This window comes from uncultured Algoriphagus sp., from assembly GCF_963974365.1.
GTDB lineage: Bacteria > Bacteroidota > Bacteroidia > Cytophagales > Cyclobacteriaceae > Algoriphagus.
This window is the reverse complement of sequence record NZ_CAXBBX010000006.1, coordinates 173,014-230,684: the sequence shown is the minus strand read 5'-3', so window position 1 is coordinate 230,684 and position 57,671 is coordinate 173,014. Positions and strand designations below refer to the sequence as shown.

Here is a 57,671-nt window from a genome sequence, read left to right as displayed (position 1 = left end):
ATTCAATGACTACAATCAAGCAACAGCTACTTACACGTCCAATGGGAATGCTTGGTGGGGAGCTGCACCAATTATGTCTGTGAATTCCCAAGTGCCAAAAATTGACACATTGCGCCCTTCGGTAGTCATCACCAAAATAAATATTATGGATCAAAATCCTGACTTTCTTGGGACGGATTTTACCAAAAGCCAATTCACTGAACAAGACTCACTATGGAATACAGATCATACTGAGTTTTATACCAAGGATGATATTCCTGTTGATAGCAGTTATTTAGAACAAAATGATATCCGGTGGGATAGTGTGAATCTGGTGACTAAAATGCCTATAGGTTTGGTACTTCCATTCAACCAAAACTCCATGAATTTTTCATTTATGAATATGGATGTTTTGGGGAGAGATAAAATTGTTTATCGGTATGTTTTGCAAGGAGAAGATGAGAGTTGGTCAGAAATAAGCCCGCGAAGTATGACCCAAAATTACTACAACCTTCTTCCGGGTGATTATACATTCAAAGTAACTACTCGGGGATTTAATGGGATTTGGAGTGAGGAAGCGACTATCAAATTCACAATTTCTCCGCCGTGGTGGCAAACTTGGGTGGCTTATGTGATTTTTGCCTCCCTATTAGCAGCATTTATTTATGCCATCGTCCAAGTGCGATCTAAATATTTGCAAAAAGAAAACCGCATTTTGGAAGAACGGGTTTCGCACAGGACTGCTCAGCTAAAGAAAAGTATAGATGATCTGCAAAATGCGCAAAGTCAACTAGTCCAATCTGAAAAAATGGCTTCTCTTGGAGAATTGACCGCAGGTATAGCGCATGAGATTCAAAATCCGTTAAATTTTGTCAACAACTTCTCAGAGGTAAGTGGAGAACTTCTGGAAGAGATGCGCGAAGAATTAGAAAAAGGAGACTTGGATGAAGCCAAGGCAATTAGTATGGATATCCAGCAGAATCTGGACAAAATCAATCAACACGGTAAGCGTGCAGATGCCATCGTAAAAGCTATGCTTCAGCATAGTAGAATTAGCGGTGGAAATAGGGCTTTGACAGATATTAATACCCTGACCGATGAATATTTTCGACTTGCCTATCATGGATTAAGAGCAAAGGATAAGTCTTTTAATGCGACAATGACGACTGATTTAGATCCTAATGTTGGTCAAATCGACCTTGTTGCGCAGGAATTGGGAAGAGTTTTACTTAATTTAATAAATAATGCTTTTTACGCAGTAACAGAAAAGAAACAGGAAAGTGGCGGAGTGTACGAGCCTACGGTGCAAGTGAGCACCAAGCGTCTAGAAAATTGGGTAGAAATACTTGTGAAGGACAACGGAAGGGGAATTTCAAAATCAGTAAAGGAGAAAATTTTTCAGCCATTTTTTACAACTAAGCCTACTGGACAAGGTACGGGGCTTGGCCTATCAATTAGTTACGATATTGTGAAAGCACATGGAGGCGAGATCCTTGTAGAAAGCACGGAGGGTGTAGGAACAGAGTTTTGTATTCGATTACCAATAGATACCCAATAACATGGATAAGGTACAAGAAGATTGGATTGAGAAAAATAAAGAGCTAGAGCGTTTGCTTGGTGTTAGGACAATGGAATTGGAGAAATCCCTGAAGGATTATCAGGAGCTTCAAGAGCAATTGCTATTGCAAGAGAAACTAGCAAGTCTTGGGCAACTGTCTGCTGGGATCGCTCATGAGATTAAGAACCCAATCAACTTTATTAATAATTTTTCTGAACTCAGTATAGAATACGTGGAGGAGATAAAGGAAGAGTTGAAGAAGCTAAGTGAGACTGAAGCAAAGGAAGAAATAGGTGACTTGCTACAGGATATTAAAGCTAATCTGGAGAAAATCCTGCTTCATGGGAAGAGAGCCGATGGGATAGTCAAGTCCATGTTGATGCATTCTAGAGGAGGTCAGGGAGAGTTTGTTCCTACGAATTTGAATACCCTACTTCAGGAATTTGTCAATCTGGCTTTTCATGGAATGCGGGCTGGAAAAACTCCTATCAATGTAAGTTTTGAGTGGAATTTGGATACTGAGATAGGGCAAGTTTCCATCATAGCTGAAGATTTCAGCAGAGTGATCGTAAATTTGTGCAATAATGCCTTTGACGCTATGCGGAGCAAGTCAAATACCTTAGGGGAAGCTGAGCAAAAGTCTGACTATCAGCCAAAACTGAGTATCAGGACTAAGCAAACTGGAACCAAAATAATTGCAGAAATAGAAGATAACGGCGCTGGGATCCCTGAGCCGATTTTAAATAGAATTTTAGAGCCATTTTTTACTACCAAAAAAGGAAAGGAAGGCACAGGATTAGGCCTTTCTATTACACATGATATAGTAAAAGCTCATAAGGGTACACTCTCCATTTCCTCAAAAGAAGGCGAGTTTACCAGATTTGAAATAAGTTTACCATCCATACCATCCATAAAATGATTAAGATTTTAATAGTCGATGATGAGCGAGACGTAGAGTTACTTTTTCGCCAGAAGTTCCGGAAAGAAGTCAGAAGTGGCCTTATTGAACTTGCGTTTGCTTTTTCAGGAGATGAAGCGCTCAAGTTGCTAGATAGCGAGCATCCACCGGAAGTGGTTTATGTTTTTTCGGATATCAACATGCCAGGAATGACGGGATTAGAATTATTGGAAAAAGTAAAAAGCCAATTCCCAGCCATCAACGTAAGCATGATCTCCGCCTATGGAGATACAGAAAATTATAAAAAAGCAATGGAATCTGGGGCAAAGGAGTTTTTCACAAAGCCAATAGATTTTGATTCGCTTAGAGTAGAAATTGGTAAAATAATCAATCAAGAGTAGATCATACGATTATGTCTAAGATACTTGTAGTGGACGATGAGGCAGATTTGGAAGTCTTGATCACACAGAAATTCAGGCGTAAAATTCGAGCAGGAGAATACGAATTTGTTTTTGCGCTCAACGGTCGGGAAGCATTGGAACTTCTCAAGGAGCAGCCGGATATCGATATGATTCTAAGTGATATCAATATGCCGGAAATGGACGGGTTGACACTGTTGACCAAGGTCAAGGAGCAAAATCCGCTGCTAAAAGCGGTGATAATTTCTGCTTATGGAGATTTGGATAATATCCGAACAGCGATGAATCGAGGTGCATTTGATTTTATCACCAAGCCTGTGGATTTTCAGGATTTGGAGATTACCATCGAGAAGACCATGCAGCACATCAATCAGATCAAATCAACCCTTACAGCGATGAGGGAGAATAATATTCTGAAAATGTATGTGGATGAAACGGTTCTCAATTTTATGGTGGGAAAGGAGTCGGAGACTTCACTGATGGAAAATGAAACGGTGGAGGCTACAGTCGCATTTGTGGATTTGTGTGGATTTACCAAGATTTCTGAAAATGAAGAACCAAATATCGTGGTGCCCTTGCTTAACGAGTATTTTGACTTAATGGTCCGGGAAATAATCGAAGAAAAAGGTGCAGTAGACAAATTTATTGGAGATGCGGTAATGGCAGTTTTTAAAGGTCCCGATCAAGTAGCAAGAGCATTGAGAGCCTGTATTGCGATTAGGGATAAAATGAATGCAATGCCTATGTATTCCGAAAAATCGAACTTCAGTCCAAAGGTGTCTATCGGACTAAATTCAGGAGAAATGGTTTCGGGAAATATTGGTTCCCAATCCTTGAAAAGACTGGACTATACCGTAATTGGTGACGCAGTGAATGTGGCTTCAAGACTTCAAAATGCAGCTGTTCCAGGTCAAATATTGATTTTGGAGAAATGTACACATGAGATTACAGATCAATTTACTTTTCAAAATTTAGGCGAATTCACTCTTAAAAATAAATCCAAACCTGTATCCGTTTTGGAAGTGGTAAAATAGCCCGCATCCATTGCTTCTTCCTTATTCTATGCCTTAATTGACGCTGTGAAAAACAATCTGATCACGGCATTTGCATTTTTACATCTCCTGACGATTCAGAAATTTTTGAATTACGTCATGCTAGCTATTTCATTCCAGCTTTCAAGGATTCTAGGCAAACCCATTCTTTGGGGCAAACCCACTACGCTTTCCATAGAACCTACTACGAGCTGTAACTTACGATGTCCCGAATGTCCTTCTGGATTGCGCGCATTTTCAAGACCTACTGGAATGCTTCAGGAGAAGCTTTTCACGCACACAATTGACCAAGTGAAAGGTTATCTTACCTGGCTTCATTTGTATTTTCAGGGAGAGCCATTTCTTAATCCACGTTTTTTGGAAATGGTTTCCTATGCCAATTCCAAGAGCATTTTCACTTCTACTTCTACTAATGCACACTACCTTCAAGAGCAGCAAGTCCAGCAAGTGCTACAAAGCGGATTGAAACAATTGATTGTTTCTATGGATGGGATTACGCAGGAGATTTATGAAAAGTATCGTGTAGGAGGAAACCTTGAGAAGGTTCAGGAGGGAATAAAATTGCTGTTGTCAGAGCGGAATAAATCCAAAAATCGCTTCCCTCGAGTGGTGCTGCAGTTTTTGGTAACTGGCCAAAACGAATATCAACTTCCAGATTTGAAGCGCTGGGCAAGGGAAATGCAAGTAGACGAGTTACAGTTGAAAACAACACAGATCTATGATTTTGAGAATGGCTCGGAGCTCATTCCTTCAGATCTGGGCTATTCCAGATATGTCCCAACTGGTGAAGGCAAGTGGAAACTGAAGAAAAAGCTGGAAAACAAGTGCTGGAGAATGTGGCAAGGAGCTGTGTCCACCTGGGATGGAAAAATAGTCCCGTGCTGCTTTGACAAAGATGCTGAATATGTCATGGGAGAATTGAAATCCCAATCTTTCGCTGCCATCTGGTCATCACTTCCCTACCAGAACTTCAGAAAGCAATTGCTAAGCGATCGATCGCAGATCGAAATATGCCGGAATTGTACGGAGTGAGTATGTTCGCTAGCAGCGTGTGAACTTAGGTTTTTGGAACTATATTTGGTAGAATTAAGAAATTCATGGATTTTTAATGTCCATATTTGTTCTTGATTCACCTGGAACTGTCTTTTCTATATGATTTCAATTATACGATTCTCTTACTTTTTCATCTTCCTAGCTTTCATCGGGCTAACTATCCCTCAAGCATTTGCGCAAGAAATGAATGAGGCGGACAAGATCAAAGTCGACGAGCTTTCTGATAAACAAGTGCAGGATTTGCTCGACCGGGCTTATGATGCTGGACTTACTAAAGCTGAATTCCTTAAAGCACTGGAAATTCAAGGGATGCCTCCTGAAGAACTTTCAAAAATGAGACTGAGGATAGAAGAAAAAGAAACCGCCTCAGGAAGAAGTACAAAGCTATCCAAGAGAGACAGCCGCGAGCAAGTTGGATCTGATGAAATTGCCCTCGGTATGCTTCAATTTTCCGATGCGAGGTCCTCCAAGCCGGACGAGAATGAGATATTTGGCTCTTCTTTATTTTATCAAGAAAATAGAAGATTAAGCTTTGAACCAAGTCTGAATCAAGCAACTCCCAAGAGCTACATTCTGGGCTCTGGCGATTTGATCTATGTGGATATCTATGGCCAATCAGAGCAGTATTATGAAGCCAGTGTTAATCCGGATGGCTTTGTACTTTTGGATAATATAGGCCCAGTTTCAGTTTCTGGTAAGACTATAGAAGAAGCAACTGGGATTCTTAAAAACCGCGTAGGCAAATATTATCCGGGCCTTTTGGGAAGTAATCCAAATACGTTTCTTCAAGTGACTTTAGGGAATGTTGGCACGATCAAAGTGAATATTTTAGGGGAAGTTAGACTCCCAGGTACATTTACGCTGAGTGCTTTTTCCACAGTTTTCAATGCATTGTATGCGGCAGGCGGACCCAGCGAAAATGGGACCATGCGCAAAATCAAATTGGTACGAAATAACAAGCAAATCGCAGAGATTGATATTTACGATTTGTTGATCAATGGTAGTGCTCAGCTGGATGTAAAACTTCAAGATCAGGATGTGATTTTGGTAGATCCATACATTTCTCATGTGAAAATCAAAGGAGAAGTGAAGCGCCCTATGGTCTTTGAAATGGGCAAGGAGGACGATTTTTCCGATCTACTAAGATATGCCGGTGGATTTACGGATTATGCCTTCAAAGACCGTGTGTCGATTTCTAGAATCAATGGAAATCAACGTTCCGTATCTGATGTTTACCAAAATCAATTTGACTTGTTTCTCTTGAAAGGAGGAGATGAAATCACAGTTCAGAGAATACTAGATCGCTATTCTAATCGAGTACAGATAAAAGGCGCAGTGTATCGGGAAGGTACATTTGCATTGACGGATGGGCTTACCTTATCTCAATTGGTGAAAAATGCAGAGGGTCTTCGTGGCGATGCATATACTGTACAAGCTAGCGTTTTGCGGACCAAGGATGACTTAAGTACCGAAATGATTCAAGTGAATTTAAAAGAGGTGCTGGATGGTACAGCTCCGGACATTATCCTTCAGAGGGAAGATGTAATCCGCATAGCAAGTATCTATGATATCAATAATGAAGAATATGTGCAGATTCTGGGAGAGGTAAAAAGACCTGGAGTTTACCCTTTTTCAGCTCAAATGAAGGTTGAAGACCTAATCGTAATGGCTGGGGGTTTTCAGGAATCTGCAAATGCTCAGGATATAGAAATTGCCAGAAGATTGGAAGATTCGGATATGGGAACCTTGGCAGATATTATTCCTACTCAAGTAAATCCAGATTTGGGCTACAATCCAAATTCTCCTTCTCTTGTACCATTTGATCAAGTGATTGTGAGAAAGCGGGCTAGTTTCACCATGCAAAAGTTAGTGGCAGTGGAAGGTCAGGTTAATTCCCCCGGTATTTTTGCCATCCAAAGCAGTGGGGAGCGAATCTCTGATATTATCAAACGGGCTGGAGGACTTAATAAATTTGCCTACGCTAAAGGAGCTACATTAATCCGAAGAACTGAATTTTTCAACACCGAGTCAGAGCAACTTCGCCGTCAGCGAAATCTGGAAGCGCTGCGTTTGAAACTTGCGGAAGACCCAGGGAATTCAGAAGCACAGGCAGAATTGCTGCAGCGCTTATTATCTGATTTTCCTGAGAAAGTTTCACCTGTAGATAATCAACTTGCACAAACCAAAAAAGAATCATTAGATCAGATAGCATCAGAAACTCCAGGATTTGCAGTAAAGCTGAAAGAGACAGAAGCAGTGGCTATAAATCTGGAAGAAATCATGAAAAACCCTGGCTCTGAAGATGATATTCTCATTGAAGAGGGAGATATTTTATCGGTTCCCAAGTTATTCCAAACCGTCCGAATGCGGGGCGACGTAGTTTATCCGACTACCCTTCGCCATGAGTCAAATCGCAGTTTGAAGCATTACATCAATGGAGCTGGTGGGTTTGAGCGTCGGGCAAATAGGAAGCAAACCTATGTAGTCTATGCCAATGGTGCTGTGAAAAGAACCAAAGGATTTTTGGGTATTAGAAATTATCCTCCAGTAGAACCTGGAGCTGAGGTTATTGTACCTACTAAAGGCCCGAAAGTACCTCTCAGATTAGGAGAGATCGTGGGGATTACCACGGGACTCGCCACGCTTGGATTAGTCATTTCACAAATCAACTGGCAGTAATGGCTGGATCAAAGCATTTTACAGATAATCAATTTACGATCAAGGAAGTCATTCAAAACACTTCTGGATGGTTTTCCTATTTTATGTCCCAGTGGAAAATCTTAGTCCTTGCCGGGGTCATTGGATTAGTTTTAGGAGCCTTGGTTTCCATTTATAAGAAACCTGTGTTCATTGCTACTACTTCTTTTGTCCTTGAAGATGGCGATGGAGGAGGAATGGGAAATATGTCAGGATTGGCTTCTTTGGTAGGGGTAAATCTTGGATCCATGGGAGGCACCAGCGGCTTGTTTCAGGGAGATAATATTATGGAGCTTTATCGTTCTGAGCGAATGCTGGATGAAGCACTTCTAAGTCCTTTTGATGAAAATCAGCTGTTGATAGATCGATTTATTAAATTTGAAAAAATCGACAAAAAGTGGTCTTCGAAAGTGGATGTAGCTTCTATGGACTTTTCCATTCCTAGAGAAAACTTCACCGTTTCCCAGGATTCTGTGGTAAAAGAAGTCGCTAAACTAGTACGTGAAAAACAACTTTCTGTAGCTAAGCCAGACCGGAAATTGACGATAATCCAAGTGTCTGTCCTTTCAAAAGATGAAGCTTATGCTAAGGTGTTCAATGAGCGGTTGGTGGAAAATGTAAATGAGTTTTACAGAGAGACAAAGACGAAAAAAACCAGTGAAAACTTAGCAATTCTTCAATCCCAGGCTGATAGTGTCCGCAAAATATTGGATGAGAGTATTGGAGCTTTTGCGTCAGCATCTGATCGGGTTCCAAATGCTAATCCGCTGCTTTCATCAGCTACAATAGAATCCCGAAAGCGTCAGATAGACGTGCAAGCGACAGGCGCAGTTTATGAGGAAGTAGTCAAAAACTTAGAAATCGCCAAAGTCAATCATCGAAACAATTCTCCTTTGATTCAAATCATCGATTCTCCGAGATTTCCATTGGAAAGATCTGAAATCCGTCTGGTAAAAGGGATGGTTTACGGCTGTGCGATTTTAGGAATGCTTGCCATAGTTATGGTTTATTTTCGAAGACTGTACCAAAAGCATGTGCAGGAAAGCTAAACTATAAGCTGGCATGCTAGAAAAACTTGGTCTCCTCCCGCTCGGCGATATTATAAAGAATAAATCCATTCAGAATTTTCTGTTTCTGGCGATTATTCAATCCTCCAATGTTCTGATTTCTATTATTTCCATGCCCTTGCTTATTCAAGGGATAGGAGTCGATCAATTTGGTTTGGTGAATCTGGCGCTATCCGTTATTGTTTTGCTCAATATCATGGTCGGTTTTGGATACAATCTCAGCGCACCTAGAGAAGTTGCTATCAATCAAACAGATAAAACTGCGCTTTCACATTTGGTTTCAAATATTTTTTCTGCCAAAATCCTTCTGGCGGCTTTTGCCGCAGCTCTGATTATTTTCGGAGTTTATGGATTGAACCTCTTCAAGGAGTACCCGCTGATACTGGTCTATTCCGTTCTGCTGTTGTTTTCTGAAGCTACTTTACCGCTTTGGTTTTTTCAGGGGATGGAAAAAATGAAGCTGATCAGCATCGCTAATATTTTCAGCAAACTGCTATTTCTGATGGGGATAGTCTTGTTTATCCACAGGCCTGAGCTGAGCAAATGGGTCAATTTTATGATGGGTTTCTCTGGCTTGATGATCAACTTGTTTTTGCTGGCATACATCCACACCTTCTTACAAATTCGATTTTATAGACCTCAGTTTTCTGCGATTTGGACTAGTATGAAAGAGAATGTCCTATTCTTTTTCAGTAACCTGACCGGATATATTTCAGTCAATGGAGGCTTGATAATTTTCAGCTTTTTTGCTGGAGCTGAAACGCTCGGAATGTACAGTTTGGCTGAGCGTGTGGTGATGGTATTACGACTTTTTCCTGCGATGATTGTGCAGGCGATCTTTCCAAATGCTTCCAAACTTTATAGGAAAGATGAGAAGTCCTTCTACCGTTTTTTGAAGTTGGTATATATAAGAGTTCTTATTGGAGGAGCAGTGATTGCTACATTGACTTATCTTACTGCACCTTGGGTAATCAACGTATTGTCCAGATCTGAGCTTAATGAATCGGTTACGTATTTGCAGCTTTTGTCCCCTCTTTTATTTCTTTCGTGTCTGAATATCCCCAATATCACCATGATGCTGGTCGCAGATTTGAAGCAATTGCTCTTCAAAGCAAGCTGGATGATGTGTTTATACATGTTGATCGTGACCTCTATCCTGACTTATTTCTATGGAGGAATTGGGCTCTGCTATGGTATTTTATCCACAGAGATTGTAGCCTATTGCATTTGCATGGTACTTTTACGTACCCGAAATCGTAAACTTTTCCATGGCTTTTACTCCTGATCCCTCTGTTGCAATTATTCTGGTGAACTGGAATGGGTACGCATTCACTGCAGATTGTATTGAATCATTGAGCAAGACGGATTTCCCCGATTTCAAAATTATTCTGGTAGATAATGCCTCCGAAAACCAAGAGGGGGCGCTTCTAAAGTCCAAATTTCCAGAGATAGACTTAATTGAAAACGAAAGAAATTTTGGTTTTGCTGGAGGAAATAATGTCGGCATAAAGAAAGCGTTGGATGATGGGTATTCTCATGTGATGCTTCTGAATAATGATACGATTGTGGAGCCTGATTTTTTGGGAGAAATGCTGCGGAAATTTCCTCAGAATCCAACTCTTGGAGTCGTTCAGCCATTGATATGCTTTCTTCATGATCGAAAGAAAATATGGAGTGCAGGAGGTAAATGGAATCAACTCTTATGTAGAGCGATTACTAGTGGAGATAGAAAAAAGCTGGAAGAATATAAGGCGAAAGACAGCAAATTAGATTGGGCTACCGGTTGCTGCATGTTGATAACTCGAAATGCCTTGCTAGAAGTTGGCCTTCTTAATGAAAGCTACTTTACGTACTTTGAAGATGTGGAATGGTCATTACGATTTCGGGAAAAAGGATACGATATAGAGTTAGCTAGTCGAGCTGTGATCTACCATGAAGCTGGAGCTTCTTCCAAGAAAAAGCATGCTGAAGGTACGCTCAGCGCGACAGTCTTTTATTACCATGTGCGCAATCAATTTTTTCTGGTTCGGTCTGAATCGCATGGTCTGCAGTTTATCCTTTCAGCCTCTTATCATTTGGCTCGATTTGTCCTTTGGATGGGCTATTTTTGTGCTCGTGGGAGATTTCAAAAGCTAAAAGCCGTCGCTCGAGGAATCAAGTATGGCTGGTCATTGCCCCTAGAAAAAGCAGAAGTATGGCAGTAGTATTTTTCTTTTTCATCGCATTTGCAGTAGCTGCTGGATTTCTCTGGACAGTTCAGCAGATGGTATTTAAAGGAAAATGGACGTATTTTATATTTTTTCTGGCAGCATTTCTGCCTTTTTACATTACTACGCTTAGTGTTGCTTTTTTAGCCACCAGGTCTCCACTGCTACTAAGTCTATTCCAAGTCAGTAAAGAATTAATCGTGCTGATAGCGGGGTTAGTCTTTGTTATTTACCAGCGCAAGCTTTTTAATTATCCCTTTCGCCTCAAAAGTACAGATTGGTTTATGTTAGCTTTTATAGGCTTGGCAGTGATATTTCTATTTCTACCAATCGGTCAGGCAAGTTTTGTGAACAAAGCTTTGTACTTCAAAAGTATGCTTATTCCAAGTTTGGTTTATATGCTTGGAAGAAATACACAATTTGAAGACTTTGAGCTCAAGCGTCTTTTCCAGATCATATTTGTAATCGCCATCAGTGCTTTCGTAGTGAATTTGGTGGAAAGTTTCCTGCTGAATGCACATCTACAGCAGTTTTCTGGCTATGCCTTATTTAATGAGGAAATCAATGGAATTGAACCTGAAGGAAACTATAATTTGACCTGGACATTTGAAACTGCCAATGCATTGAAGCGTCTAGGAAGCTTCTTTTCCGATCCTTTGGAGTTGGCAAGTTCAGTTTTGATGGGATTTACAGCAGGTCTAATTTGGTTTCTGACATCAGAGAAATCCCAGCAATGGAAATATTTGCTGATCATGATTTGCACTATGGGAAGCTTAGTGTTTGCCTCCTCAAGAGCATCTTTTGCAGCTTTTTTTCTTATGATATTCTTTGTTGCAATGGTATTCAAGCTATATAAATTGATCGGTTTTGGTTTCCTGACATTGGTTCTTTTTGTTGGTTATGTGGTCATTTTTGCCTCAGAAGACTTTTACTTCTTTGTAGTGGACACACTAACGTTGGCAGATTCATCTAGTATTGGGCATGTGGTGGAATGGGCGCTGGCTCTAGAGTCTATGGTTTCCAATCCGCAGGGAATTGGGTTGGCGATGAGCGGGAATTTTGGATCTGTGACGGATGAATTAAGGGTAGGCGGAGAAAATCAGTTTTTGATTTACGGTGTTCAGTTGGGCTGGATCGGGATGCTGCTATACATAGGCACTCTTTTTACGGGTATTTGGACTTCGATCTATGTATTCAAAAATTCTGAAAACCTGAATGTCGCACGAATGGCTTTTGTAGCGGGCACAGTGAAGGCTGGGCTGTTACTTCCGTTATTTACTGCCAATGTGGAAATCTACACCTATGTTTCTTGGGTTTCCTGGTGGATGGTGGGATTGAGTGTGCGCGAGTATTCCAGAATCCAGTTAGAGGTTTATAGAAACGAATTAGCACTTTGAGTTTATGATATTATATAGAAACTGTCCGATTTGTGGTTCTGAGAGTCTGAAAGGATTTGCGATAGATACGCATCGAAAAGGGCCACATATTTCGAGAGTTCAATGCTTGAATTGCAAGTTGGTCTTTGCCAATCCTATGGCAGATGCTAAAGAACTTGCAGATTATTACACTAATTATTACGAGAAGGATCATTACGAATCTGTTGATTATAAGAACCTTATTCTCAATCATTTCAAAAGGATATCGGAATTAAACGAAACTGAAATCAAGAAAGAAGCACGGTTTCTTTCTAAGCTTGCAGCAGGATCCAAACTTTTGGATGTTGGTTGTGGATTAGGCTTGGGGCTTGCCTATGCACATCAATTGAAATGTGAGTTATATGCCACGGAATTCGATACTGGCGCTTTGACATTTGTAAACGAACATTTTCCAGTTAAGACCTTTCAGGGAGATGTTTGGGAGGCTCAATATCCTGAAAACTATTTTGATTTTATCCACATTTCTCACGTGATAGAACATGTGCTGGACCCGAAAGCCTATATCTCTGAGATGAAGCGAATCCTAAATCCAGGTGGATATCTTGCAATTGGCACTCCAAATATGTCTAGTAATCTCTACCGTTTTCATCGCTGGTCAAAAATGCTCAAGATGAACGTTCCAGATGTGATCGATGGCCTTGAGCACACGTTTATTTTCCCTAAGAAATTGCTTGGATATCTTTGTGAAGAGCAAGGTTTAGAAGTTTATGATCATTTCACCCATAATTTTGGAGAGAAGTTTAGCAATCTGATTAGGTATAAAATGCCCTTAAAGAAAAAGTTAAATAGGTTGGTACAAAATGCTTTTCAGGTTAATCAATGGATAGTTTGCAAGAAATAGCTGAATCTAGTCTATCTACTTTTTACTAGCCAAACTCTGGAATGGTAATTGGGCAGTTTGACCTTAGCCAGAAAATTCTGAACGAATGAAAGTCCTCTTAGATCTCCAATACCTCAACGTCGCCACCACAGGCATCAAAACCTACATGATGGAGCTTGCGCATGCAGCACGCACCTATCCACACCCGGAGATTGAATGGATTTTCTCCCACGATCCAGATGAGCAGAGTGCAGATCAGACGTTTAAAGGAGAGCAATCCAAAATCCAGCGGCTTAATTATCACTTGGATTATTTTCGATGGAAAGAGTTTCAATTGCCGGATATGGTCAAGAAGTACAAGCCAGATGTGCTGATATGTCCGGATTTTGTTTCTCCAGTGGCTAGTTTGTCCTGTCGTAGACTTACGGTGATCCACGATGCATTCTTTTGGCAAATGCCTCAAAATTATCCCAAATGGTGGCGAACCTATTTTCTTAGATTGATTAAAAAAGGGCTTAAGGAGAATACAGAGTTGATCACGACTACCCAGTATTCCAAAGCCTCCTTGGAAAAACACCTTGGAAAGAATCACCCTATTTCGGTAATCTATCAAGCTCCAAAAACGCTGGTAAATGGGCTTGATCTTGCATTTTTGGAGGAAAACGGTTTGAAAAACAAAAAGTACTTTTTTCATCTTGGGACGTTTGATAAACGTAAAAACTTGCCCTTACTCGTTCGGGCTTTTGATCAATTTCTCAAAAAAACGAAGACAGATTTTAAGCTGGTATTAGCAGGGGGCGCTGGTCAAAGCGCGCAAATGAATGACTTTCCGATTGTGGAAAAGTTAATTGTAGAATTGGGGATTAAAGAAAGTGTTTTATTACCTGGCTATGTGAATGATAATCAAGTGAAAGCCTTATATCAAAATGCATTTGCATATACTTTTCCTTCAGAAAATGAAGGCTTTGGCATCCCAATAATAGAGGCGATGGCCTATGGACTTCCTGTGATCCATGCAGATCAACCAGCGCTGGTGGAAGTGTCAGGAGATGCTGGGTTAGTTTCCAAGACAGGGAATCAACAAGATTTGACTGAAAAAATGATATTTTTGACCCAAGATATTGACCTGGTCAATTTGATGATCCAAAAAGGTCATGAGCAAGCCAAGAAATTTTCTGCTCAAAAGTTTATTGAGGGATTTCAAAATGTAATCCTTAAGAAATAACAACCTGTTTTCAATTGACAGTACTCTTCCTTAATAGTTCTTCAGACCGCTATGGTTCATCCAGGATTCTGATAGAAGTAGTGACAGTTTACAAAAATGCTGGGGTTACCCCAGTGGTGGTCCTACCTGAGCCTGGGCCTTTGCAATTACATTTGCAAGAGTTGAAGGTCGATGTTCGGATTCAAAATCTAGGAATTCTTCGTCGGAAATATGTAAATCCGCTTGGAGTAGTAAATAGAATAGGTAAGAATTTTAAAGCCTATAGATTTTTAGATAAGCTTCATCGTGAGTTTGATTTTAAACTCGTTTATTCGAACACTTTAGCTGTGGTGGTAGGAGCACAATGGGCAAAGTGGCATCGCCTTCCACACATTTGGCATATACACGAGATTCTGCTTGGACCGCCTCCATTGGTTGGTCTGCTGAGGAAAATGCTAGATAGTACTACTCCTTCGCCGATAGTCGTTTCAAATGCTGTAAAGCGCCACTGGGAGGGTCGATTGCAGTATTCAAAGCCTCGTGTTATTCACAATGGAATTCCATACAGAGAATTTTTAGAAGCAAAGAGAATACCTGCTCAGGAGCTCGGAATAGCAGAAAATAAGGTGGTAATTACGATGGTTGGTCGGATTAATCCTGGGAAAGGGCAACTGTTCTTTTTGGAAATGGCTAAGCAGATTTCCTTGACTTATCCACAATGTCACTTTTTGCTAGTTGGAGATCCTTATCCTGGATATGAAAATTTGGAAGAGGAAATCAATGAATTTATCCTCCAAAATCGGCTTGAAAATTGTGTGACGAATCTTGGTTTTAGAGAGGATATTGCTGGGATTCTGACTACTACAGATGTGTTTGTATTGCCTTCAATATTACCTGATTCCTTGCCTACAGTTATTTTGGAAGCTATGGCTGCTGCTTGTCCAGTGGTAGCTACGCACTCTGGTGGAGCATCGGAAATGATTTTGGAGGGCGAAACTGGCTACTTATTTCCAATTAACAACCTAGAAAAAGGCGTAAATGCTTTAATTAAGTTAATTTTGAGCCAAGAACTTAGAGTGAAGTTTGGAAGTGCTGGTAGAAATCGTGTTTTGAAGGAATTCAGTTTGGATAGTTTTAAGGAAAACATTGAAAACCATTTATGGCAACAGCTAAAAAGAAATTGAAAGTAGCCATAATGGGGGCAAAGGGGTATCCATACGTTTACGGTGGTTATGATACGATGATTAGAGAGCTGGGAGAGCGACTTGTGAAAAGAGGTGTTCATGTCCGGGTATATAATCACAGAGCACTTTTTCCACAGAAACCTCGCTATGTCAATGGAATTGAATGCATTTATTCAATTGCGATTGAATCCAAAAAACTCACTCAGCTCTCTCACAGTTTTTTTTCTATGGTTCATGCCTGTTTCTCAGATATTGACGTGATCCTTGTAGTGAACAGTGCCAATGGACCATTTGGTGTAATTCCTCGTTTTTTCAGAAAGAAAACCGTGATCAATGTGGATGGTTTGGAATGGCTGAGACCCAAATGGCACGGTATAGCATCCAAATATTTTTTCTGGGCTTCAAAAATGGCCACTAAATATTACGATCAGTTGATTAACGATTCCGACGAGATGCAGCGTGTGTACAAGGAATTATTCAATGCGGACTCTAAAGTCATTGCATATGGTGCTAACCCACGTGCAGACGTGGATCCGGAGCCTATAGAAAAATGGGGAGTCAAACCACAGGAATATTTCTTGATCGTAGGCAGACTTATCCCTGATAATAATGCCGATTTAATAATAGAGGGATTTTTGAAGTCAGACTCTAAACGAAAGCTAGTCATAGTAGGTGATGTTCCTTTTGATGACGATTATGCTACCATTCTAAAGAAAAAAGAGGATGATAGATTGCTGTTTTTGGGTTATGTGACAGACCAGAATGAATTAGCGGCCTGGTATTCCCACTGTTTTGCTTATTTCCACGGCCACGAATATGGTGGAACCAATCCGGCCATGCTAAAAGCGCTTGGCTTTGGCTGTGCTATTCTGGCATTGGATACTCCATTTAATCAAGAAATGCTGCAAAATGGAAAGCATGGCTGGTATTTCAAAAAGTCAACAGAATCAGTTCAAGACATAATAGAAGCTGCCGAAAGTAGCACTGAGAGAATGGCTTATTTTCGAGGCACGGCTCGAGAAGGCTTGATTCAACGATACAATTGGGATTATGTCACAGACCAATATTTAGAGGTTTTTGAGAATTTGACTGGGATCATAACTTCTACAAATCCGCCTGAGAAACCTAAAATGGAGAAGATAGAATCCTAAGGATTTCCTGATTTTTCATGAACTTTTGCGCTAATAATCTCCTTTCATAGCTATAACTTTTAACCCTAAAATCTTTTAAACCATGATCAGAAAAGCAACCGCCGTATGGCAAGGAACAGGTAAAGAAGGCAAAGGTCATTTGACTACGCCTAGTACTGTTTTAGACAAAACACAATACTCTTTTGGGTCCAGATTCGAAAGTGGAGTTGGTACCAATCCTGAAGAATTAATCGCAGCAGCTCACTCTGGATGCTTCGCAATGAAATTAAGCTTCAACTTACAAGAGGCTGGATTTACAGCTACTGAATTGGATGTGACGGCGAATATCACATTCGAAGAAGGAACGTTGAAAAAATCACATTTGGTGCTCAAAGCTAAAGTGGACGGTATCGCTCAGGATAAATTCGATGAGCTAGTGAAAGATGCTGAGGAAAACTGCCCAATTTCTAGAGTTTTGGATTTGGAGATCAGTGTGGAAAGCACGTTGAATTAAGAACCAAGAATCAAGTATTAAGATTTAAGTACGGCGCTTTGATTCATTTCAAAGCGCCGTACTTATTTCCGAAATTTCAAATTTCAAATCCACCAATTTCAAATTCTAACTCCATCTCCTTTTTCTCCAATTCTCCTGCTGCTCAGGATTCTGGAAAGTCCATGCAATAAATCTACTTTTCTTATTTCCCTGCGTCATTTCTATAACTTTTCGCTCTGCTACTCTTGCTTTTTTCAGTGCCAAAATAAGCTCTTTAACATGCTCTTCTTTTGAAACAATTGTACTGAACCAAAAGCAGTTGTATTTGAACGTCACGCTTTCGCGAATCATCTTTTGGATGAAAGCTGACTCCCCTCCTTCACACCAAAGTTCATTGCTTTGACCTCCAAAATTCAGCGTCACCTTTTTGCCAACTTTGCCTTTAAGGTTTTTGACTTTTCTGGTACTCGCAGCTTCAGCTGCAGCTTGGGACTCGTGAAACGGAGGATTACAGATTACCAAGTCAAAAATATCGTCAGATTTGATTATTCCTGAAAGTATATCCTTGGAGTTTTCCTGCAGTCTTAGCGTGATGTTTCCTCGAAACTGAGGGTTAGCATACAAATTATCCTGAGCAGAATCCAAAGCTTTTTCGTCAATCTCCGAGCCTATGAATCTCCAATTGTAAATCGAATTTCCAAGCATTGGATAGATGCAATTTGCACCAGTTCCAATGTCTAAGATATTTATCTTTTCACCTGTTGGTAACTTTCCTGAATTACTGTCTGAAAGCAAATCGGCCAGGTAATGAAGATAGTCAGCGCGTCCAGGAATAGGTGGACAGAGATATCCATCCGGAATATTCCACTCGGAAATCTTGTAAAAATGCTTCAGCAAAGCTCGGTTGAGTTCTTTGACCGCTTTGGGATTAGAAAAATCAATGCTGAGATCTCCGTATTTATTTTCTGCCACGAATCTGCCCAACTCAGGCTGAGTGCTAATTAAGCTGGGGAAATCGTAACGCTCGCGATGGGCATTGCGGGAGTGAAGGGCGGTTTTAGTATTTTCTGATTCTTTCAAATTAATCTACTTCAAAGATAAGCTTCATCGTAATCGAAGCGGTTTTGTTTTTGTCGGCGGTGTTAAAAGTACCACCCCAGGAATAGTCTTCCCCGGAGTTTTGTCCGGTGATCTGAAAGATACCCATATTTGCTGAGATCAGATCGCCAAGATCTCCCTTGGAGTTTTCGGCGATTCGCTCAGCACGGATGGTTGCATCTTCTGTAGCTTTGGCTATCATTTCCAACTTCAATGATTCCAGCTCGGTATAGTAGTAGCGTGGAGACTGGGAGTAAAAAGCAATTCCTTGGTTGAGCAGTTCTGTGATCTCTCGCGAAATCTTTTCTACTTTTTCCACTTCTGTAGATTCGATTTTCAAGGATTGACTAAGAGTATAACCTTTGAAGGTTTGTCCCAAATATCGGCCATCATTTGAATAATTCTGGTCATAGTTTGGGTTGGTATTAACTGCGTTGAAAATCAACTTCTCAGCAGGAATTCCTTTTGAAATCAAATAGTCCGAAACTAGCTTTCTATCTTTCTCCAAATCAGCATAGGCAGATTTCAAATCAGAGCTTTCTCGGCTGAAATTGCCTTCCCACACCACCAGATCGGAAGTGAAGTTGCTTTCGCCCAATCCTGTGACATTGATTGTACCTTGAGGTCGGTTTCGGTTGATAATTGCATTTCCTAAAACAATCGAAGCAATTACGATCGCTACTGCAAATAGAATGGCTGATACATTATTTTTCATGGATTCTAAAAATTATTTATATGGCTAATAACAAATAACCCGCCAAGTGGCGGGTTAAATTAAACATTTTGAAATTTTAACCTTTAATAAATCCTCTGCTTAAACTCCTGATCTTTGGGGTTTTCCAGATCAATCAGATATCCATTAACTACTGCATATTTTTTCACTCCATCTTTCTCCAAAAAGAAATTCGTCCCTTCCCCGGTTCTCCAGCCAGAAGAAAAGGTATTTGTACTTTTCAACACCAAAATTGGAAGATTATGCAAATCGCCTTTAGCTCCATTTTTAACTTTTACTGCCAAATACCCTTGCTTCAAAAGCTCTATTGCTTTTGCTTCATCAAGCATTTTGACCGAATCAAATTCACTTTCATAGACTTTGCCTTCAACATAGTTCAGCCCAGAAGCATCAAATTCCTCTAATCCAAAATACACCTGCAAGTCTCCCAAATCATCCACCGAAGCAGACATGTAATAGGTTTCCCCAGCTGTAATATCTCTTCTTCTAATTCCCAGATCGACTGGAAAGTATTTGCCATTTACTGGCACCTGAACTTCATTAAGTAGCAAGTCAACCAACTGCAGGTCATTATCAGGTATAGCAAAATATTCCTCAACAGTGTATTGCTCGTAGCTTTTGGTGGCAATTTGCTCCAAGGCATTAAGGATAATCATAAAATTCAGCTGGCGGATATATTGCTTATCGGGATCATTTGGATATCCTCCAGACTCGATCAAAATAGTGCTTGTTCCCCACTTGGTGATGTTGTCCCCAAAAGCTCTCGGCTCAAATGCATCGTCGTATTTTCCCACGTGACCAGGCACTACTTGCTGCAGAATCTCATTCATGCCAACAATTGTCTGCATGGCTCGGGTCCTTACTGCATTTACGTCCGTGTCATAATTATATGCTGGCGCCAAAACTGAAATAGTGGCCTGCTTTGGGGTTCCAGAGGCATTATAATAGGTTTGTTGATCATGTAAATTGAAACCAAACTCGGGTTTGAAATCATCTCGTGCGCCTTTTAGGATGATAGCCTCAGGAGAAATCTGAGATATCGCATCTCTGTTCAAATCTATATCAATTGCGTTTCTTCGTTTGAATTGCTCAGCGCCATCAGGATTGATCATCGGGATAAATTTAAGATCCAGCTGTGATTTTAGAAGAATCCGCAAATCATCAAATTCATCTCCATTGCCTTCAAGAAAATTGAACAAATCGAACAGAGCCATGGTCGCTGTACTTTCATTTCCGTGCATTTGAGACCAAAGCATCACTCTGGTTTTACCATTTCCCCAATCCAAACTGGATATGCTTCTGCCTTCCACTGATTCTCCCAACTTAGAGACCGCAAAAGCATCGGTATGTTTCTGGATTAAAGGCTGTAAGTCAGCGTGCTTAACTCTTCTATGGGTGATAGTGGATTCTTTGAATTTTGAATAGGCGGATTCAAGAGTAGAAACTGAAGTAGGATCTGAAATCAGTGTGTTTGCTGTTTTGCAACTAACAAATGAAATCAATAACAGCAAAAACAAGCTAATTGAGAGTTTAGAATTGGCTTTCATAAGTATTTCTATTTACCTTGAATAAAATGTAATCCTTTCTACCATACAAGCAAAAAACGCTTTAATTTTGCTCCAAATAGAATATTTGCCCAAATGAATTTATCCTTCCAAGTTGTCGATCTTCCTCTCAAACATACATTTACCATCGCCCACCAAAGCAGGGATGTGCAAGATACCATACTAGTAAAACTGCAAGATGGTGCATTGTATGGTTTAGGTGAATCGACTACAAATCCCTTTTATGGGATCACTATTACGAATATGTCGGAATGTTTGGAGAAATTCAGACCTATCGTGGAAAAAGGTGAATGGGAAACTCCAGCTGAACTTTGGGGTCTTGGTCTAGAGACTTTTAAAGACAACCCTTTTGCCCAATGTGCGCTGGACTTGGCCGCTTGGGATCTTTATGCAAAGAAACAAGGGAAAAAGCTTTACGAATTGCTAGCGCTAAACCCTGCTGATATTCCATTGACCAACTTTACGATTGGTATAGATACAGTGGAAAAGATGGTCGCAAAAATGAAGGAAGTCCACTGGCCTATTTATAAAATAAAGCTGGGCACTTCAGATGATTTGGCAATTATCCGTGAACTCCGAAAGCATACCGATGCTGTTTTTAGAATAGATGCCAATTGTGCCTGGACAGCTGAGCAAGCAATATCTTACTCCGTTGAGTTGGAGAAACTAGGCGTGGAATTTATGGAGCAGCCATTAGGAAAGGATGATTTGGAAGGAATGAAGGAGGTTTTTAAATACAGCAAGCTTCCGGTGATAGCAGACGAAAGTTGCATCGTAGAATCCGATGTTAAAAAATGCCACGGGCTTTTTCATGGAATCAATGTGAAATTGGTAAAAGCCGGAGGGATAACCCCTGGATTGCGAATGATCCACGAGGCGAAGAAACTTGGAATGAAAACCATGGTTGGATGCATGACTGAATCCTCTGTAGGAATCACAGCGATTGCTCATATAGCACCACTACTAGACTATGTGGATATGGATGGCGCGATGTTGCTTTCCAAAGATCCTGCAAAAGGTGTAATTATCAAACCCGAAAAAGTCACTTTCCCTGCAGGAAATGGTATCGGTGCAGAAATGATTGATTGAGTAACAATTAGTAAGGCCTTAGTATTAAGACAAAAGTAATTAGATAGTAGAATCAAGATTCTAGAGCCGAGAAACAAGATTTTAGAATAATAAAAAATCCGAAGGGCTTTTAGGTCGCTTCGGATTTTTTGGAAAGTTCCTATTTCAAACTTTAATCGTGTTCACATCTGACACCAGTCATCAAACATCGGGCTTCTCATCCTTCACTCACGATCAGCTTAAAGCCTTCACCGTGCACAGTGATAATCTGTACTTTCGGATCGTCTTTCAGCAGCTTTCGAATTTTGCTTAGGTATACATCCATGCTTCTTGCGTTGAAGTAGCTGTCATCACCCCAGATTTGTTTCAGTGCCTGGCTTCTATTTACCAAGTTGTTGATTTCCGAAGCAAGCAGTCGGATTAATTCATTCTCCTTTGAGGTCAATTTGTGGCGTCCTTTTGGACCATCCAGGAATTGCTCGTCGTAGTGCAAAGTGAATCCTCCGAAAGTATATACCTTCAACGGATTAACTTCTTCACTTTTATGAGTTCGCTTCAAGATAGCATTGACACGAAGGAGCAATTCCTCCATGCTAAATGGCTTGGTGATGTAGTCATCAGCTCCTATTTTCAGACCTTCGATGATGTCATCTTTTTGGTTTTTTGCGGTTAGAAATAGAATAGGAAGGTTTTCTTCTACTTTCTTAATTTCCTTGGCCAAGGTAAACCCATCTTTTTTCGGCATCATGATGTCCAGAAGGCAAAGGTCGTATTTCCCCTTCTTGTATTTGTTCCAACCTTCTTCACCATCACGGCAGAGCGTTGGTTCATAACCTTTCATTTCCAAATATTCCTGTAGGATATCTCCTAGATTTGGATCGTCTTCGACTACTAATAATTTTGCTTTACTCATTGTTTCTTGGGTAAGTTGATGGTGAATGAGCTTCCTTTTCCAAGTTCGCTACTTACGTGAATATCTCCTTTGTGAGCTTCCAACATGGTTTTTACATAAGATAATCCAAGACCGAAGCCTTTGACATCGTGTACGTTTCCGGTTGGCACTCGGTAAAATTTATCAAAAATTTTGCGTTGCGCATCTTTATTCATCCCTATACCTTCATCCTTGATTGTAATATAGACTTGCTCTGAATCGTCTTTGGCTTCAATCGTGATAAAAGGATTTTCAGGTGAATACTTATTGGCATTGTCCAGCAGATTATTGAAAATATGGGTGAGGTGAAAAAGATCACCTTGAATCATTGGTTCGTCCAGCTCATTGATAAAAGTAATCTGACCTCCTCTTTTTTCGATTTGTAGCCCAAAGTGATCTACTGTGCTTTCCAAAATCTCTGCCAGGTTAAGTGCTTCTATTTTTAGCTTGAAATCCTTCTTGTCCAACGCAGCAGCCTGAAGAACGTTTTCCACCTGAGAGACCAAACGCTTATTTTCATCCTTAATAATTCCTAAATAACGCGTTCGGAATTTATCCTGACTGGAGAGTTCGGGGTCTTGAAGCGCCTCCACTGCCAAACTCACCGTAGCCAAAGGCGTTTTGAATTCATGTGTCATATTATTGATGAAATCATTCTTGGTATCCGAAAGTGCCTTCTGACGGATAATCACTTTTATCGCATAGATAAAGCAGGAAATGATCACTACGATGAATACAATGGAGCTGGATATAGGTAGCCAAACTTCCCGAATAACATGGTTGGTTTTCTCTGGGAAATAGATGGTTAAGAAATTTTCCTTACCAAAAATATCATTTGGGAAAAGTCTTGCCTGAATACCTTGCTGTACAAGTACAAACTGCTGCTTGACAGGTCCGATAGGAAGCAATAGCCCATCATCCTTAAGCAGTCCCAGCTCAAATTCTTCTGAAATATTTCTTTCCAGGAGGTATCTTTTCAGTAGTTGCCTGACTCGTGCCGTATCTAGCCGATCTAGAATCGCTTTTTGCCCTGCAGTTACTTCTTCCCAGGCTTTATTTATGAAATCGATCTTAATATTTGTTCTATATACTTTCTCCAAAGCATCTGGGCTGATGTTGAACTCAGGTTGCATCTCCACAATCTGTTCTGTAGTAGGAACATTCGGCTTTCTAGGAGAATTTTCCCGCTGACTTAAATACAAAAGTTGGCGTTCCTTTTCTTGAAGCAAAACTTCCATTTCATCTGGAGTAAACTGCATCTTGGAGGCTAGCTCGGGAGTCATGTAGGTAAAAAAGGACTCTAACTCTTCCAGCTGATTCATGTCCAATCCTCTTGATTCAAGGATTCTCCTGAAGGTTTGGCTTACCCGAGGAGGACTTTCCTGAAAAAAGGAATCTACTAATGAGGGTCTGGATCTCAGGGTTCTTCTGGAATTTACCGTAAGGTCAAAATCAATCGGATCGATCTTTTCAAATAGAGATCTACTCATGATTGAGTCTTGCATCATATAGCCATAGAATGCGGCGGAAGTCTCACCTTTTTCCAATTGCTCAATCGTACCTGAAAGTGCTTGAAGAACATTTTGATCGAAGCGCTCTCTATTAATACGGATAGCATTACTCACCCAATAGAATTGGAATCCCATCAAACCAAAGCTGGCCAGGGACATCAAGACTACGATTAAGATAATGTTACTCTTTGACATTGCACAAATTTAATCCTATAATCAGCCGATACAGGGAGCTTAACAATATTTAACCCCTATATAATTGAGCGTGAGGTGATCAATTCCAACTCCATCTTCTATATTTAGGCTCGAAAACAGCGTTTTCTTAATTACACTATAACTTATGAAAATAGGGGGCAAATGCCTCCTTTTTTTGTTATTTGGCTATCTTTGCACCCAAATTTCAGATAATGTCAGCACCTCAACATCCTATTCAGCTTCAGGGAATAAGCTTAGATTCAATAGCTCAGGAATTCGGTACTCCAGTTTATGTTTATGACGGAGAGAAAATCGCAAGCCAGATTAAATCACTTCAAACTGCCTTTGCTACGGTCCCTCTTAAGATCAAATATGCCACCAAAGCGCTGTCTAATATTGCGATCTTGAAGCTAGTGAAGAAGGCTGGAGAGGGTGTAGACGCTGTTTCTATAGAGGAAATAAAGATTTGCATGCTAGCTGGATTTGCAGCTTCGGAGATCATGTATACCCCAAGCGGTGTGAATTTCAGAGAGGTGCAGCAAGCAGTAGAATTGGGCGTAATGGTGAATCTAGATAGCCTTCCGCTGATGGAGGAGTTTGGTTCGGTCTATGGCAATACAAAGCCTGCTTGTATCCGGATCAATCCGCACATCATGGCTGGTGGAAATGCTAAAATTTCTACAGGCCATATTCAAAGTAAATTTGGGATTTCTATCCAACAGCTCCCTGATATTTTGGAAGTGGTGAAGAAATATCAACTTAAAATCGTTGGTCTTCATATACACACAGGTTCCGATATACTTGATGCTGAGATCTTTCTAAGAGGTGGAAATGTGCTATTTGATGCTGCATTGAACTTCCCGGATCTGAAATTCTTGGATTTTGGTGGTGGATTCAAAGTTGCGTATAAAGCTGGAGATCCATCGACCGATATTGCTGAGGTTGGTACAAAAGTGTCTGCGGCATTTAATGATTTCTGCGAAAAATATGGGCAAAAGCTGGAATTATGGATTGAGCCAGGAAAATTTCTGGTAAGTGAATCTGGGTATTTAATCGTAGAATCTAATGTGGTCAAAAAGACGCCACAGATTACGTTTGTAGGGGTGGACTCTGGGTTGAATCACCTGATCAGACCTATGATGTACGATGCATTCCATGATGTGTACAATTTGAGCAATCCTGAAGGAGAATTACAACCCTATCATGTGGTTGGATATATTTGTGAAACCGACACCCTAGCTAAAGACCGTTTGTTGGCAAAAGTCAGCAAAGGAGATCTGTTAGTATTTAAAAATGCTGGGGCTTATGGCATCAGTATGTCCTCTAATTACAATTCTAGATTGCGTCCAGCAGAAGTATTGGTATGGGAAGGAAAAGCTCAATTGATAAGAAAACGAGAAGAATTTGACGATTTGATCAGAAATCAAGTCGAAATAGACATTTAATCCCACCTTTCATAATTCTCATACCCTTTGGTATAATTATTGAACAGCTACAGCATTATCTCGAATGCCCTACAAGTTTGTGGAGCTTCAAAATAATGTTTTGAAACTCATTTGATTGAGCCCCAATCATAAGCCCTAGACGTTTCAAATCGTTAATTCATAATAATATAACCCTTGCCAGTTCACAAATACATAAATTTGTATGGTTAAGGCGTAATTGTCTATGTATAGGAGAATAATTAGTGTATTCATTACTATAGGGGCTATTTGTTGCATTCTGTCCGATGTAATAGCTCAGGATACCCAATATTCTCAATTCTACGCTGCTCCTCTATATCTCAATCCAGCTTTAACAGGCGCTAGTGAGCTTACTCGGGTAGGTGTCAATTACAGAAACCAGTGGCCGGGTTTGGATTATAGTTTTAATTCCTATTCTGCCTACATCGATCACTATATTTTTGATTACAACAGTGGGGTTGGATTGATTTTCAATGGAAGTCAGGAAAGTTTAGCCAATCTGTCCACCAATGAAATTGGACTTTCCTATGCCTATAGACTTCAATTAAGCGAAAACAATTTTTTTAGGATTGGCGGTATGGTCAGCTTTATGCAGCGCGATGCTTTATTTTCGGATCTTGTCTTCGGTAGTCAAATCGATATAATTAATGGGACAATTGGTGGGATCACCGACGAGCTTAATGGGATTCCAATTGATAGTAGGTATAGTTTCTTTGATTATTCGGTAGGTGGGATGTTTTACTCCAAAAAGATCTGGCTTGGTGTATCAGCGCACCACCTTTCAGAGCCTAATACTTCATTCGTTGAAGATCAAATTTCAAAACTCCCAATGAAGCTTTCTGCTCAAGGCGGAATAAAGTTTGATTTAGGTGGAGGACCAAGGAATTATTTCACTCATGCCTATGCGGAGAGATCCGTGTCCTTTGCATTCAATTACAAGCAGCAAGATCCATTCAACCAATTAGATGTTGGTGCGCAGTTTTATCTCGAGCCATTGGTGCTAGGAATTTGGTATCGTGGGATTCCAACAAAAAACAATCTGCCAAACAATGAGGCATTCATTGGTTTGGTAGGGCTATCCTTGGAAAATGGATTGGATATTGGCTATTCTTATGATGTGACCATTTCAAAATTGGGCTTGAAAAATAGTGGTGGAGCTCATGAGATTTCGCTGACTTATTCATTTTTATGGGGAAATGCTAAAAGTAGAAACCAACGAAGTAGAGTTATTCCATGTTTCAAGTATTGAGTTGATTTCCAGTAAATTGGAGTTTACCGGAAAATAATCTTAAAAAATTTATATTTTTTTTAAAAGCCTGTCGTTCAGGCTTTTTTTATTTGATAAACAAAAAAAAGCATCACTTCATACTTTTTTTGGCTATGGTAATATTTGAGGAAAAATAATACTTTTTTTAGACTCATTTCGTTTTGAGCGTCTTTCTCTGAACTCTTGCATTTAAGAATTATTCTACACTTATTTCGTAAAATCATATGTGATAAAGAATATCATTTTGTTGTATATGATTTGCATAAAATAATATTCTTAAAAACGAAATGCAGTAATCTTGATTTGTAAGACAAATTTAGAAAGTTGAAAAGTCACCCAGCTTCCAACTATTTCCGAAAAATTGAAAAAGGCATATTCTACATATTTCCTAATGATACTCCTACCCTTATGGAGTTTGATGAACAGTGTTCCTGCGTTAGCTCAGCGAACTACTGAAGAGGAAGTATTGCGTTTTGAGAATAGCCGAATTGAAGCCACTAATGGAATTACCGTAGAGGTATCTGGTAAATTAGCACTCTGCTCGCATTCAGAAAAAGGACATATTATCCTTGACGTAAAAGGTGGTATTGCACCATATACTTATAAGTGGAATACCTTACAAACCACCAAGGATAGAACCAACTTATATGCTGGTACCTATACTGTGGAAATAACCGATGTCGTAGGGACAGTTCATATTGAAAGGATCGTAGTTCAGCCGCCTTTTCCATTGATACTTAATCCAATTGAAAAGAAAGACGCCAGCTGCGGGTCAGGCAAAGACGGCTCTGCAAAAATCTCTGTGAAAGTAGGGAGAGGCGAGCCTTATAAAGTTACCTGGAGTAATGGGCTTCAAGATACTTGGGAAGCTTCTAACCTTGAACCAGGCACATATTCTGTAACTGTAGCTGACAAATATAATTGTGATGTCACTACGACCTTCGAGATCAAAGCTGCATCTGAAGGAATGAAGGTTACTGAATCTATCCAAGATTTGGGTTGCTCAGGTCAGAATGATGGTGCGATTAAGTTAGCTGTTGAAGGTGGCCAAGTTCCCTATACATACATGTGGAGTAATGGATCTACTTCCAAAGATCTTAGCAATTTATCGGCAGGTACTTACAGTCTTATTATTAAAGATCAGTCTGGTTGCTCCTATCAAACCTCTTACACCGTCAAGGAAACAGTTTCAATGACTGTAAAGGAAACAGTGGTACCAGAGAGTTGCGCTGGATCGGGAAATGGAGAAATTCAAATTGCGGTAGAAGGTGGAGCTGCACCTTATACCTATAAATGGAGCAATGGTCAGACTTCCTCGAAGCTAAGTAACATCAGCTCTGGCGTCTATTCCTTGACAGTGACTGATGCGTTGGGCTGTAATGTTGAAAAACAATTTAGTGTAGCCACTACATCTGCACTTGAGGTAGAAATGCTCTCCCAATCTAATGCTACATGCGCTGGTTCAGCCACAGGTTCTATTCAATTGAGTGTTAAAGGTGCTTCAGGAAAAGTCACTGCAATCTGGGAAGATGATCCTGATGCTGGTCTGAACCGTGCTAATTTACCTTCAGGAACCTACCTACTTGCAGTTTCTGACGCAAGTGGATGTAGTGTGAATAAGTCTTTTACGATAAATGAGGCCCAGCCTTTAAATGCTCGCATTGAAACTGCATTGGATGTGGATTGTACAGAGGGTTCAATCACAGGCGTGGCATGGGTCTCCATCCAAGGTGGAGTAGAGCCATTCAAGATCACTTGGGGATCAGGAGAAAATGACTCCAGAGAAATCAACTATCATAAATCCGGAAATCTGATAGTAAACGTAACTGATGCTTTGGGATGCACTGCCCAAACTGAACTACGAGTGGATTATCCAACGCAGATAAACAAAGCTGGAAGGTTGGATTTTGACTACAGAAAACTTGAGATCAACAGTGACCCTGAAGTACAAGTAGATGAAGAAATCATCTTCGAAAGTATCATATCCGAAGAGTTTATCGGCTGGGAATGGTCCTTCGGCGATGGAGAAGCTTCAAGTGAAAAAGACCCGATCCATATTTTTCAAACCTCCGGGAATTTTGAGGTTACCCTTACAGCCTTTGACATCTATGGATGTTCAAGTGTTGAAAAAAATAGTATCCAAGTGAATGCACCCCTAGAGTTTATCACCATACCTAATGCTTTTACCCCAAATGGAGATGGCCTGAATGACACGTTTATCCCTAAACTCAGAGCAGTCTCCAATTTCTCCATGGATATTTTCAATACCTGGGGAGAAAAACTGTATTCCACAGCAAGCCTTGAAACTCAAGGATGGGATGGAACACACCAAGGTCAGGAATCACCCCCTGGCAATTACTTATATCAAATCACCTACACATCCAGGGAAGGCGAGAAATTTACCCGAACTGGAGGAGTCACCCTTATTAGATAGAAAATGAAACACGTGTATCTGCTTCTTACCCTAAGCTTCCTATCCTTTCAGCTTCAAGCTCAGGATATCCAATATTCTCAATTTTATGCCGCTCCATTGTATCTGAACCCCGCAATGACGGGAGCTTCGGAAATGACTCGGATCGGTGTGAATTATCGAAACCAATGGCCTGGTCTGGATCAATCATTCAATTCCTATTCTGCTTATGTAGATCATTACATCTTCAGTGCAAATAGTGGGATAGGCTTGATAGTGAACAGATCTGAGCAAAGTATGGCAAATTTGAGCATGACTGAAGTTGGAGCTACTTACTCTTATAGAATGAGATTAGGCTTTCGGTCCTTTTTGAGAATGGGAGGTCAAGTAAGCTATATGGAGAGAGATGCATATTTTGGAGATTTGGTTTTTGGTAGCCAGATCGATGGACAGACGGGTGCCGTTGGTGGAGCGAGCGGAGAAAGTCTGGGTGAGGGCATCAGCCACCAGTTTATGGACTATAGCTTTGGGATGCTCTTTCATAATGAAAATTTATGGTTGGGACTTGCTGGACATCATTTGACTCAGCCTAATATCTCTTTCATGGACGGAGAAAACAGCCAACTACCATTGAAAATATCTGCTCATGGTGGAGTGAAATTCGACCTTTCTGGAGGTTCTTCTACTGAGTATTTGAATCAGCGCTTCGGAACTAAGGAATTGACCTTAGCTTTCAATTATAAAAATCAAGGTTCATTTTCGCAGCTAGATATGGGTGCACAGATTAATATACAGCCTTTAGTGTTGGGCGTTTGGTATAGAGGTATTCCAGTGCAGCAAAGCGAAATTCCAAACCATGAAGCGATTATCGGATTGGTCGGAATTTCTTTAGGTGGAGGATTGGACGTAGGTTACAGTCATGATTTCACTCTTTCTTCTCTTGGAAATGCCAATACTGGAGGAGCACATGAGATTAGTTTGCGATATAGTTTTTTAGCAACCAACAAGCGCGGCGCGGGAAGAAAGACTTCCATGCCTTGTTTCAAGTATTGATTTTGCCAGTTTTACGGATTTTAAAATTGCTAGAAGATTGCATAGAAACTCAACTGTAACTCTTGTTTTTTTTGCAGCTCAACCAATTGGCTATACATCAAAAGCAGATAGGTCATGAAGTGCTAATATCTTTTTGGACCATTTCCACACGTGTTTTCGGAAGGCTTTCAGGGTAGTTTTTCTGGATGAACTCAATCATTTTTTCTCTCACATAAACACGCAAATCCCATGCAATTGGTGAGTTTTTGGCACTGACTAGTATTCTGGTCTCTACAGTAAATTCTTTTGCGTCAGATACCTGCAGTACTTTTACTTTTTTGTCCCAGAGATCTGTAGTTTCTAAAATTCTATCCAGCTCTTTTCGGAGCTCATCAAAGGGAATAGTATAATCAGTATACAAAAACACAGAACCTAATAAATCCCCAGATGTTCGAGTCCAGTTTTGAAATGGGTTTTCCAAGAAATACGTGGTAGGCAAAACTAATCTTCTCAAATCCCAGATTCGAACTACGATGTAATTCAAATTAATTTCCTCTATCCATCCCCACTCGCCTTCCACCACGACAGCATCTTCTAATCGGAAAGGCTGGGTAAAAGCGATCTGAATCCCTGCTATCAAGGTCCCGATTGCTTTCTGGGCAGAAAAACCAATAATGATTCCCGCTACACCAGCTGAAGCAAAGAACCCAACACCAACTTTCCGGACAGAATCAAAAGAGACTAAAATCAAACCTATTCCAAGTAAAATGATGATGAAGTTTGCAATTTTCACTAGCATATTAATCTGGGTCAGGACTTTTCTAGCCCGAAGATTATCCTCCTGGGAAATATCATACTGCTTCAAAAAAAGCTTTTTGACAATCTGCATTCCAACTAACAAACACCAGGTAAATCCGCAAATAATTAAGAGTGTGTTGATATGTGGAAGGTAGGAAAAGACTCCATCCCACTCTTTTGATTGAGGGCTAAAGTATATCTTAGAAAATCCAAGCAATAGGGTCACCAAAAGTGGCAAAACTAAACGGGTATAGTATTTCATGTCCGATAGTTAAAAAGAGTTTAATGAAGTTTAATTGGTAATTACCAATCATTAAAAAGGTGACCTTGGGCAATTCGAGATTAGAAATTAGGCAATTGAGAGCGAAATGTCAAAGACCCGCTAAAAGCTATTCACATGGAACAGGGACTAAACTGTGGGAATTTTCGTAATCCAAAGAATCAATAGCTACATGAACTAAGATGCCATCCACTTCTTTCATGTCACCATAGCCTTCTTTCCAACCTTCACCAGAATTCTTAAAGACAACTTGGCGTTTTGAAGAACTTCCTTCAGACATGAAAGTATATTCCAAAATCATCAATCCATCTCGAATTTCCCCCTCAATTTTACCGGTGTTTTTATCCTTTTCAAAAATCTGATAATCTAGCGTTCCAGTTACACTAGTTCCATTCATGTGTGTAGTGAGACTGACAGTATCCTTCTCTCCAAGATATTGAAAGCATTCGGTGTTGATCGTTTGAATTAGCTCATCCTCCGGGGAAAAGGCTGCGTCAATTGGGGAATCTTTTTTTTGTCCGTCGCAAGCTGCCAATACCAAAGCAGCAAAAAATAGTGTAGGTAGCGTTTTCATACTTGTTTTTCAATTGGTTAAGTTAAATAAAACAAAAAGACCGCCAATTGTGAAGGTACTTTTATGGGCAATTGAAGACGAAGGTTAATTCCCTATCCACTCGGCTACGAAAAGGTTGGTATCTCTAGTTCCTCCGTTGTTTCTATTGGAAGAGAAAACCAGGTATTTACCATCGTTTGAAAATACTGGAAATGCATCAAACGTACCGTCATGGGTAATTCTAGTCAGCCCTGTTCCGTCAAGATTGATCATGAAGAGATTAAACGGATAACCTCTTTCTGTTTGGTGATTTGAGGCGAAAATGATTTTTTCTCCCGATGGATGAAAGAATGGAGCCCAGTTGGCTTTGCCTAAATCTGTTATCTTTTTGACATTAGTGCCGTCGGAATTTGCTACATATAATTCCATGCTTGTAGGCATTACCAAACCTTCTTCGAGTAAGTCTTTGTATTCTTTGATGTCTTCTTCAGAAGTTGGGCGGGATGCTCTCCAGATGATCTTGCTTCCGTCAGGGGAGAAAAACGCTCCTCCATCATATCCTAAATCGGAAGTGATTTGCTTCACATCTGTACCATCGATATTCATAGTGTAAAGCTCCAAATCTCCTGTTCTCAGTGAAGTGAACACAATTTTATCCCCTTTTGGAGAAACCGTCGCCTCAGCATCATAGCCAGGTTCATTCGTCAACTGGGAAATAATATTTCCCTCCAGATCGGAAGTGAAAATATCAAAGGAATCATAAATCGGCCAAACGTATTTGCCGTCTGTTCTACGCTCTGGGACTGGCGGGCAATTATCCCCTCCCAAATGTGTAGATGCATAGACGATACTTTTATTGTCAGGAAGGAAATAGGAACAAGTGGTTCTTCCTAATCCAGTGCTAAGTCGCTTTGGCTGAGAATTCTGCAGGTCATCTGTTTTCCAATTAGTGTAGTAAACCTGATCACATTCTGCTCCCCATTCACTGTAATCGGATTGAAAAACCAGCATAGAATCATCAAATGACCAATACGCTTCGGCATTATTTCCACCAAAAGTTAGTTGCTTGATGTTCTTCAAATATTTCATTTCTTCTGGCTTCAATAGCAAGGAGTCAGATGCCGAATGTACTTCAGTTTCTATTTCAGTTTGAACTTCCGATTTTGGACTGCATGCAAATGATAATAGAAGTAGGGCAATAAGTAATTGTCTCATTATTTAATTGGAATTTTTAAGAATTGCTGCGCAAAGTTACCATTTATTATCTTTGGCAAAATATGACAAATGGCATGAAATCGAGCATGAAAAAAAGGAACGATTAATTATCATGCAAGACTCCGTCCCTGAAATTTCGGGACAGGATGTGACATTTAAAAAGCTAAAAATTATACAAATGAAATCACTACTAAACTATACACTTGCAGCTACTTCAGTAGCTTTTCTTACCTGGAGTTGTACACCTGCTCCAAGTGATGAAAGCCTGAAAAAAGGGTTGAAGGAAGACGTCACCTACCTTGCAGCAGACGACCTAGGTGGACGGGCGATCGGCACTGAGGGTGAACAGAAAGCTGCTGACTATTTGGCTGCCGAATTCAAAGAAATTGGATTGGAGCCTAAAGGAACGGAATCCTACTTTCAACCTTTTACCGTATCAAAACCTACGAACCCTCATGAGGAAGCGGTAATCGGTACAGATGGTGAAGGTGTAACCGGCAGAAACGTCATTGGTTTTATTGACAACAAGTCTGAAAATACCATAGTAATCGGAGCGCATTTTGATCACTTGGGAATGGGGGGGCAAGGTTCACTTCATCGTGGTGATTCGGCTATCCACAATGGTGCCGATGACAATGCCAGTGGAACAGCGGCATTAGTTGCTTTGGCTAGAATTCTGAAGCATGAAGAACATAAAAGTAACTTCCTGTTCATAGCATTTTCAGGGGAGGAAAATGGTCTATGGGGATCAAATTACTTTGTGAAGAATCCAACCATTGACCTCGCAAAAGTCAATTACATGATCAACATGGATATGGTGGGTCGCTTGAATGCAGAAAAGACACTCGCAATTAATGGTGTTGGTACCAGTCCAAGCTTTGTTCCTGCATTGGATTTGGCGAATGCCGACAGCTTGAAATTGGTCACTTCAGAGTCTGGTGTTGGTCCTTCCGATCACACTTCCTTTTATTTACAGGATTTACCAGTACTTCACTTTTTCACAGGTCAGCATGAAGATTATCACAAACCGTCTGATGATTCTGAATTGATTAATTATGATGGATTATTGCTTGTGGTGAAATACATTGATCGTTTGGTAGATCAGTTGGACACTGAGCCAAAGCTTGCCTTCACCAAAACCAAAGACAGCAATGGGGATTCTCCACGCTTTACAGTGTCCTTGGGCGTAGTGCCAGATTATCTTTTTGATGGAAAAGGAATGCGAATCGACGGGGTATCTGAGGATAAACCAGCACAGGCAGCAGGTCTTTTGAAAGGCGATGTTGTCCTGCAAATGGGCGACTCTACAATTGTGGATATGATGAGTTACATGCGTGCGCTAAGTGCTTTCCAAAAAGGAGACGAAGTACTTCTAGGCTATGAGCGAGATGGGGAGAAAAAAGAAGTGAAAGTTGTTTTTTAAGAGCCAAGAAGCTAGAATTTAGAACGAAGAGTGTAAAAAATAAACTCCGAGATCACATGAATCCCGGGGTTTTGTTTTACCTTTTATCATTAAGGTAAAATAAGGGTTTTCATATTTTACTTTCCTTCTCCATATCCAAAGGCTTGCAGATACTCTTCAAATACGAAGATTCTATTTCTGGATTGGCCAGTCTGCTCGGTAAGAATTCCTTTTTCTCGCATCAATTGCACCAGGTCATTCGCTGCTTTGAAGCTTAACCCAGTTAATGCAACAGCTTTTTCAACCGTAATGGTTGGTTCGTGGAAAAGCCCGTTCAGTAATACCTTTGCGCTGGTACTTCTACGGCCAAATTCCGCATCGATCATTTCTTCCTTTTGCTCTTTTAGCAGCAATACATGGGATAGCGTATTGACGGCTCTTGATGCAGTTTCTTCAATTCCCACTAGAAAAAAATTAACCCAGTTGAGCATGTCATTTTTTGTTCGTACAGCCGAAAGCTTATCGTAGTATAAACTTCGGTTTTTCTCAAAAAACATAGATAAATACAGTAGTGGCTTCTCCAAAATGCCTTTGCTGACCAGAAATAAGGTAATTAATAATCTCCCTACCCGTCCATTTCCATCCAAAAATGGATGTATGGTTTCGAATTGATAATGTGCGATGGCGATCTTAATCAGATCTGGGACGAAAACTTCTTCATTGTGAAGAAATTGCTCCAAATCACTCATGAGCTCAGGAATCAATTGATGCTGGGGCGGAATAAATACAGCATCTGCCAATGAGCTTCCTCCGATCCAATTCTGACTTTGGCGAAATTCCCCGGGCTGCTTGTTTTCGCCCCGTACGCCTTGCATCAATAGCTCATGGGTATTGCGAAGCAATCTGGACGAAAGAGGTAAGCGCTCTAACTGGGAAATGGTAGCATTGAGCGCATTGATGTAATTATTCACCTCCTGCCAATCATCTCTACGCTCCGGCTGTATATCTTCGATGGGCAATAGTGCTTCCTCTATCCGCGTCTGTGTGCCTTCAATTTTGCTAGAAACCACAGCTTCTTTGGCCACATGGAGTTGAATAAACAAATCAATATTCGGTACCATGCGTGCATAGGAATTCAGTTCTCCCAGCTTTATCGCAGCTTTTTCAAGTAGTTTATTTAGTAAGGGAGAATTCCAAAACCAATCCACATCTACTTTATTTGGGACAAAATATCTGTACTGGAAAGCAGTTTCAAAATGTCCGGATTCAAATTTTTCTATGCGAGGCATATCCAAATATACTCCTTTATATTTTACTTTTATCAATTAAAGTAAAGCAAATAATTTCTTATTTTACTTTCCTTCTGTATATTGGAAGGCTTTCAAAAACTCTTTTATTCAAGGGTTTAATCAATTGGATTTGCCTCCACCCCTTCAAAAGTCATTTTGACTGGCTTGATTGTTCCGTCTTCGTTGAATTCCAATACATCTATTGCAGTCACTCGGTGATCTCTTCCTTCATTTGGAATTGGACGTCGATGATAGACCATATACCAATCATCGCTCCCTGGCTTTTGGATAACTGAATTGTGCCCGGCACCAGTAGCTACAGTGGTATCATTTTCCAAGATGGTTCCGATTCTGTCCCACGGTCCGTTGATATTGTCTGACATGGCATAAGCAACCTTATAGCTGGAATTTGTCCAACCACCTTCTGACCACATGAAATAATATTTTCCGTTTCGGATAAATACAAAAGGACCTTCTACGTATCCCTCAGGCGTTATTTCATGAAATAGCTCACCGTCTTCCCAAGGTTCAAATCCTGTGAAGTCAGCATTTAGCTTACCAATATTACAGTGACTCCATCCTCCATACAGCATGTAATAGGTGCCATCGGTATCCTTGAATACAAACTGATCGATTGGTTGTGCGTCGTTGTAAAACTCAGAAAGCAGTGGCTTACCAATGTGGTCTTTGAAAGGTCCGCCTGGGGAATCTGCCACGGCAACGCCTAATCCCCCAAAGTGGTTGATGTCATTATTTGGATCCCAACCATCGCGGCTAGGTCGCTGGATATCATTTGCAGAAAAGAAAAGATAATATTTCCCGTCTTTTTCGATTGCTGCTGGAGCCCACATGGCTTGTCTAGCCCATTTGATCGCTGCAGTGTCCAGAATATTTGCGTGCTTTTCCCAAGTCACTAAGTCTTTTGAAGAAAATGCATCGAAATGCAGTTGGTCTGTATAGCCAGCTGAGAAGGTTGGGTAAACCCAATATTCGTCTCCGAATACAATTCCTTCAGGATCGGCATACCAGCCTTCGAAAATTGGGTTTCCAGCTCTTTTCGGAGCTTCTGTTTCTTCTACTGTTTTTGGGGAAGAGCAGGCAAATACCAAGGCAAGTCCTCCTACAAATAATGAGTTACTAACTTTCATAAGTTGGAATTTTCGAATGAAGCAGAAAGTTAAGCAGCTTGATTCAAATGAGAATGCGCTTGGTGTAAAAGGGATAAAATATCAGAATTTTCTTAGTGTGAGCCGAATAATTAATCTAATCGGCTCAAAAATATTAGAATCATGAGCCGAATAAGTTGTATATTCGGCTCATGAGTTATAATTGGGAACAATCAGATTGGCCAACATTCACTTACAAGGAAGGTAAGTCTGGGAAAATACTGCTTGATTTTCTCATGAAATCCGGGCAAATGTCTGGTGTCCTCACTGGTTTGGCAGAAGGAAATCAGACTGAACTACTAATGGAAATGATGGTGGTGGAAGCTATCAAGACTTCCGAGATCGAAGGTGAGTTTCTCAGCCGCCCTGACGTAATGTCTTCTATTAAAAAGAACCTTGGGATACACGAGGAGCAACCCTTACTTGTAAAAGATCAGCGGGCAAAAGGCATTGCCAAGCTGATGATCAAGGTACGTTCGGAATATGCTCAAGACCTGACTGAAGAAATGCTTTTTGAATGGCATGAGCTGCTCATGGAAGGCAATCGCTATGTACGAGCTGGCCAGTGGCGGGCAGATTCTTCGCCCATGCAGGTGGTTTCGGGAGCTATTGGAAAAGAAATCGTGCATTTCGAAGCACCACCTTCAGGCAGAGTCCCTGCTGAGATGGCTGCTTTTATTTCTTGGTTTAACAAAACCGCTCCAAACAAGGCAGAAACTATAAACAACCCCCTGATACGATCAGCTATTACGCATTTATACTTTGAGTCCATACACCCGTTTGAGGATGGGAATGGGCGAATTGGTCGTGCTTTGGCGGAAAAAGCGCTGCATCAAGGATTAGGGCATGCCACATTGATCAGTCTTTCCAGTGTCATAGAAGAGAAAAAGAATGAGTATTACAAGGCATTGAAAAGCGGACAAAGCTCCAATGAAATCTCTGATTGGTTGGATTATTTTTCCGAAACTGTCTTTCAAGCACAGCTGAGTGCCGAGCAATTGGTCAATTTCACCCTTCAAAAAGTCAAATTTTTTGATCGCTATAAAAATGAGCTCAATGCTCGTCAAATGAAAGCTATCAATCGAATGCTGGCTGAAGGACCAGCGGGTTTTGAGGGAGGAATGACTGCTAAGAAATACATGGCCATTACAAAAGCTTCTAAAGCGACTGCAACCCGGGATTTACAGGCTTTGGTGGAATTAGGCGTCTTTTTGCCGCAAGGTGGGGGAAGAAGTGTGAGTTATGACTTGGTACTTTAGCTATTGAAAGATTGGAAAATTTGAAGATTGGAAAATTGAACCCGTTGCTTCATTTTTTGAAAGCTGCCATTTTTTCAAATTGACCCTCCCAAAAAGGGGGATTTCTCCTATCTTTGTGCCTGCTTTTGAGGGTGTAGACTCTTGAAAAGCAAAAAAAACAGCCTAAATAAGCTTGCTTCCGTTAAGGGGTGGACATAGGCCAGTTAGAATTGAATTATCACCTACTTGCCCTTAAGAAAGGATACAGTGAAGACATATCAGGAATTTAAACAAGTGGATTATCCCGAAATCGGGGAATCTGTATTGAAGTACTGGAAAGAAAACCAGATTTTCGAGCAATCAGTAGCCAACCGTGACGGTGCGGAGACATTTACTTTTTTCGAGGGCCCGCCTTCAGCAAATGGTACTCCGGGAATTCACCACGTAATGGCGCGAGCGATTAAGGATGTTTTCTGCCGCTATAAAACTCTTCAAGGTTTCCAAGTGAAGCGTAAAGGCGGTTGGGATACGCACGGATTGCCTGTGGAATTACAGGTAGAGAAGGAATTGGGTATCACGAAGGAAGATATCGGAAAGAAGATTTCCGTAGAAGAATACAACCAAAAGTGCCGTGAGACGGTCATGCGCTTCAAGAATCAGTGGGATGAGATGACTGAGAAAATCGGTTATTGGGTGGATTTGGATGATCCATACATCACCTTTGAGCCAAATTATATCGAGTCAGTTTGGAGCTTGCTGAAGAAGCTTTATGAGAAAGACCTGATCTATAAAGGCTACACTATTCAACCATATTCTCCAGCGGCAGGTACTGGTTTGAGTTCGCACGAACTGAATCAGCCAGGTGCCTATAGGGATGTAAAAGACACTTCCATCACTGCTCAGTTCAAACTGAAAAATAAGGAAAATACCTATATCCTTGCTTGGACGACTACCCCTTGGACTTTGCCTGCCAACTCAGCTTTGGCGATCGGGGAGAACTTGGATTATGTGAAAGTGAAGACTTTCAATCCATATACCTACGATGCCTGCACGGTGATTTTGGCGAAAGCTAGAATGAATGCCTACCTGAATCCAAAAGCTGCTGAGCTGAAATTGGAAGATTACAAAGGCGGAGATAAGTTGATCCCTTTTGAGGTAATCGAGGAATTCAAAGGGAAAGACATGCTTGGCTGGGAATATGAGCAACTGTTCCCGATAGCTGGTTTGGCACTTCCTCATCCGGCGTTCACAATCGTTTCTGGCGATTATGTGACTACAGAAGATGGTACAGGTATCGTGCATTTGGCAAAGGCATTTGGTGCGGATGACTTTAGAACACTCGTCCAAAATAATGTACCTGGTGTATTCGTGAAAGACGATCGTGGTAATGATCTTCCGATTGTGGATAAGCGCGGGAAGTTCATCAACATAGTTGGTGAATACTTAGCTGAAAAAGTAGCGGAGCATGAAATCACTTCCCATAAAGTCTATGGTGCGGATGATTTCTATGTGAAAAACTATACTGAGGATGATGAGAATGCAGCGGACTTTAAGAGTACCGACGTGATCATTTCGATCATCCTGAAAAATGAAAACAAGGCCTTTAAGGTTGAAAAATATGAGCACAGTTATCCACACTGCTGGAGAACTGACAAGCCTGTGCTTTACTATCCTATGGACAGCTGGTTTATCAAAACCACAGCCTACAAAGACAGATTAGTAGAGCTAAACAAGACGATCAACTGGAAGCCTGAGGCAACTGGTACAGGACGTTTTGGGAACTGGCTGGAAAACTTAGTGGATTGGAACTTGAGTCGTTCAAGATTCTGGGGAACTCCACTTCCAATCTGGAGAACAGAAGATGGAACGGAAGAACTTTGCATTGGATCGATTGCAGAATTACAAGCAGCAATTGATGAATCGATCGCAAAAGGCTTTATGGAGAAATCTCCATATGAAGGGAAGGAGCTGGATCTTCACCGACCGTATGTGGATGATGTGATCTTAGTTTCTCCAAAAGGTGAAAAGATGTTCCGTGAGCCAGACTTGATCGATGTTTGGTTTGACTCTGGAGCTATGCCGTATGCGCAGTGGCATTATCCATTCGAAAACGAAGACATTTTCAACGCAAACTATCCTGCAGACTATATCGCGGAAGGCGTGGATCAGACCCGAGGTTGGTTCTTCACACTTCATGCGATTGCTGTAATGTTATTTGATAGCGTGGCTTTCAAAAACGTGATTGCAAACGGACTTGTGCTGGACAAAAACGGCAACAAAATGTCCAAGAGATTGGGCAATGCTGTAGATCCTTTCAAAACGCTGAAGGAATATGGTCCTGATGCTGTGCGTTGGTATATGCTAAGCAATGCCAATCCTTGGGATAACTTGAAATTCAATCTGGATGGAGTAACTGAGGTGCAGCGTCGCTTCTTTGGTACACTTCAGAATACCTATAATTTCTTCGCGCTTTACGCAAATCTGGATGCTTTTGTCTATGACAAATCCAAAGCAGTTCAAGTGGCAGAGCGTGCTGAACTAGATCAGTGGATTGTGTCCAAGCTTCAGTCTTTGATCACTGAGGTCGAAGAAGCGATGGATAATTACGATGCTACCAAGGCAACTCGTGCGATCATGAGCTTCACCGTGGATCAGCTTTCCAATTGGTACGTTCGATTGGCGAGAAAAAGATTCTGGAGAGGGGAAATGAATGCTGATAAACAGGCAGCTTACGAAACTTTGTATGAGTCTCTTCTAACACTTACCCAGTTGATGTCATCTTTTGCGCCATTCTATTCTGATTGGTTATATCAAAACTTGACTGAATCGGGAACTGATGCCAAAGCTTCCGTGCATTTGACGGATTGGGTGGATGCCGATGCTGGGTTGATCAATAAGGATCTGGAAGAAAGTATGGAATTGTCTCAAACTATTTCTTCTCTGGTACACTCCCTGAGAAAGAAAGAGAAGATGAAAGTTCGCCAGCCATTGCAGCGCATCTTGATTCCAATTCTTAAAGAAAAGACGAAAGCTCAGATTTTGCATCTAGAGGAGCTCATCAAATCAGAAGTGAATATTAAGGATATTGAATTCATCGATGATGAATCTGGCATCTTGGTAAAAAATGTAAAACCAAATCTTCCAGTTCTTGGTAAGAAATTGGGGCCGAAAATGCGCTTTGTAGTAGGAGCCATAAATAAATGGGGACAAGCCGAAATCGCTGAAATAGAGCGTGAAGGCAAAATCTCTGTTGATGTAGAAGGTGAAAGTTTAGAATTGCTTTTGGAAGAAGTCTTGATCACTTCTCAGGACATTCCTGGCTGGTCTGTGGCTTCTGATCAAGGTGTGACAGTTGCGCTTGACGTGACGCTTTCTGACGAATTGAAGCAGGAAGGAGTTGCTCGGGATCTTGTAAACCGTATCCAGAATCTTCGCAAAGACATGGGGCTTGAGGTACAGGACAAGATTAACATACAGATTGCTGATGATAATGAGTTGGTGAAAGATGCAGTGAAGTCTTTTGGGGAATATATCCAAACTGAGGTACAAGCCCTAAACCTGGAGCTTTCTCCTTCGTTGGATGGAGCTACGGTACTTGATATGGATGATTTTGAACTAGCTGTTTTGGTAGAAAAAGCCTAATAGCAAAACGTATATAATGAATAAATACCTGAAATACTTCGGCATTGCTTTATTGGTAATTCTGATAGATCAAGCGGTGAAGATGCTAGTTCATTTCCAAATGGATTTTGGCTCGCCAGGGCAGATTCCGATTTTCGGAGACTGGTTTAAGCTGCATTATACCACGAATCCTGGGATGGCTTTCGGCATGGAGCTGGGATCTGATTATGGCAAATTGCTGCTAACATCCTTCCGATTGGTGGCGATGTGCGGGATCGGATATTACCTATTTCATATTATTGAGAAAAAACAACCGAGTCTATATATAGTATGTATAGCGATGATTTTAGGAGGAGCAATAGGTAATCTAGTTGACTCTGTGTTTTATGGAGTTTGGTTAAATAATGCTCCGTATAATGCTTCAACTCCATGGTTTCATGGACAGGTGGTTGATATGTTTTATTTTGATATTTGGGAAGGTTATTTGCCGGAATGGCTTCCAGTGTGGGGAGGTAGTTACACTGCGCTTTGGCCGATTTTCAATGTGGCAGATGCTGCAATATTTGTTGGCGTGGCTATGATTCTGATCTTCCAAGGAAGGTTTTTTCCTGAAAAGCCTGAATCTGTTAACTCATCAAAGGAGGAAGAAGTAAACCAGATTTCTGAATAAAAACTTACCTCTTTTATTAAAAATCCTTCCAGATCATTTTTGGTGATTTTGAAGGATTTTCATGTTTTCAGCCAGATAATTGCCATAAATCAAGTTTTTGAGCTGTATTTTTTGTAATTTTCAACTTGCTTTTCCCTTTTTTTGGATCCTTAACCCCGACCTGACTTCTTTTTGCTTAACCCCAATTATATAGAAGTTATGTCCTTCCGACAATAATATGATAGTAGATGCTGATAAGCCCTTTCAGATAGTTTATTCTATTTATAGCCACGAGTCTTTAGGACTTCTTATTGAATCTTTTGTAGTTCAGATCGACCCTCAAGGCAGGCTTTCTCTGGCCTATCAAAATATTAGCTCCGCCAATGCAAGTGAATTTGACGCTGGTTTGAATAAGACGGATTATGATTTGATAAAAATCATGGATTCTATGAACCCTGAGGTGGTGGTGAAGCCATTTATCAAACGTGGAAATATCCGGCCTAAGCAGTACTTAGAGAAGATTTTTGATCCTAAAACGGAAGATAAAAAGACGCAGGATTTAATTGAGGAAGTGATTGAAAAGAAGCGGTCGAAAATAATGCCGTTGCTCATTGGGAAGCGACTTTTCGAAATGGGAAGTGATGGAAATCCGGTATGGAAAGAAATTATAGTCAATGCTGAGCGGGCAAGTGTATTATTTCATTTTCACAAGAATGAAGATAACACGCACTACTGGCCAACCATCAAATACAAGGGAGAAAAGCTAGATTGGCAATATAAGAACGGCTATTTTATCAGTAATGAACCTGGTTGGTTGATCGTCAATGGTCAGCTTTTTCACTTCGAAAAAGGAATTGACGGAAAGAAACTTAAGGCGTTTCTAAATAAGAAATTCATCGTAATCGATAAGAGAATTGAGCCAAGCTACTATAAAGGGTTTATGGCTAATCTTATTTCTCAGTTTGATGTGGAGTCAGTTGGATTTGATATCAATATAGAGCGAGGAACACCAGAGGTTTTTATCAACATCTCTGATCTCCCGGGCGGAGGCGGAAAGAATCTCTTTGGAGAGGACGGAGAGAAATTGGAAGAGGATAAGATCGTATTTGAACTTCGATTCAAGTACGGAAACATAGATTTCCCAGTGCAGACTCCGAGTTCTGAGAAGCATGGTGCATCGGTAAGGCTGGAGACAGGAGAGGATAGCTATATGTTCTACAAGACGATTCGAAGTACTCAAAAAGAAAAAGCTTATATAAAGTTACTGCGTGACCAAGGCCTAGAGTTCAAGATGGGTAAAGACGCTTTACCTAAAACTGAAGCTTTTGAGTGGATAGGCCAAAACGAGGATTTTCTCGATATAGAGAAAATCAAAATTGTCCAAAAGCCTAATGCTAAAGGGAAGGTTTATAATATTGGAAAAGCCCAGATATCTATCGAAGTCAATGAAAATATTGATTGGTTTGATGTCAAAGCCCTGATCAAATTTGGAATTTACTTGGTGCCTTTTGCGAAGCTCAGAAAACTTTTGCTTCAAGGCAAAGCAGAATTTGAATTGCCAAATGGAGAAATTGCTGTGATTCCAGCTTCCTGGTTTGTGGATTACTCTGAGCTATTCAATTTCATGGAGGACCGTGGAGATGAAAACACCTTGGTATTGCGCAAGCATCATTTGGCACTTGCCAGAGAGATGGAGATCGGTAATCTTGTCCAAGTTACCTTGAGCAGAAAACTGGAAAGACTCAGAGATTTTGAATCAATTGAAGAATATGATCTGCCGAGTGGTTTTGATGGAACACTTCGACCTTACCAGCATGCAGGTTACAATTGGCTTCGATTCTTAAATGAATTTAAGTTTGGTGGCTGCCTAGCAGATGATATGGGTCTGGGTAAAACTGTGCAGACACTTGCTTTGCTGGCACATGAAATGGAAGCAAACCCAGGTTTGACTTCACTCTTGGTGATGCCAACTTCCCTGATTTATAACTGGGAATTGGAAGCTAGGAAGTTTACTCCAGATCTGAAAATCCTTGTGTATTCCGGTACTCAGCGTATCAAAGATCCGTGGAGATTTGGAGAATATGATTTGGTCCTAACATCCTATGGAATAACCAGATTGGATATTGAAGTTCTGAAGGATTTCTATTTCAATTACATCATTTTAGATGAATCCCAGGCAATTAAAAATCCGGGAAGTAATATTGCTGGTGCAGTAAATCAGCTAAAGAGTAAGCAAAAGCTGATTTTGACAGGTACACCAGTAGAAAACAGCACGATGGACCTTTGGTCACAGATGAACTTCATCAATCCAGGATTACTTGGAAATCAAAATACCTTCAAAAAGCAGTTTTTGCAGCCAATCGAAAAGCAAGGAGATGTGGATAAATCTGCAAAACTTCATGCGATGATCAAGCCATTTATCCTAAGAAGATTGAAATCTCAGGTAGCGACTGATCTCCCAGAAAAGATTACCAATGTCAAGTATTCGGACATGACTGCTGCGCAAGAGGAGGTTTACGAAGAGGTGAAAAGCTACTATCGAGAGAAGATTATTTCCGATATCCAGAGTACAGGCAGAAACAATCAGCAGTTTACCTTACTTCGTGGCTTAACTCAATTGCGTCAAATTGCCAATCACCCGAAACTAGTTAGGGATGACTATGAAGGAGAATCAGGAAAGCTGGAAGATGTAACTTATATGCTACAGTCTACCATTTCTGAAGGGCATAAAGTACTTGTTTTCAGTCAGTTTGTAAGGCATTTGGCTATAGTGAAAGAGTATTTGGAAGAGCAGGGAATTCCTTATGCCTACCTCGATGGCACGACAAAAGATCGTCAGGCACAGGTAGAGAAATTCCAGGAAAATGAAGACATCAAAGTATTCCTTATTTCCTTGAAAGCGGGAGGAGTTGGTTTGAACTTGACTAAGGCAGAATATGTGTTCCTACTTGATCCTTGGTGGAATCCTGCCGTGGAGGCACAGGCTATAGATAGAGCGCATAGAATCGGTCAAGAAAATAAAGTCATCATTTACAAATTCATAACACGTGGATCTGTAGAGGAAAAAATCATGGCACTTCAGGATCGTAAGCTGGCCCTTGCTGGCGAGCTGATAAATACGGAAGAAAGCTTTATGAAGAGTTTGGGACAAGATGATATTGCCGCATTATTAGAATAAAATATATGATTATCCGCAATGATGTCAGTCACCTTAGATTCTTTGCTTATCAGGTTGGAAGACCGATGACCGAAGACTCCCGCAGTGGCGTGACAGGCAGAAGTGGCCTCAATTCTTAAGTTTAACAGATCTAACATTGCTTTTGCTACCTTACTGGTAGAAAAGCGGATATACATTATAAAATATTTAGATTTTTACAAAAAGGGGAGAACCATAAATTCTGCCCTTTTTTTATTGGATTGATAGTCAACCGCATAGAGAATGGTCACATTTAATTAACCATAAATTCTCATTGAAACTTTGTCAATAGCCCGAATATTTTTCTAAATTAAATCACATAGTACCACTACACTACCTGCGCATGCCTAGAGCCAAATCCGATAAAGATCGGAAAATCTTTGTGCTGGATACTTCTGTGATCCTTTACGCACACAACTCCATTATGAACTTTGCCGAGCACGATGTGGTCATCCCAATCACGGTGCTGGAGGAACTTGATCAATTCAAGAAAGGCAATGACACCAAGAATTTTGAAGCCCGTGAATTCATCCGATTGCTGGACAAACTTTCGCAGGATCATATGATTCACAATTGGACTCCCCTGAACGGGAAGACAAAGGGGAATTTTAGGGTGCTGATGAATCCGGAGAATCAGATCAATGCCAATGAGATTTTTGGTGAAGAAAAGAATGATCACAAGATTCTCAACTGTGCGCTTTATCTCAAACAGCATGAAGCTGGTAGAAAAGTAATCTTGGTAAGTAAGGATATTAATCTTCGTCTTAAAGCCAAATCCATTGATTTGCTTGCAGAAGACTATGAGACTGGCAAGATTAAGAATATTACCGAGCTCGAAAATACAGGGAAATATGTGCTGGAAAATATGGATCCGGAGCATATCAACACACTTTACGAGAGGGGATACATAGAAGCAAAGACAGTCTTGGGCACAAGAAAAAGGAAGTCAAATGCCTATTACATTCTAAAAAGCAATAAAAATTCCGTGTTGTCTTATTACAATTCGGAGGAAGGAATTTTAGAGCGTGTAGATAAAAAATTGGCTTACAATATTAAGCCTAAAAATGCCGAACAGACCTTTGCGCTTCATGCGATCACTAATCCAAATATCCGTCTAGTATCAATTCAAGGTGTAGCTGGAACGGGTAAAACCTTACTGGCTTTGGCAGGAGCATTGGAACAAAGAAGAGAATACAAGCAGATCTTCTTGGCCAGACCAATCGTACCATTGAGCAATAAGGACATCGGGTATTTACCAGGTGATATTAAGTCCAAACTTAATCCATACATGGAGCCACTTTGGGATAATTTGAAATTTATCCAAAATCAATACAAGGAAACTGACAAGGAATTTCAGAAGATCACCGAGCTGGTGAATCAGGAGAAATTGGTTATTCAGCCACTGGCTTATATCCGTGGACGTTCGCTTTCAAATATCTTCTTTATTGTGGATGAAGCACAAAACTTGACTCCTCATGAGATCAAGACGATTATTTCCAGAGCCGGAGAAAACACCAAGATTATCTTCACTGGGGATGTCTTCCAGATCGATACTCCGTACTTGGATTCCCAGTCGAATGGCTTATCCTATTTGATAGATCGTGTAAAAGATCATCCGCTCTATGCGCACATCAAACTTGAGAAAGGAGAGCGATCAGAGCTGGCGAATCTGGCGAATGAGTTATTATAAGCTACTGTGTATCCTATATTAAGGCTCCTTCTGGAGCCTTTTTTTATATTTAAGCAAGCGCTATTCTCTTAAATCATTCATAATAAGGATATTGACCAAGTCTTATTTTTTAAAAAATTTAATTTGCTTTTCGTAACCTACTGAATTCTATCCAATTGTCCATCTCTGGGTTTCTGGTGTTCACAAGCGTACATGAAATTGGCCGCTCTTTTCTCTAGTGATCTGATTATTAGCACTTTATAATTTTGGGTCGCTTTTTGGCATATAGCCAATATAGAAATTAAACCAACTTATTACTGCCATGATTACTTCACTATTTTCCCAAAAAAACATTTGTGCTGCATTGGGCTTCGTAATGGCATTTACCATTGTTTGGAAAGCTAAAGTAGAAACAAATATTGCAAAGCATACTGCCCTTATTGAATATACTGAACCAACTTACAATACCGGCATGACTTCTAATTCTGAAGCTGAAAAGCTAACTGAATTCAAAAAAATAAGGACCGAAACTTCGGTCCTTTGATAAGCTAACTGGGTGAAATTCCCATACAATAATTACTCGTAAGGGTAGATTTGGTTGATTGTTTACACTAAAAAGGTGGGTTTTGCTCACCTTTTTTTTAGCTCTCTGTGATTGTACTTAGCTTTGCTAAAAAGCCATTATAATATTGTCTACCTACCTGCACCATAGCGCCAGAAAGTAACGTAATTTCCTTAGTATTGAAGCTTTCTACCTGTCCGAGGTTAACAATAAATGACTTTTGAACTCGAAGGAAAAGCTGAGATGGTAATATTTCCTCAATTTCCTTCATGGATTTCCTGATGCTGTAATCCCTATTTTTTGTAAAGATCGTCACCATATTACCATTTGCCTCTACGTAATAGATATCTGAATAGGAAACACGCTCAAACGCATTGTCAGCCTTAATGAAAACTGCATCAGTAACTAAAAATGGACTATCATTTGGAGTGCTTACTGTGGCTACTTCACTGGAAGGCTTAGTACGCTTATTGTAAAGAACAATCTCTACGATCGCATGAATATCATTTGTATTGAATGGCTTCACTATAAATCCAGCTGGATTTATTCTTTTGGCCCTTTCGATGATGGTTGGATCTGAATAGGATGTCACATAAACCAATGGTGCGTCTACCATTTGTTTCACGATTTCCCCTAATTCTATTCCATCTTTATCGCCTTTCAGTTTGATATCCATGAATATCAAATCCGGCCGATATTTTTTAATGATTTTAATGCATTGATTCGCAGAATTTGCAATGTCCGTGTTGACATATCCCAGGAGTTCTAATATCTCCTGGATATTTTCTGCAATGCTGATATCGTCTTCGACGATTAATATCCGCTCTTCTTTCATAAGTAGCTGGCAGAATTTGCGTTTTGGGGGTGAAACTAATTTTACTGACCTCTAAGTCTAATTATTCCCTATTTAGTTAATTTTTAGCTGAAATCAAATGCTTTTTATTGGATATGAAATATTAAAGACTCATCATTTCCTTAAATCTCGCTGCCTGTCTGCGGCTCACTTCTATTCTGTCGCCTCCTTTGAGAGTCACTACCAGACCGCCATTGAACCAAGGCTCTATGCCTTCTACCCAGCCTAGATTGATTATGTGTTTTCTGCTTGCGCGGAAAAATGATTTCTCATCTAGACGCTCGTCCAAAGCATTCAACGATTTATGAATCATCGGTTTGAAGTTGTCGAAATACACTTTGATGTAATTCCCATCTGACTCAAATAACCTAACATTAGAAAGGCGCACAAACCAGCATCTGTCTCCATCTTTGACGAATACTTGATCTTCGAGGGTAAGTTTCTTTTGGCTGTGAGAAGTGGATGATTCTTCACTTTTAGAGTGGCCGTCGATTTTACCTTGAAGTTTGGTGATTGCTTCCTCGAGACGCTTAGGCTCTATTGGTTTTAATAGGTAATCTAGGGCATTTACCTGAAATGCTTTGAGTGCATATTCATCGTAAGCGGTAGTAAATATTACGTGAGGGACGTTGTCTAGCTCTTCTAGAAGTTCAAATCCAGTTTTCTCTGGCATTTGTATATCAAGAAAAATGACGTCAGGATTTAGCTGATCTATCTTTTCCTTTGCATCATCCACGTTTACCGCTTCGCCTACGACTTCGACACTTTCTAGTTGATTTAAGAGTGTGATTAGCTCCTTACGTGCTAATCTTTCATCATCAATTACAATGGCTCGCATGTTTGTTGAGTTTGTTATTCAAATGTAACTTTTTGTTTCGGGATTTTAATTTCGGTAATAACGAATTGATTTCCGGAGTTGAAAATACGAAAGCTTGCTTTACCACCATAGATTAACTTGAGTCTTTGCACGGTATTGCTCAGCCCATGGCCTTGCTCATCATCTGAATTCAAAGAAGGCTGATGAGTAAGTTGACCGCTATTTTTCACCTGAATATACAAATCATCATTCAAGCCTTCCCTGCACTTGATTTCTATTGTACCTCCTTTTACCAAGTTTGATACGCCGTGCTTAATCCCATTTTCCACGATGGTCTGTAGCATCATGGGAGGTATTTTGTAGCTATATGATTCGTCTTCTATGTGATAGATCACTCCTAGCCGCTCCTCAAAACGAATCGACTCAAGTTCCAAGTAATCCTTGACTGTGTTGAGTTCTTCTCCGAATTCTATGGTTTGCTTTTTGTCCATCATGAGAGAAAATCGCAACATGTTGGAAATTCTAGTAATGGCAGTTTTTGCTTTGATAGGATCTTCATCTACTAATGCCCGCACGCTATTCAAAGCATTGAAAATAAAGTGAGGATTGAGTTGACTTTTCAGGTGATTGAGTCTGATCTCATTGATTTTAGCCTCGTATTTCAGGGTTGAATTGTAATTGTCTAGAAAATGAACCAGAAAGTACATTAGAAACCAGAGTGCATACAATAGAATTGCCTGAAGGAGATTGGCTAAGATTAATAAAATCTTAAAATCCTCAGATGGGTTGAGGGTGCCAAAAGCTAGGTTGATTAAAATCTGAGCTACAATATTGACAAATGAAAGTGCGATGATAGCCAGAAATGATTGGAACAAAAGCTGCGAAATACTCAGCTTAAACCAATTGTAGGTTTTGACTATGTATCGTAAAAAATGAGTGGAAATAAGATTAGTAGCAGCAAGGACTATAAATGCCCAAATCTGAACATACGTGACACCTCGCGAAAGATCAGCTAAAAATATACTCACCAGAGCAAATCCGCCCCAGCCGAGTATCTGCAAAAACCAATAAAGCCTAATCCTATTCATAATCACGCAAAGATAAAAAACCAGCGTGTCTCCTCTTTTTTTAATTTGATAGAAGGAAGATACCCTTGATTGTTACCCTTGTTAGCTATTTAACTCCATTTTGAGGAATTTACCGGTATAGCTTTCTGGCGTTGCGGCTACTTTTTCGGGAGTACCTTGAACTACGATTGTTCCTCCTTTATTTCCTCCTTCAGGCCCCAAGTCCACAATGTAATCCGCCATTTTGATGACATCCATGTTATGCTCGATGATTAGGACGGTGTTCCCTTTTGATACCAATCCATTCACCACGAGCATTAATAATTCAATGTCCTTAAAGTGCAGACCTGTGGTAGGTTCATCGAGAATATAAAAGGTCTTTCCTGTATCTTTTTTCGAAAGTTCAGTTGCTAATTTGACCCGCTGTGCTTCTCCTCCAGATAGTGTGGTGGCATGCTGACCTAGCGTAATATATCCCAAGCCTACTTCATTGAGCGTCTTTATCTTTCTAAGAATTTTGGGCAGCTTGTCAAAGAATTCAACTGCTTGCTCCACAGTCATATCTAGCACATCAGAAATAGATTTTCCTTTGTACCGAATCTCGAGTGTTTCGCGGTTGTAGCGTTTTCCCTTACAAGTTTCACAAGGCACATGCACGTCAGGAAGGAAATCCATCTCTATCAACTTCATTCCTGCACCTTCGCAATCTTCACATCTTCCTCCTTTTACATTGAAAGAAAATCGTCCTGGTTTGTAGCCCCTGATCTTAGCTTCCGGAAGTTCTGTGAAAAGCGTTCGAATATCCGAAAATACACCAGTGTAAGTAGCAGGATTTGATCTTGGGGTTCTACCAATCGGGGATTGATCCACTTCTATGACCTTATCCAAATGCTCCAAGCCTTCCACACTTTTGTATGGCATTGGGTTTTTCTTCGAATGGTAGATTTGCTGGTTGAGTATTGGATATAGCGTTTCGTGTATAAGTGTACTTTTCCCACTTCCAGAAACTCCGGTGATACATATTAATGTCCCTAAAGGAAGATGAAGGTCTAGGTTTTTGAGGTTGTTGCCAGTAGCACCCTTAATTACCAGTGACTTCTTTTCTCCGGTTCTGCGTTCTTTTGGAACTGGTAGTCCAATTTTTCCAGCAAGGTACATTGCAGTAAGTCCACCTGTTTTTAAGATTTCTGAAGGAGTGCCATCAGAAACAATATGTCCGCCATGCCTACCCGCACCAGGCCCCATATCCAGAAGATAATCAGAAGCTAGCATCATGTCTTTGTCATGCTCCACCACCAAAACAGAATTACCCAAGTCACGCAGACTTTGTAGTGCTTGAATGAGTTTTTCGTTGTCACGCTGATGAAGTCCAATACTCGGTTCATCCAATATATATAGCACACCGACTAGTTGTGTACCAATTTGCGTAGCTAGCCTAATCCGCTGAGCTTCTCCACCAGAAAGTGTCCGAAGAGGCCTATTCAGCGAAAGGTAATCCAGCCCAATGTCTAATAAGAATCCAATTCTTTTACGAATTTCTTTCAAGACTTCTGAAGCGATCACATTTTGCTTATCAGAAAGCCTAGTTTCCAATCCTACAAACCATTCTCCTAGTGATCGAATATCCATCACAGCCAATTGGCCAATATGTGTGTCGTCAATTTTGATATGAAGCGCCTCCTGCTTGAGTCGGTATCCATGGCAGTCTGGACAGGTTTGGGTAATCGTGAATTCGCTGACCCAATCCTGAATTTTATCGGAACTTCCCTCTTGATATTTTTTTAGAAAGTTAATAATGCCTTCGAACGTGGTGTGCCATTTAGTCCCAGGATGCTTGATGGAATCTACAGCCACTTCGATCTTATCTCCGCTAAGCAAAATATCTACTACATGCTCGGGAAGTTTCTCAATTGGCGTACTCATGCTACACTTGTAGTGCTTCAGAATGGCCTCTATTTTCTTGAAAATCCAGATGTCACGATACTCACCAAGTGGCGCTATACCTCCGCGGGTGATACTCAGTTTTGGATCTGGAATAATGCTTTCTCGGGTGATTTCCTCAGTAATCCCAAGCCCATTACAAGTCGGGCAGGCTCCGTATGGACTGTTAAAAGAGAAGGTGTTAGGCGCAGGTTCCTCATAGGAAAGACCTGTTTCTGGATCCATCAAATACTTTGAGAAATGGTGAATCGCTCCTTCTTCATCACGAATCATGATCACACCTTTGCCATGCTGCAGGGCAGATTTCAGGGATTGCGTGATTCTATAACGATCGGATTCTTCTGCAACTATTCTGTCAATAACTATCTCAATATCGTGGATTTTATACCGGTCCACCTGCATTTTGGGTACCATCTCCATTACTTCGCCATCCACACGCACTTTGGAGAATCCCATTTTCCGGATTTGCTCAAAAAGCTCTCTATAGTGTCCCTTTCGACCCTTCACTACTGGAGCAAGGATGTAAAGCTTTTTGTTTAAAAAGTTTGTAAACAGTAGATCGATGATCTGGTCTTCCGTCTGACGGACCATCTTTGATCCTGTCAAATACGAATATGCTTCGCCTGCTCTAGCATAAAGCAGTCTCATAAAATCATAAATCTCTGTCACGGTGCCTACCGTAGATCGGGGATTTTTGGAAGTCGTCTTTTGCTCGATCGCGATGACCGGAGAGAGGCCATTAATTTTGTCCACATCAGGTCGTTCCATACCTCCTAGAAAAGATCGGGCATAGGCAGAAAAGGACTCCATGTAGCGACGCTGACCTTCAGCATAAATCGTATCAAAAGCTAGCGAGCTCTTTCCACTTCCACTCAGTCCAGTGATTACCACCAGCTTGTTACGGGGAATCTTCAGGTCTAGGTTTTTAAGATTATGCTCTCGGGCTCCAAATATCTCTATGTATTCTTCCTGTGCTGGAGTGACTTGACTCATATAATCGGCGGGCAATTTTAAACGGCGAAGGTACGAAATTTCAGCTGCTTGAGGCAGTAAAGTTCAAAGAGTATAACCAGTGACGGGAGGATTGGTTCATCAGATTGACAGAGTTTGGCAGGTATTGTCACTTTACTTTCTATAAAAGAACTGACTTCCCTTTTTGAACAAATTATTCCGGCAAAAGGATTTCATAGGTTTTACCTCGCTTCACATTTAGATCCTTGTCACGCAGCCAAGGATTATACAACTTCAACTCCTTATAACTACTTCCCTGCTGTTTAGCCCAATTTGCTAGATTTTTAATATCAGAACTGACTTTAACAGATTTAAGACTTGGGTTTTGGTAATAATCTGACTCCCTAAGATAAAAACCAAATGAGCCAGGATTTTCGAAGATCACTTTGAATGCTAAGATCCTGAACAAATACCTACTTGTCTCATCATTGAGATATAAGTCATAGTAGTTTTTTGCCAATTGGTCTTCTTGCCTTCTGGAGAAACCTGCTTGCCCCATATTATAACTTGCTGCCACTGCAGTCCAGTCTCCAAATCTATTATGTGCTTTATTGAGGTATTTTGATGCGGCAATTGTAGCCTTTTCTAAATTGTACCGCTCATCAACATCCTTGGAAATCTCAAGTCCATATTCTTTGCCTGTGGATTCCAAAATTTGCCAAAAACCCTTCGCACCAGCTGGAGAAGCTACATTCATCAGGGCAGATTCTGCCATTGCCAAGTATTTGAAATCGTCTGGAACTCCATTCTCTTTCAGCATTTGTTCTATTTCAGGAAGAAACTTGCTTGAGCGTTTCATCAGCAAGATCATGTTGGACTGCCAATAAGCATTCACATAAATTTCCCGCTCCAAGCGTTCCTTGACGTCTTCTATTTCAAGCGGAACTTTTTCTCCAGCAAAAGTTAGCTCTTTGGGAAGATCAAATAGACGTATGGTGTCTCTGGATGGAATGGGCATGGCCTGAAGCAGCTGAACGTTTGCTACGCTGGGTTCGGAAGTTATTTCAGTTGGCGTCTTCCAAATAGCATATCCAGCCATTCCAAGGCAGAGAAACACTAAAATGTAAAGAGGAAATAGGTGTAATTTATTCATTCACTAAAGATGAGGATTGCAAAAGAAAAAACCTGATTTTGAGGTCAGGTTTAGGAATAGTATTTAAAATTGAAACCAGGGATATTTGTCATTGGTGAAATCTAAGGCTTTGGTAAGCCCATCTTCCAGATTAGTGTCTAGAGCTGGTTGAACAGACGGGTTAGAGGGGTACTTTTTGCCGTCAAACTTCACCAGCCGATTCTTTCCTCCACTAAAAATAATTAGATCATTCCAGTCATTAGTTTTGTTAGAACCGATAATTACCGGGTAATCAGCTACAGAAAACACAGTAATCACATTTCCATTTTTATCCAAAATATATTGCGTGCACCCTCCAGAACCACAAAAATAAGGTCCCACTAAGCCAACCATAATTTCATTGGACCCATCTCCATTTAGGTCATACTCATACTGGACAAATTTGCGTGCACTTTCTTCAAGCAAACCTTTATCAATATCTTCTTTGAATTGCTTCTGCAATGCTGCTATCACTATTTCAGCAGTCTCCTGTGAAGTTGACTCCGCTAGGTAATCCGCTGCAGGGATATCATCTGTAGGATCAGGATCTTTCAATTCTGCAGGTTCTTCAGAAACTTTTGCTTTGGCTACAGGAATTTCCATTTCCTCATTCTTTTTGCCAGATTCTTCCTTAGAAGTACAAGATGTGGCCACTAAAATAAGGCACAGAAGAATAGAATAAATGTAAGATGCCTTCATGGTTTTAATTTTTTAAAGCCTACTTCAATTTTACTATTATTCACTCATTATCAAAGCAGTAAAATTAGAAATTCGGACTCAACAAATATTTGCTGTAAAAATCATCTATAACTTTTACTGCTTCGGTCGCATCTTCTACTACTGCAAACAAGTCCAAATCTACTTCATTGATGTAATGATGAGTGAGTAAGGTCTTCTTGATCCAATCCACTAATCCAGACCAATAATCTTTACCTACCAACACGATTGGAAACTTTCCTATTTTATTGGTTTGGATCAATGTCAACGCTTCAAAAAATTCATCCATCGTGCCAAACCCACCTGGGAGAACCACAAATCCCTGTGAATATTTGATGAACATGACCTTCCTCACAAAAAAGTAATCGAAGGTCATCAACTTGTCCCGGTCAATGTAAATATTGTCAAACTGCTCAAAAGGCAAGACGATATTCAACCCCACAGATTTTCCCCCTTCGGAATGTGCTCCTTTATTTCCTGCCTCCATGATTCCGGGTCCACCACCCGTAATCACCCCATAGCCATGACGGACAAGTTTGGCAGCAATATCTTCTGCCATTTTATAGTGATGGTGATCGCGCGGTGTCCGTGCAGATCCGAAAATAGAAACACAGGGGCCAATTTTGGCAAGTTTTTCAAAGCCTTCTACAAACTCAGACATCACCTTAAAAATCACCCAGGAATCGGCACTTTTGATCTCACTCCAATCCCGCTCTTTAAAAGCAAGACGGATCTTCTCTTCTGCATCTTGATTTTCTAAATTGCTCATATCCTTCTTTTTATTAAAGAAAACGATCTCTGGCCTGAAAAGGACAGTGAATCTACCACTATTCGGACCTTAAAAAGTTAAATAGCTGACTCTCAATATAAAAAAATACTAGCTCAGGAGAATCAATCGACAAAGACTGGTGTACTTTTGCGCACCATTTGATAAATATAGATTGAATCTCGCACAAAAATCTCAAGCTACACTGGACGTGTTTGGTGAGCTTGAGTCAGAAACAAAGCAATTTGTCTCTGAGAGTGGTTTAAGTTGTGTTTCTGGATGTGGCTTTTGCTGCGCAAATCCGAAAGTACCGGCTTCCCCGTTAGAATTTCTCCCATTGGCTTTTGACCTTTATTATAAAGGTATGGCTGAATCTACCTTAGCCTTAGTGGAAAATAAGGATGAAGAAGCTAGCTGTGTGATGTATAGGCCTCAATCTGAAGATGGTAGAAAGGGCTTTTGTGGCAATCACACCAATAGAGGAATGATCTGTAGACTATTTGCAGCTTCTGCCAGAAGAACCAAGTATGGCAAAAAAGACCTCATTATCTGCAAGGTTTTGAAAGATGAAAAGCCTGCTGCGTTTCTTCAAACCAGCGAAAGAATAAATAAGGATATGGATATTCCGTTGGCGACGGCTTATTATTCACGATTGGACGAAATAGATCAGGCACTTTGCCAACAATTCACTATTAATGAGGCCATAGCCTTTGCTTTGGAACTTGTTTTGAGATACAAATTCTATGAGGAGCAAGAAGCTGAAGTGATTGCATGATTTTTTTGCTCCTTTCAATTGAAGTATATTGGGTGATATTTCAAGGTTATCGCCTCACAAATTTTTAATTATGCTAAGAATCGGAGATATAATTCAGACGTTAAAGGGATTAGTCGAGACCAAAATCGATATGGTCAAAATTGATATTCAAGATCAAATATCGGGGGTTTTATCCCGGTTGCTACTTTTGACCTTGATGGCAATGAGCATCATGCTCGTACTGTTATTTTTCAGCTTTTCCCTTGCTTTTTTTCTTAGCCAATATTTCGAATCCCCACACTTAGGCTTTTTGATTGTAGGTATTTTATATCTATTAGTATTTGTGATCCTATACTTAGTACGGGATAACGATCCTACACAGGAGAAAATGCAAAATGGATTGAAAGGATTTATTTTTAGAGCGAGGATATTCAGAAAATTAAGAAAGAATGAATAAAGAATTAAGCAAAAAAGAAGAGGAACTTGAGCAGACTTTGGCGAGGCAATTGGAGTTATTTAAAGCTGA

General features: G+C 40.5%; 47 protein-coding genes (2 of these 47 only partly in view). 30 read left to right on the top strand and 17 right to left on the bottom strand.

The annotated features are described in order from the left end of the window. The 15 genes from AACZ87_RS10300 to AACZ87_RS10230 form a co-directional block, all read left to right on the top strand. A protein-coding gene (locus AACZ87_RS10300) for an ATP-binding protein (protein ID WP_339866926.1) crosses the window boundary here: on the top strand, positions 1–1,537 show its 3' end. Its footprint begins 2,153 nt before the window's first position; 1,537 of the gene's 3,690 nt are visible here — the last part of the coding sequence; its start codon lies beyond the left edge, outside the window; it ends in the stop codon at positions 1,535–1,537. A 1-nt stretch (position 1,538) separates the two neighbouring features. After that, entirely contained in the window at positions 1,539–2,456 is a 918-nt protein-coding gene (locus tag AACZ87_RS10295) for a HAMP domain-containing sensor histidine kinase (protein ID WP_339866924.1), read from the top strand. Next, complete coding sequence (locus AACZ87_RS10290) at positions 2,456–2,836, top strand: response regulator (protein WP_339866997.1); 381 nt, start codon at positions 2,456–2,458, stop codon at positions 2,834–2,836. Before AACZ87_RS10295 ends, AACZ87_RS10290 begins: the two co-directional genes overlap by 1 nt. Positions 2,837–2,847: 11 nt before the next feature. Next, positions 2,848–3,888, top strand: coding sequence for an adenylate/guanylate cyclase domain-containing protein (locus AACZ87_RS10285; RefSeq protein WP_339866923.1), 1,041 nt, complete (start codon positions 2,848–2,850; stop codon positions 3,886–3,888). Positions 3,889–3,933: 45 nt separating this feature from the next. Continuing rightward, positions 3,934–4,938, top strand: coding sequence for an SPASM domain-containing protein (locus AACZ87_RS10280; protein WP_339866921.1), 1,005 nt, complete (start codon positions 3,934–3,936; stop codon positions 4,936–4,938). Between the two features lie 120 nt (positions 4,939–5,058). Beyond that, entirely contained in the window at positions 5,059–7,638 is a 2,580-nt protein-coding gene (locus AACZ87_RS10275) for an SLBB domain-containing protein (RefSeq protein ID WP_339866919.1), read from the top strand. Continuing rightward, positions 7,638–8,705: an exopolysaccharide biosynthesis protein gene (locus AACZ87_RS10270; protein WP_339866918.1), complete on the top strand. Its 1,068-nt coding sequence runs from the start codon at positions 7,638–7,640 to the stop codon at positions 8,703–8,705. Before AACZ87_RS10275 ends, AACZ87_RS10270 begins: the two co-directional genes overlap by 1 nt. Positions 8,706–8,718: 13 nt before the next feature. Beyond that, positions 8,719–10,008, top strand: a complete 1,290-nt coding sequence (locus tag AACZ87_RS10265) for an oligosaccharide flippase family protein (protein WP_339866917.1) — start codon at positions 8,719–8,721, stop codon at positions 10,006–10,008. Beyond that, the gene (locus AACZ87_RS10260; protein WP_339866915.1) at positions 9,992–10,927 is read left to right on the top strand and encodes a glycosyltransferase family 2 protein; all 936 of its coding nucleotides are present in this window, start codon (positions 9,992–9,994) and stop codon (positions 10,925–10,927) included. Before AACZ87_RS10265 ends, AACZ87_RS10260 begins: the two co-directional genes overlap by 17 nt. Beyond that, the gene (locus AACZ87_RS10255) at positions 10,918–12,327 is read left to right on the top strand and encodes an O-antigen ligase domain-containing protein (RefSeq protein WP_339866914.1); all 1,410 of its coding nucleotides are present in this window, start codon (positions 10,918–10,920) and stop codon (positions 12,325–12,327) included. Before AACZ87_RS10260 ends, AACZ87_RS10255 begins: the two co-directional genes overlap by 10 nt. A 4-nt stretch (positions 12,328–12,331) precedes the next feature. After that, positions 12,332–13,207, top strand: coding sequence for a methyltransferase domain-containing protein (locus AACZ87_RS10250; protein WP_339866913.1), 876 nt, complete (start codon positions 12,332–12,334; stop codon positions 13,205–13,207). An 85-nt stretch (positions 13,208–13,292) separates the two neighbouring features. Beyond that, the gene (locus tag AACZ87_RS10245; RefSeq protein ID WP_339866911.1) at positions 13,293–14,411 is read left to right on the top strand and encodes a glycosyltransferase family 1 protein; all 1,119 of its coding nucleotides are present in this window, start codon (positions 13,293–13,295) and stop codon (positions 14,409–14,411) included. 14 nt (positions 14,412–14,425) lie between these two features. Beyond that, positions 14,426–15,574: a glycosyltransferase family 4 protein gene (locus AACZ87_RS10240; RefSeq protein WP_339866909.1), complete on the top strand. Its 1,149-nt coding sequence runs from the start codon at positions 14,426–14,428 to the stop codon at positions 15,572–15,574. Beyond that, the gene (locus AACZ87_RS10235; RefSeq protein WP_339866907.1) at positions 15,550–16,725 is read left to right on the top strand and encodes a DUF1972 domain-containing protein; all 1,176 of its coding nucleotides are present in this window, start codon (positions 15,550–15,552) and stop codon (positions 16,723–16,725) included. The genes AACZ87_RS10240 and AACZ87_RS10235 overlap by 25 nt, the downstream gene beginning before the upstream one ends. Before the next feature lie 82 nt (positions 16,726–16,807). Continuing rightward, positions 16,808–17,218, top strand: coding sequence for an OsmC family protein (locus AACZ87_RS10230; RefSeq protein ID WP_339866906.1), 411 nt, complete (start codon positions 16,808–16,810; stop codon positions 17,216–17,218). A gap of 105 nt (positions 17,219–17,323) precedes the next feature. Here the strand turns inward: AACZ87_RS10230 and rlmF are convergent, their stop codons facing one another. From rlmF to AACZ87_RS10215, 3 genes are all read right to left on the bottom strand, one after another. Then, a complete protein-coding gene (gene rlmF / locus AACZ87_RS10225) occupies positions 17,324–18,277 on the bottom strand; it encodes a 23S rRNA (adenine(1618)-N(6))-methyltransferase RlmF (protein WP_339866904.1) in 954 nt (317 codons plus the stop codon). Position 18,278: 1 nt separating this feature from the next. Beyond that, entirely contained in the window at positions 18,279–19,010 is a 732-nt protein-coding gene (locus AACZ87_RS10220) for an SIMPL domain-containing protein (protein WP_339866902.1), read from the bottom strand. 83 nt (positions 19,011–19,093) lie between these two features. Next, on the bottom strand, positions 19,094–20,575 hold the full coding sequence (locus AACZ87_RS10215; RefSeq protein ID WP_339866901.1) for a M14 family zinc carboxypeptidase: 1,482 nt from the start codon (positions 20,573–20,575) through the stop codon (positions 19,094–19,096). 93 nt (positions 20,576–20,668) lie between these two features. Here AACZ87_RS10215 and AACZ87_RS10210 point away from each other — a divergent pair, with 93 nt between their 5' ends. Next, the gene (locus tag AACZ87_RS10210; protein ID WP_339866899.1) at positions 20,669–21,682 is read left to right on the top strand and encodes a dipeptide epimerase; all 1,014 of its coding nucleotides are present in this window, start codon (positions 20,669–20,671) and stop codon (positions 21,680–21,682) included. 196 nt (positions 21,683–21,878) lie between these two features. Here the strand turns inward: AACZ87_RS10210 and AACZ87_RS10205 are convergent, their stop codons facing one another. Together AACZ87_RS10205 and AACZ87_RS10200 are read right to left on the bottom strand one after the other, a co-directional pair. Continuing rightward, positions 21,879–22,574, bottom strand: coding sequence for a response regulator transcription factor (locus AACZ87_RS10205; protein WP_339866897.1), 696 nt, complete (start codon positions 22,572–22,574; stop codon positions 21,879–21,881). Then, positions 22,571–24,298: a HAMP domain-containing sensor histidine kinase gene (locus AACZ87_RS10200; protein ID WP_339866895.1), complete on the bottom strand. Its 1,728-nt coding sequence runs from the start codon at positions 24,296–24,298 to the stop codon at positions 22,571–22,573. The genes AACZ87_RS10205 and AACZ87_RS10200 overlap by 4 nt, the downstream gene beginning before the upstream one ends. Before the next feature lie 212 nt (positions 24,299–24,510). On the opposite strand from AACZ87_RS10200, the gene lysA reads away from it, so the two are divergent. The 4 genes from lysA (at position 24,511) to AACZ87_RS10180 (ending at position 30,491) form a co-directional block, all read left to right on the top strand. Next, positions 24,511–25,743 (top strand): diaminopimelate decarboxylase, encoded by a 1,233-nt coding sequence (lysA, locus tag AACZ87_RS10195; RefSeq protein ID WP_339866893.1) that lies wholly within the window; start codon positions 24,511–24,513, stop codon positions 25,741–25,743. A 223-nt stretch (positions 25,744–25,966) separates the two neighbouring features. Then, complete coding sequence (locus AACZ87_RS10190; protein ID WP_339866891.1) at positions 25,967–27,010, top strand: type IX secretion system membrane protein PorP/SprF; 1,044 nt, start codon at positions 25,967–25,969, stop codon at positions 27,008–27,010. Positions 27,011–27,419: 409 nt separating this feature from the next. Further along, on the top strand, positions 27,420–29,462 hold the full coding sequence (locus AACZ87_RS10185; protein ID WP_339866889.1) for a gliding motility-associated C-terminal domain-containing protein: 2,043 nt from the start codon (positions 27,420–27,422) through the stop codon (positions 29,460–29,462). Between the two features lie 3 nt (positions 29,463–29,465). Continuing rightward, entirely contained in the window at positions 29,466–30,491 is a 1,026-nt protein-coding gene (locus tag AACZ87_RS10180; protein ID WP_339866887.1) for a type IX secretion system membrane protein PorP/SprF, read from the top strand. Positions 30,492–30,603: 112 nt separating this feature from the next. Here the strand turns inward: AACZ87_RS10180 and AACZ87_RS10175 are convergent, their stop codons facing one another. From AACZ87_RS10175 to AACZ87_RS10165, 3 genes are all read right to left on the bottom strand, one after another. After that, complete coding sequence (locus AACZ87_RS10175; protein WP_339866885.1) at positions 30,604–31,530, bottom strand: mechanosensitive ion channel family protein; 927 nt, start codon at positions 31,528–31,530, stop codon at positions 30,604–30,606. Positions 31,531–31,657: 127 nt separating this feature from the next. Next, on the bottom strand, positions 31,658–32,122 hold the full coding sequence (locus AACZ87_RS10170) for a hypothetical protein (RefSeq protein WP_339866883.1): 465 nt from the start codon (positions 32,120–32,122) through the stop codon (positions 31,658–31,660). Positions 32,123–32,206: 84 nt separating this feature from the next. Continuing rightward, on the bottom strand, positions 32,207–33,316 hold the full coding sequence (locus AACZ87_RS10165) for a hypothetical protein (RefSeq protein WP_339866881.1): 1,110 nt from the start codon (positions 33,314–33,316) through the stop codon (positions 32,207–32,209). Between the two features lie 178 nt (positions 33,317–33,494). Between AACZ87_RS10165 and AACZ87_RS10160 the strand changes: the two genes are divergently transcribed. Next, positions 33,495–34,739, top strand: coding sequence for a M28 family peptidase (locus AACZ87_RS10160; RefSeq protein WP_339866879.1), 1,245 nt, complete (start codon positions 33,495–33,497; stop codon positions 34,737–34,739). Between the two features lie 116 nt (positions 34,740–34,855). On the opposite strand, the gene AACZ87_RS10155 is transcribed toward AACZ87_RS10160, so the two are convergent. Further along, positions 34,856–36,007, bottom strand: coding sequence for a Fic family protein (locus AACZ87_RS10155; RefSeq protein ID WP_339866878.1), 1,152 nt, complete (start codon positions 36,005–36,007; stop codon positions 34,856–34,858). 116 nt (positions 36,008–36,123) lie between these two features. Continuing rightward, on the bottom strand, positions 36,124–37,155 hold the full coding sequence (locus tag AACZ87_RS10150; protein ID WP_339866876.1) for a glycoside hydrolase family 43 protein: 1,032 nt from the start codon (positions 37,153–37,155) through the stop codon (positions 36,124–36,126). 170 nt (positions 37,156–37,325) lie between these two features. Here AACZ87_RS10150 and AACZ87_RS10145 point away from each other — a divergent pair, with 170 nt between their 5' ends. The 6 genes from AACZ87_RS10145 to AACZ87_RS10120 all read left to right on the top strand — a co-directional run bounded on the left by AACZ87_RS10145 (position 37,326) and on the right by AACZ87_RS10120 (position 48,090). After that, on the top strand, positions 37,326–38,432 hold the full coding sequence (locus AACZ87_RS10145; RefSeq protein WP_339866874.1) for a Fic family protein: 1,107 nt from the start codon (positions 37,326–37,328) through the stop codon (positions 38,430–38,432). Positions 38,433–38,678: 246 nt separating this feature from the next. Further along, a complete protein-coding gene (ileS, locus tag AACZ87_RS10140; RefSeq protein WP_339866995.1) occupies positions 38,679–42,053 on the top strand; it encodes an isoleucine--tRNA ligase in 3,375 nt (1,124 codons plus the stop codon). A 16-nt stretch (positions 42,054–42,069) separates the two neighbouring features. Beyond that, on the top strand, positions 42,070–42,702 hold the full coding sequence (locus AACZ87_RS10135; RefSeq protein ID WP_339866872.1) for a lipoprotein signal peptidase: 633 nt from the start codon (positions 42,070–42,072) through the stop codon (positions 42,700–42,702). A 217-nt stretch (positions 42,703–42,919) separates the two neighbouring features. Next, positions 42,920–45,859: a DEAD/DEAH box helicase gene (locus tag AACZ87_RS10130; RefSeq protein ID WP_339866870.1), complete on the top strand. Its 2,940-nt coding sequence runs from the start codon at positions 42,920–42,922 to the stop codon at positions 45,857–45,859. 361 nt (positions 45,860–46,220) lie between these two features. After that, the gene (locus tag AACZ87_RS10125) at positions 46,221–47,567 is read left to right on the top strand and encodes a PhoH family protein (protein ID WP_339866868.1); all 1,347 of its coding nucleotides are present in this window, start codon (positions 46,221–46,223) and stop codon (positions 47,565–47,567) included. A 301-nt stretch (positions 47,568–47,868) separates the two neighbouring features. Beyond that, positions 47,869–48,090 carry a hypothetical protein gene (locus tag AACZ87_RS10120; RefSeq protein WP_339866866.1) on the top strand — a complete coding sequence of 74 codons (222 nt, stop codon included), beginning with the start codon at positions 47,869–47,871 and terminating at the stop codon, positions 48,088–48,090. A gap of 97 nt (positions 48,091–48,187) precedes the next feature. Here AACZ87_RS10120 and AACZ87_RS10115 read toward each other — a convergent pair whose 3' ends face one another. From AACZ87_RS10115 to AACZ87_RS10085, 7 genes are all read right to left on the bottom strand, one after another. Then, on the bottom strand, positions 48,188–48,943 hold the full coding sequence (locus AACZ87_RS10115) for a response regulator (RefSeq protein WP_339866865.1): 756 nt from the start codon (positions 48,941–48,943) through the stop codon (positions 48,188–48,190). 121 nt (positions 48,944–49,064) lie between these two features. Further along, positions 49,065–49,799, bottom strand: a complete 735-nt coding sequence (locus AACZ87_RS10110; protein ID WP_339866863.1) for a response regulator — start codon at positions 49,797–49,799, stop codon at positions 49,065–49,067. A gap of 14 nt (positions 49,800–49,813) precedes the next feature. Next, the gene (locus AACZ87_RS10105) at positions 49,814–50,866 is read right to left on the bottom strand and encodes a histidine kinase (protein ID WP_339866861.1); all 1,053 of its coding nucleotides are present in this window, start codon (positions 50,864–50,866) and stop codon (positions 49,814–49,816) included. A gap of 81 nt (positions 50,867–50,947) precedes the next feature. Next, entirely contained in the window at positions 50,948–53,779 is a 2,832-nt protein-coding gene (gene uvrA, locus AACZ87_RS10100; protein ID WP_339866860.1) for an excinuclease ABC subunit UvrA, read from the bottom strand. Between the two features lie 172 nt (positions 53,780–53,951). Then, on the bottom strand, positions 53,952–54,890 hold the full coding sequence (locus AACZ87_RS10095; RefSeq protein ID WP_339866859.1) for a lytic transglycosylase domain-containing protein: 939 nt from the start codon (positions 54,888–54,890) through the stop codon (positions 53,952–53,954). A gap of 63 nt (positions 54,891–54,953) precedes the next feature. Next, a complete protein-coding gene (locus tag AACZ87_RS10090; protein ID WP_339866858.1) occupies positions 54,954–55,607 on the bottom strand; it encodes a hypothetical protein in 654 nt (217 codons plus the stop codon). Positions 55,608–55,671: 64 nt separating this feature from the next. After that, complete coding sequence (locus tag AACZ87_RS10085; protein ID WP_339866857.1) at positions 55,672–56,394, bottom strand: TIGR00730 family Rossman fold protein; 723 nt, start codon at positions 56,392–56,394, stop codon at positions 55,672–55,674. A 172-nt stretch (positions 56,395–56,566) separates the two neighbouring features. Here AACZ87_RS10085 and AACZ87_RS10080 point away from each other — a divergent pair, with 172 nt between their 5' ends. The 3 genes from AACZ87_RS10080 to AACZ87_RS10070 all read left to right on the top strand — a co-directional run. Further along, positions 56,567–57,166 carry a YkgJ family cysteine cluster protein gene (locus AACZ87_RS10080; RefSeq protein ID WP_339866856.1) on the top strand — a complete coding sequence of 200 codons (600 nt, stop codon included), beginning with the start codon at positions 56,567–56,569 and terminating at the stop codon, positions 57,164–57,166. Between the two features lie 70 nt (positions 57,167–57,236). Continuing rightward, positions 57,237–57,602, top strand: coding sequence for a phage holin family protein (locus AACZ87_RS10075; protein ID WP_339866854.1), 366 nt, complete (start codon positions 57,237–57,239; stop codon positions 57,600–57,602). Further along, on the top strand, positions 57,595–57,671 hold the 5' portion of the coding sequence (locus AACZ87_RS10070; RefSeq protein WP_339866853.1) for a hypothetical protein. It continues 307 nt past the right edge of the window; 77 of the gene's 384 nt are visible here — the first part of the coding sequence; its start codon is at positions 57,595–57,597; the stop codon falls past the right edge of the window. Before AACZ87_RS10075 ends, AACZ87_RS10070 begins: the two co-directional genes overlap by 8 nt.

Excerpts from the sequence above, each read along its gene's own strand:
- AACZ87_RS10295 (WP_339866924.1), top strand. The coding sequence starts at position 1,539 with ATGGATAAGGTACAAGAAGATTGGATTGAGAAAAATAAAGAGCTAGAG.
- AACZ87_RS10285 (WP_339866923.1), top strand. The coding sequence starts at position 2,848 with ATGTCTAAGATACTTGTAGTGGACGATGAGGCAGATTTGGAAGTCTTG.
- AACZ87_RS10275 (WP_339866919.1), top strand. The coding sequence starts at position 5,059 with ATGATTTCAATTATACGATTCTCTTACTTTTTCATCTTCCTAGCTTTC.
- AACZ87_RS10270 (WP_339866918.1), top strand. The coding sequence starts at position 7,638 with ATGGCTGGATCAAAGCATTTTACAGATAATCAATTTACGATCAAGGAA.
- AACZ87_RS10265 (WP_339866917.1), top strand. The coding sequence starts at position 8,719 with ATGCTAGAAAAACTTGGTCTCCTCCCGCTCGGCGATATTATAAAGAAT.
- AACZ87_RS10260 (WP_339866915.1), top strand. The coding sequence starts at position 9,992 with ATGGCTTTTACTCCTGATCCCTCTGTTGCAATTATTCTGGTGAACTGG.
- AACZ87_RS10255 (WP_339866914.1), top strand. The coding sequence starts at position 10,918 with ATGGCAGTAGTATTTTTCTTTTTCATCGCATTTGCAGTAGCTGCTGGA.
- AACZ87_RS10250 (WP_339866913.1), top strand. The coding sequence starts at position 12,332 with ATGATATTATATAGAAACTGTCCGATTTGTGGTTCTGAGAGTCTGAAA.
- AACZ87_RS10245 (WP_339866911.1), top strand. The coding sequence starts at position 13,293 with ATGAAAGTCCTCTTAGATCTCCAATACCTCAACGTCGCCACCACAGGC.
- AACZ87_RS10235 (WP_339866907.1), top strand. The coding sequence starts at position 15,550 with ATGGCAACAGCTAAAAAGAAATTGAAAGTAGCCATAATGGGGGCAAAG.
- AACZ87_RS10230 (WP_339866906.1), top strand. The coding sequence starts at position 16,808 with ATGATCAGAAAAGCAACCGCCGTATGGCAAGGAACAGGTAAAGAAGGC.
- AACZ87_RS10220 (WP_339866902.1), bottom strand. The coding sequence starts at position 19,010 with ATGAAAAATAATGTATCAGCCATTCTATTTGCAGTAGCGATCGTAATT.
- AACZ87_RS10215 (WP_339866901.1), bottom strand. The coding sequence starts at position 20,575 with ATGAAAGCCAATTCTAAACTCTCAATTAGCTTGTTTTTGCTGTTATTG.
- AACZ87_RS10210 (WP_339866899.1), top strand. The coding sequence starts at position 20,669 with ATGAATTTATCCTTCCAAGTTGTCGATCTTCCTCTCAAACATACATTT.
- AACZ87_RS10205 (WP_339866897.1), bottom strand. The coding sequence starts at position 22,574 with ATGAGTAAAGCAAAATTATTAGTAGTCGAAGACGATCCAAATCTAGGA.
- AACZ87_RS10200 (WP_339866895.1), bottom strand. The coding sequence starts at position 24,298 with ATGTCAAAGAGTAACATTATCTTAATCGTAGTCTTGATGTCCCTGGCC.
- lysA (WP_339866893.1), top strand. The coding sequence starts at position 24,511 with ATGTCAGCACCTCAACATCCTATTCAGCTTCAGGGAATAAGCTTAGAT.
- AACZ87_RS10190 (WP_339866891.1), top strand. The coding sequence starts at position 25,967 with ATGTATAGGAGAATAATTAGTGTATTCATTACTATAGGGGCTATTTGT.
- AACZ87_RS10185 (WP_339866889.1), top strand. The coding sequence starts at position 27,420 with ATGATACTCCTACCCTTATGGAGTTTGATGAACAGTGTTCCTGCGTTA.
- AACZ87_RS10180 (WP_339866887.1), top strand. The coding sequence starts at position 29,466 with ATGAAACACGTGTATCTGCTTCTTACCCTAAGCTTCCTATCCTTTCAG.
- AACZ87_RS10175 (WP_339866885.1), bottom strand. The coding sequence starts at position 31,530 with ATGAAATACTATACCCGTTTAGTTTTGCCACTTTTGGTGACCCTATTG.
- AACZ87_RS10170 (WP_339866883.1), bottom strand. The coding sequence starts at position 32,122 with ATGAAAACGCTACCTACACTATTTTTTGCTGCTTTGGTATTGGCAGCT.
- AACZ87_RS10165 (WP_339866881.1), bottom strand. The coding sequence starts at position 33,316 with ATGAGACAATTACTTATTGCCCTACTTCTATTATCATTTGCATGCAGT.
- AACZ87_RS10160 (WP_339866879.1), top strand. The coding sequence starts at position 33,495 with ATGAAATCACTACTAAACTATACACTTGCAGCTACTTCAGTAGCTTTT.
- AACZ87_RS10155 (WP_339866878.1), bottom strand. The coding sequence starts at position 36,007 with ATGCCTCGCATAGAAAAATTTGAATCCGGACATTTTGAAACTGCTTTC.
- AACZ87_RS10150 (WP_339866876.1), bottom strand. The coding sequence starts at position 37,155 with ATGAAAGTTAGTAACTCATTATTTGTAGGAGGACTTGCCTTGGTATTT.
- AACZ87_RS10145 (WP_339866874.1), top strand. The coding sequence starts at position 37,326 with ATGAGTTATAATTGGGAACAATCAGATTGGCCAACATTCACTTACAAG.
- AACZ87_RS10135 (WP_339866872.1), top strand. The coding sequence starts at position 42,070 with ATGAATAAATACCTGAAATACTTCGGCATTGCTTTATTGGTAATTCTG.
- AACZ87_RS10130 (WP_339866870.1), top strand. The coding sequence starts at position 42,920 with ATGATAGTAGATGCTGATAAGCCCTTTCAGATAGTTTATTCTATTTAT.
- AACZ87_RS10125 (WP_339866868.1), top strand. The coding sequence starts at position 46,221 with ATGCCTAGAGCCAAATCCGATAAAGATCGGAAAATCTTTGTGCTGGAT.
- AACZ87_RS10120 (WP_339866866.1), top strand. The coding sequence starts at position 47,869 with ATGATTACTTCACTATTTTCCCAAAAAAACATTTGTGCTGCATTGGGC.
- AACZ87_RS10115 (WP_339866865.1), bottom strand. The coding sequence starts at position 48,943 with ATGAAAGAAGAGCGGATATTAATCGTCGAAGACGATATCAGCATTGCA.
- AACZ87_RS10110 (WP_339866863.1), bottom strand. The coding sequence starts at position 49,799 with ATGCGAGCCATTGTAATTGATGATGAAAGATTAGCACGTAAGGAGCTA.
- AACZ87_RS10105 (WP_339866861.1), bottom strand. The coding sequence starts at position 50,866 with ATGAATAGGATTAGGCTTTATTGGTTTTTGCAGATACTCGGCTGGGGC.
- uvrA (WP_339866860.1), bottom strand. The coding sequence starts at position 53,779 with ATGAGTCAAGTCACTCCAGCACAGGAAGAATACATAGAGATATTTGGA.
- AACZ87_RS10095 (WP_339866859.1), bottom strand. The coding sequence starts at position 54,890 with ATGAATAAATTACACCTATTTCCTCTTTACATTTTAGTGTTTCTCTGC.
- AACZ87_RS10090 (WP_339866858.1), bottom strand. The coding sequence starts at position 55,607 with ATGAAGGCATCTTACATTTATTCTATTCTTCTGTGCCTTATTTTAGTG.
- AACZ87_RS10085 (WP_339866857.1), bottom strand. The coding sequence starts at position 56,394 with ATGAGCAATTTAGAAAATCAAGATGCAGAAGAGAAGATCCGTCTTGCT.
- AACZ87_RS10075 (WP_339866854.1), top strand. The coding sequence starts at position 57,237 with ATGCTAAGAATCGGAGATATAATTCAGACGTTAAAGGGATTAGTCGAG.